This window comes from Afipia sp. P52-10 (genome assembly GCF_000516555.1).
Classification (GTDB): Bacteria; Pseudomonadota; Alphaproteobacteria; order Rhizobiales; family Xanthobacteraceae; genus P52-10.
In genome coordinates this window covers 1,546,335-1,602,456 of the sequence record NZ_AZSJ01000003.1, presented here as the reverse complement: position 1 = coordinate 1,602,456, position 56,122 = coordinate 1,546,335, and the positions used below count along the sequence as shown (strand labels likewise).

Here is a 56,122-nt window from a genome sequence, read left to right as displayed (position 1 = left end):
CTGCGGTCCCGCAAGAGAACGGGGACGACGTGACGGTTTCTCAGGCAAAATCCGAGGCGATATTGCGGAGTGCGCGCATGCTCCGCACCGCGCTCGGTTCCGCCATAGCCGGCTTCCTGGAAGACCCGTCGATCGTCGAGGTGATGCTCAACCCCGACGGGCGGCTCTGGATCGACCGTCTTTCCGAGGGGCTAGCCGATACGGGTGAACGGCTGTCACCGGCCGATGGAGAACGCATCGTCCGGCTCGTCGCCCACCATGTCGGTGCCGAGGTCCATCCAGGCGCCCCACGCGTTTCGGCCGAACTGCCCGAGACGGGGGAACGGTTCGAGGGACTTCTCCCTCCCGTGGTCGCCGCGCCCGCCTTCGCCATCCGCAAGCCCGCCGTCGCCGTGTTCACGCTCGACGACTACGTGCGCTCAAGCATCATGGCCACCGATCAGGCCGCGATCTTGCGCGAGGCCGTCGCCGACCGGCGCAACATCCTGGTCGCCGGCGGCACCTCGACCGGCAAGACGACACTTACGAACGCATTGCTGGCGGAGGTGTCGAAGACGTCCGACCGCGTGGTGCTGATCGAGGACACCCGTGAACTGCAATGCGCCGCGCCGAACCTCGTGGCGCTGCGCACCAAGGATGGCGTCGCTTCGCTTTCCGATCTCGTGCGCTCGTCGCTGCGCTTGCGACCGGACCGCATCCCAATCGGCGAGGTGCGTGGGAGCGAAGCGCTGGATCTCCTCAAAGCCTGGGGCACCGGCCATCCGGGCGGCATCGGCACCATTCATGCCGGCAGCGCCATCGGCGCACTGCGCCGGCTCGAGCAGCTCATCCAGGAAGCCGTCATCACTGTGCCCAGAGCGCTGATTGCCGAGACGATCGATCTCGTAGCCGTCCTCGCCGGCCGCGGCTCGTCCCGCCGCCTCGCCGAACTCGCCCGCGTCGATGGGCTCGATGCGCACGGCGATTACCGCCTCACCCCCGCTGTCCCAGCCACAGGAGATCCCGCATGATCCACCGCCTTTCGCGTATCCGCCGTTACATCGCAACGGCGACCTCGGTCGCCGTCCTCAGCCTGATGCTCGCGCCGGCCGCTCACGCCTCCGGCTCGTCGATGCCATGGGAGGCCCCGCTCCAGTCGATCCTTCAGTCGATCGAGGGGCCGGTCGCCAAGATCATCGCCGTCATCATCATCATTGTCACCGGCCTGACGCTGGCCTTCGGCGACACCTCGGGCGGCTTCCGCAGGCTGATCCAAATCGTGTTCGGCCTGTCGATCGCGTTTGCAGCCAGTTCCTTCTTCCTGTCCTTCTTCTCCTTCGGCGGCGGGGCGCTCGTCTGATGGATGAGGTCCCCGGATTCTCCGTCCCGGTCCACCGGGCGCTGACCGAGCCCATTCTGCTCGGAGGCGCCCCGCGCTCGATCGCCATCCTCAACGGGACGCTGGCAGCGGCCCTCGGCCTCGGCCTGCGCCTGTGGCTGGTCGGGCTCGGCCTCTGGGCCGTCGGCCATTTCGCTGCGATGTGGGCGGCCAAACGCGATCCGATGTTCGTCGACGTGGTGCGCCGGCATCTGCGCATCCCCGGCCATCTGAGCGTGTGAGACCGGCCCATGATGAACCTCACCGAATATCGCCGCACCGCCGCCCGCCTCGCCGACTTTCTGCCCTGGGCCGCGCTCGTGGGTGAAGGCGTCATCCTCAACAAGGACGGCTCGTTCCAGCGCACGGCGCGCTTTCGCGGCCCCGATCTCGACAGCGCCGTCCCGGCCGAGCTGGTCGCGGTCGCAGGGCGGCTCAACAATGCCTTTCGCCGCCTGGGCTCAGGCTGGGCGATCTTCGTCGAAGCTGAGCGCCATCCCGTTGGCGCTTACCCGGCGAGCCACTTTCCCGATCCGGCATCGGCATTGGTCGATGCCGAGCGCAAGGCGAATTTCGAGGAGGACGGCGCGCATTTCGAGTCGAGCTACTTCCTGACCTTCGTCTACCTGCCGCCGGCCGAGGACGCGGCGCGCGCCGAGACCTGGCTCTACGAGGGCCGCGAACAGACCGGCATCGACCCTCACGAGGTTCTGCGCGGCTTCGTCGATCGCACCGACCGCATCCTTCAGCTCATCGAGGGCTTCATGCCCGAGTGCGCCTGGCTCGACGACGCCGAAACGCTGACCTACCTGCATGGCTGCGTCTCTTGCCAACGCCATCGCGTCCGCGTCCCCGAAATTCCGATGTATCTCGACGCGCTGCTGGCGGATCAGCCGCTCACCGGCGGCCTCGAACCGCGCCTCGGCAACGCGCATATGCGGGTACTGACGATCGTCGGCTTCCCGACGGCAACCACGCCCGGCATCCTGGACGAACTCAACCGGCTCGCCTTTTCCTATCGCTGGTCGACGCGCGCCGTCCTTCTCGACAAGACCGACGCCACCAGGCTGCTCACCAGAATCCGGCGGCAGTGGTTCGCCAAGCGCAAGTCGATCGCCGCCATCCTCAAGGAGGTGATGACCAACGAGGCTTCGGCGCTGGTCGACACCGACGCGGCGAACAAGGCCGCCGACGCCGATCTCGCGCTGCAGGAGCTCGGGCAGGATTTCGCGGGGCAGGCCTATGTGACGGCAACCGTCACCGTCTGGGACGACGATCCCCGGATCGCGGCGGAGAAGCTGCGGCTCGTCGAGAAGGTCATCCAGGGCCGCGACTTCACGGCGATGCCGGAGACGATCAACGCAGTCGATGCCTGGCTCGGCTCGCTGCCCGGCCACGTCTACGCCAATGTCCGGCAGCCGCCGGTCTCGACGCTCAACCTCGCCCACATGATCCCGCTTTCGGCGGTATGGGCGGGGCCGGAACGGGACGAGCACTTCGCTGCTCCCCCCTTGCTCTTCGGCAAGACAGAGGGCTCGACCCCGTTCCGGTTTTCCCTTCACGTCGGCGATGTCGGCCACACCCTCGTCGTCGGCCCGACTGGCGCCGGCAAATCGGTTCTGCTGGCGCTGATGGGGCTTCAGTTCCGCCGTTACGCGGGAAGCCAGGTCTTCGCCTTCGACTTCGGCGGTTCGATCCGCGCCGCGGCGCTTGGCATGGGCGGTGACTGGCACGACCTCGGCGGCGGGCTGACCGAAGGTGCGGAGACGTCCGTCTCGCTCCAGCCGCTCGCGCGCATCCATGACGTGCCGGAGCGTGCATGGGCGGCCGACTGGATCGTCGCGATCCTGATGCGCGAGGGCATCGCCATTACCCCGGACGTCAAGGAGCATCTCTGGTCGGCGCTGACGTCGCTCGCCAGCGCGCCGGTCGGCGAGCGGACGATCACGGGGCTTGCCGTCCTGCTGCAATCGAACGATTTGAAGCAGGCGCTGCGGCCCTATTGCGTCGGCGGCGCCTACGGGCGGCTGCTCGACGCGGAATCCGAACATCTCGGCAGCGCCTCGGTACAGGCGTTCGAGACCGAGGGGCTGATCGGCACGGGCGCCGCGCCGGCCGTGCTCGCCTATCTGTTCCACCGCATCGAGGACCGGCTCGACGGCAGCCCCACGCTGCTGATCGTGGACGAAGGCTGGCTCGCCCTCGATGACGAGGGCTTTGCCGGCCAGCTCCGCGAGTGGCTGAAGACGCTGAGGAAGAAGAACGCTTCCGTCGTCTTCGCCACGCAGTCGCTCTCCGACATCGATAATTCGGCGATCGCACCGGCGATCATCGAGAGCTGCCAGACCCGGCTGCTGCTGCCGAACGAGCGGGCGATCGAGCCGCAGATCGCGGCCATCTATCGCCGCTTCGGGCTCAACGACCGGCAGATCGAGATCCTCGCCCGCGCCATGCCGAAGCGCGACTATTACTGCCAGTCGCGGCGCGGCAACCGGCTCTTCGAGCTGGGCCTGAGCGAGGTCGCGCTCGCGCTCTGCGCCGCGTCATCCAAGACCGACCAGGTCGCCATCGCGCGCATCCTCGAGAGCGAAGGCCGCGACGGCTTCCTTGCCGCGTGGCTGCGCCACCGCGATGTCGCCTGGGCCGCCGACCTCATTCCCGACCTTACCAACCTGGAGACCAAGCCATGATTATCCGTCGTTCCCGCGCGGCGCTTCTCGCCGCGACCATCTTCGCGCTGCCCGGCGCCGTCACGCCCATTTTCGTGCAGCCGGCAGCCGCCGCCTGGATCGTCTACGATCCGACCAACTATGCGCAGAACGTGCTGCAGGCAGCGCGGGCGCTCGAGCAAATCAACAACCAGATCACCTCGCTTCAGAACGAAGCGCAGATGCTGATCAATCAGGCCCGCAACCTTGCCAGCCTGCCTTACTCGTCGCTCCAGCAGCTCCAGCAATCGGTGCAGCGCACCCAGCAGCTCCTGAATCAAGCGCAGAATATCGCTTTCGACGTGAGCCAAATCGACCAGGCGTTCCAATCGACCTATGGCAACGCCTCGCTCACGGCTTCGGACCAGCAACTCGTCACCCAGGCGCGCGAACGCTGGCAGAATACCGTCGCCGGGCTTCAGGATGCGATGCGCGTCCAGGCGGGCGTCGTCGGCAATATCGACACCAACCGCGCGCAGATGTCCGCACTCGTCGGCCAGAGCCAGAATGCTGCCGGCGCGCTGCAGGCAACCCAGGCCGGCAACCAGCTTCTCGCGCTCCAGGCGCAGCAGCTCGCCGACCTCACTGCGGTTGTCGCCGCCAACGGCCGGGCGCAGGCGCTCTCCGAAGCCGAGCGTGCCGCAGCAGCCGAACAGGGCCGCGAGCAGCGCCGGCGGTTCCTGACGCCAGGCGTCGGCTACCAACCCGGCAATGCCCGCATGTTCCAGAACGGCAATTGAGGGCCGGTCATGGACGGCAAGATGCTGGCCCGCCTCGGCGCCATCGTGTTCGTCGCGGTGGCGATCACCGCGACGGCGATCGAGCTGACCCGCAAGGAGGAAGAGCCGGCCGCCCGGTCTGAGAGACAGGCCGGAACGTCCTCGGCCGATCCGCTCCGCGACGAGTTGAGGCGCTGTCAGCGCCTCGGCGAGGCGGCAACGCGCGATCCCGCCTGCCTGCGCGCCTGGGCGGACAACCGCGAGCGCTTTCTCACACCCGGCCCATCGCCCGCCGTCCCGCCGTCGGCATCACCTTCAGAGACGCGATAGGCATCATGGGCGGGACCGGCGTCATCGACCATTTCCTCGAGGTCTTCACCCGCTACATCGACAGCGGCTTCGGTCTGCTTGGATCCGAGGTCGCGTTCATCGCGACCACGCTGATCGTCATTGACGTGACGCTGGCCGCGCTGTTCTGGAGCTGGGGCGCCGACGACGACATCATCGCCCGCCTCGTCAAGAAGACGCTGTTCGTCGGCGTCTTCGCCTACATCATCTCCAACTGGAACAATCTCGCCCGCATCGTCTTCGAGAGCTTCGCCGGCCTCGGCCTGAAAGCCTCGGGCACCGGCTTCTCGACCGCCGATCTCCTGCGTCCCGGCAGGGTGGCGCAGACCGGCCTCGATGCAGGCCGGCCGCTGCTCGACTCCATCTCCGACCTGATGGGCTACTGGTCGTTCTTCGAGAACTTCATCCAGATCGCCTGCATGTTCCTCGCCTGGGCGCTGGTGCTGCTCGCTTTCTTCATCCTCGCCGTCCAGCTTTTCGTCACGCTGATCGAGTTCAAGCTGACGACGCTCGCCGGCTTCGTGCTCATTCCCTTCGGGCTCTTCGGCAAGTCGGCCTTCATGGCCGAACGGGTGCTCGGCAACATCATCTCGTCGGGCATCAAGGTTCTCGTGCTCGCCGTCATCATCGGCATCGGCTCGACGCTCTTCTCCGAATTCACCGCCGGCTTCGGCGGCGCGACCCCGACCATCGACGAGGCGATGGCGATCGTGCTCGCCGCGCTGTCGCTGCTCGGCCTCGGCATCTTCGGCCCGGGCATCGCCAATGGTCTCGTCTCCGGCGGCCCGCAGCTCGGCGCGGGCGCCGCCGTCGGAGCCGGTCTCGCCGCCGGCGGTGCCATGGTGGCGGCAGGAGCGGCAGGCGGCATGGTGCTTCGTGGAGGCGGGGCCGCCCTGTCCGGCGGAGCCGCCGCCGCGCGGGGCGGGGCCGCGCTCGCGGGCGGCGCGTCGACCGCCTACAGCCTCGGCGCCGCTGGCCAGACGGGCGCCGCGAGTGTGGCTTCCGGCCTTGGCGCCGTTGCCCACGCGGCGGGCGGCGCAGCCATATCGCCCCTTCGCCGAGCAGCAACGCGCGCCTCCCAAGCCGTGAAATCGAGCTTCACCGAGGGCGGCAAGTCGGCCCTCGAATACACGGGCGGCACTTCGATCATGGGCACGATCGGCGGGCGAACGACCGAGGCGTCCGAACGAACTGACGGGCCGCCGGATTGGGCCAGGCGGATGAGGCGCTCCCAGACCATGAGTCACGGCGTGTCCGCCGCCGCGCACGCCGTCCGCGCCGGCGACAGCCATGGCTCGGGCTCTTCCATCAATCTTTCCGAAAGTGATCGCTGATGTTCAAACGACCATCCACCCATTACGGCAGGACGCCCGCGCCGGAAACGCCCTACCAGAAGGCCGCGCAGGTGTGGGACGAGCGCATCGGCTCGGCGCGCGTCCAGGCGAGGAACTGGCGGCTGATGGCCTTCGGCTGCCTGTTCCTCTCGGCCGGATTCGCCGCGGCCCTCGTCTGGCAATCGGGGCGCGGCACCGTCGTCCCCTGGGTGGTGCAGGTCGACAATCTCGGCCAGGCGCAGGCGGTGGCCCCGGCCGTTGCAGACTATCGACCGACCGACCCCCAGATCGCCTGGCACCTTGCCCGCTTCATCGAGCAGGTCCGCTCGATTCCCGCCGACGCGATCATCGTGCGGCAGAACTGGCTGCGCGCCTACGACTTCACGACCGACCGGGGCGCGATGGCGCTCAACGACTATGCCCGCTCGAACGATCCCTTCACCAGGGTCGGCAAGCAGCAGGTCGCCATCGACGTCTCCAGCGTCATCCGGGCGTCGCCCGAGTCTTTCCGCGTCGCCTGGACCGAGCGCCGTTATCAGGACGGCGCGCTCGCCGAGACCTCGCGCTGGACCGCCATCCTCACCGTCGTCGTGCAGCCGCCGCGCGACACCGAGAAACTCCGGGCCAACCCGCTCGGCATCTACGTCAACGCCATCAACTGGTCACGGGAGCTTGGGCAATGAAGCCGCATTTCCACAAAGCCGGAAACACGGCTTTCCCCACAATCGTATTGCCGACCTTGCGCAAATCCGCGCTGCCGCTTCTGCTGCTTTGCACGACCGCGCTCGCCGGTTGTGCGACGACGCACAGACCGCCTGAGATTTCCTATGATGACGCAGCACCGGCGACGCTGCGCGCCGATCCGCCCGCGCCGGTGCAGGTGGTTGAACTGCCAAAGCCCTTGCCGTTGCCTGGGCAGATGAAGCCGGTGAATGAGGCGCAGCGCACGCCCGAGCCTGCCGATCCCGCCGCGCGGGTCAATCAGGCCAATGCGGCCGCGCGCGTGCAGCCGGTGCGCGACGGCTTCATCAATGCGATGCAGGTCTATCCCTTCACGGGAGGAGCTCTCTATCAGGTCTATACCGCCGTCGGCCAGATCACCGATATCGCGCTCCAGCCCGGCGAGCAGCTCGTCGGCTCCGGTCCCGTCGCCGCCGGCGACACCGTGCGCTGGATCATCGGCGACACCGAGAGCGGATCGGGCGCGACGAAACAGATCCACATCCTGGTGAAGCCGACACGCGCCGACCTCACCACCAATCTCGTCATCAACACCGACCGGCGCACCTACCACATGGAGCTGCGGTCGACCGAGCGAACCTATATGGCCTCGGTCTCCTGGCAATATCCGCAGGACCAGCTCATTGCGCTCCGCCGGCAGAATGCCGAGGCCCAGGCTGCCCAGCCCGTCGCGACCGGCGTCGATCTTGCCAACATCAATTTCCGCTATGCGGTCGAAGGTGACCGGGCGCCGTGGCGACCCTTGCGCGCCTATGACGACGGCCGTCAAGTCTTCATCGAGTTCCCGCGCGGGATCGGCCAGGGCGAGATGCCGCCGCTGTTCATCGTCGGGCCGGAGGGCAATAGCTCGGAATTGGTCAATTACCGCGTGCGCGGCAACTACATGATCGTCGACCGGCTGTTCGCCGCCGCCGAACTGCGCTTCGGCGCCGGCAGTTCCCAGAAGCGCGTCCGCGTCGTGCGCACCGATGGGAGGCCCGCGTCGTGAGTGACAATGATCCCCGGAAAGAGGAAGGGGCAGAGCCTGACGAGGCTCGGCCGCTGACCGGCGAGCCCGCGGCGCCGCCCGCCATGCGTCTGCGCGCCGAGCCGCCGCGCGTCACGCGGCTGTCGCCGAAGGTGCTGGCCGGAATCGGCCTCATCGCTTGCGCCGGCATCGGCGGCGCGCTGATCTACGCGCTCCAGACCCGCGACGGCGGAAAGCAGGCGCAGGAACTCTACTCGACCGAGAACCGCACGACGGCGGATGGCCTCGCCGGACTGCCGCGCGACTATACCGGTCCGATCCTGGGGCAACCGCTTCCCGGCGATCTCGGCCGCCCAATCCTCGACGCACAGAACCGCGGCCAGGCCGTCCCGGTGCCTGGAATGGCGGCGCCAACCCCGGGCATTAGCGCCGAAGAGCAGCGCCGGCTCCAGGAGATCGAAGCCGCTCGCACGAGCCGGCTGTTCGCAGCGACCGAGACCCGCCCGCCTTCAGCCGCCAATCCCGATTCCGCGTCGTCCAATCAGCCGGTCCTGCCCGACCTCGCCAGTCTGGGCCTGGCGCCGCAGCCGGCGACACCCTCGGCGCAGGAGCGGCAGCTCGCCTTCCTCAATGCGGCCGTCGACCGCCGCACCGTCTCGCCCGACCGCATCGCCGCGCCGGCCTCTCCCTATGTGCTCCAGGCGGGCGCCGTCATCCCGGCGGCCTTGATCACCGGCATCCGCTCCGACCTGCCGGGCCAGATCACCGCGCAGGTGACTGAGAACGTCTATGACAGCCCGACCGGCCGGCTGCTGCTCGTGCCCCAGGGCACACGACTGATCGGCCAGTACGACAATGGCGTCGGTTTCGGCCAAAGGCGCGTGCTCCTCGTCTGGAACCGCCTCATCATGCCGAACGGCCGGTCAATCGTACTCGAGCGCCAGCCGGGTGCAGACGCTGAAGGCTATGCCGGCCTCGAGGACGGCGTCGACTATCATTGGTGGGACATCGCAAAGGCGGCCGCGCTCTCGACCCTGCTCGGCATCGGCGCGGAACTGGCCGCCGACGACAATGATCGGCTGATCAGCGCCATTCGCGGCGGGGCGCAGGACACGATCAACGATGCCGGCCAGCAGATCGTTCGGCGCCAGCTCAACGTGGCGCCGACGCTGACCATCCGGCCCGGCTTTCCGGTCCGCGTGGTCGTTACGCGCGATCTTGTCCTCGAGCCCTACGGAAGTTGACATGGCGAAGCTGAAACTCGGCCCCATCGCTGACGACCGACCCGTCAAACTCACCATCGAGCTTCCCGCCGCGGTGCATCGCGACCTCGTCGCCTATGCCGAGGTCCTGGGCCGGGAGACGGGCCAGCCTGTGGGCGAGCCGGCCAAGCTGATTGCCCCGATGGTGGAACGCTTCATGGCGACCGATCGCGCATTCGCGAAGGCGCGGCGAAACCCTCAATCGCCATTGCCCAGCAAGGGATAACGCTCCTCGAGCAGCTTGAGGAAATGCGCCAGCGCCGGATTGTCGTTGTCACCTTGCCAGTAGGCGGCATAGCTGATCCGGCTCGGGCCGTTGCCATCGCGCGCCTCGCGATAGACCACGCCCGCATAGCTGGCGCCAATGCATGCCTCGCACATCAGGCTGACGCCGAACCCCGCGCCGACCAGGCTCTTGATGTTCTCGCGGCTGATGTCATGGCTGATGACCTTCGGCCGCTCGCCGGGCGCGGCGAGCTTCGCCAGAAGGATGTCCTGAATCTCCGGTCCCGGATCACGGTGGCTGAGGAGGAAGGTCTCGTCCCTGAGATCCGTCCAGTAGACGATGTTGTTGCTGGCCAGCCGGTGGCCTTCGGGCAGCGCGACCATGACGCGCTCGCTCCAAAGCGGCATGGCCTTCACATTGCGTGCGGTCGGCTCTCCGGTGACGATGGCGACGTCGAGCGTGCCGCGCTCCAGGCCGGCGAACAGGCTCCGCCGCGTTCCCTCGATCGTCTGAATGTCCACTTTCGGAAAGCGGGCTGCATATTCGATCAGGCTGGCGCGCAGATTTCCGGCCGACAGCGACGTGTAAAACCCGACGGTGAGCTGGCCGGATTCGCCCTTGCCCATGTCTTTGGCGGTCGCCTCCATATGGTCGACGGTTTCGACAAGGTGGCGGGAGGTGCGCAGCACTTCGGCGCCGGCGGTCGTCAGGCGCACACCGCCGCTGGTTCGCTCGAATATCTTGACGCCCAATCGGTCTTCCATCTGGCGAATGCAGCGGCTCAGCGTCGATTGCTTGACACCAAGTTCCTCAGCCGCGCGCCTGAAGCTCTGGAAATGAGCAGCGGCGACCGCATAGCGCAAATGTCTCAGTTCGATACCCGCTGCCAGTGATCGGAACTCCTCCTGGCGCTTCCGGCCCCGCCTAGTCTGGCGTCACCGGGAGACTTTATGTTCGGCTGATGCGCGACCTTTTCAATGGTATGCCGTTGACACGCCGCAATTGTGGCCGTCCGAACCGTGCAACCGATTCGGATCATCAGACGCTGACAGGAGTATAATCCGATGAGTTTTGAAACGCTAATGAGAAGCATTCGCATATGTCGCCGAACGACAGCCGGCGGTTGGTTCGCTTGTCAGCGGACCGCCGTCAGCGCGCTACCGCATCCGGCGACTTCCATCCGGTTGCCTAGACTGCGCCTAGATCATGACCGATGGATGCCACTCTAAACAAAAACGGCCCCGAAGGGCCGTCTTCAAGTGCTTGATTTTTCTATGAAAAACTGGAGCGGGCGAAGGGATTCGAACCCTCGACCCCAACCTTGGCAAGGTTGTGCTCTACCCCTGAGCTACACCCGCATCCGAGAGAAATGGCGGCCAGCGGCCGCGCAGCCGCCTTCCTATGCCAAAACCCTGTGCGCATTGCAACAGGCTGTGTGGGGGCCACGGCATTCATTTTCAAAGATAAAAACTGGTCGGCCGTAAAAACGAGGCATCGCGCCGCAAAGCACCCTCAGAAACAGCCCGGCGACCGTTCCGCATTGAAAATCCCACCAAAACCGCCATTTATGTCGCGAGCATGCTATGGAACCAGGACTGCAAACCGGGCGAGGACGAACGTGACGATAGTTGAAGGCAATGGCGCCACGCCAGCCGGTGGCGACCTGATCAAGGACACCACGACGCAGACCTTCGTTAAGGATGTGATCGAGGAATCGAAACGCCAGCCGGTCTTGATCGACTTCTGGGCTCCTTGGTGCGGCCCCTGCCGCCAGCTTACGCCGATTCTTGAGAAAGCGGTCCGCGCCGCCAAGGGCAAGGTCAAGCTGGTCAAGATGAACATCGACGAACACCCGCAGATTCCGGGCCAGATGGGCATCCAATCGATTCCCGCCGTGATCGCATTTGCCGACGGACGGCCCGCGGACGGCTTTATGGGCGCGCTGCCGGAAAGCCAGGTCACCGCCTTCATCGACAAGCTGACCAAGGGCATGCCGGGCCCGGCCAGTGTCGCCGACCTTCTGAAGGAGGCGGAAACGGCGTTGAACGAGGGCGATACGAGCACGGCCGCTTCGATCTACGCGGAGGTGCTGCAGGAGGACTCGACCAATATCGTGGCGCTGGCGGGCCTCGCCCGCTGCTATGTCGAGACCGACGCGATCGACCAGGCCAAGCAAACGCTGGCGATGATCCCCGAGGCCAAGCGCGGCGAGGCCGCGGTCAAGGCGGTGCAGGCGGCGATCGATCTCGCCGAGCAGGCGAAATCGCTCGGTCCGGTCACAGAACTGGAGCAGAAGCTCGCCGCCAACCCGCTCGACCATCAGGCGCGCTTCGATCTGGCGCTGGCGCTCAACGCCAACGGCGATCGCCTCAATGCTGCCAATCATCTGCTGGACATTGTGAAGCGGGATCGGACGTGGAACGACGACGGCGCGCGCAAGCAGCTCGTCCAGTTCTTCGAAGCCTGGGGCGGCGCGGACGACGCCACGGTCGAAGGGCGCAAGCGGTTGTCATCGATTCTGTTCTCTTAAGAGCGCAATCACGACGGCGTAACGCGGGGACGCAGATGCCGATCAATGCCACCTATCGCGGTCCGGCTGACCTCATCGAGGTTATTCCGGTGTTTCCGCTAACCGGCGCCTTGCTGCTGCCGCGCGGCCAGATGCCGCTGAACATCTTCGAGCCGCGCTATCTGGCGATGGTCGACGATGCGCTGCGCGATGGACACCGGCTGATCGGCATGATCCAGCCGGATGTCGTCAACTCCGGCAATGCCGATCGTCCGGCGCTGTTCAACATCGGCTGCGTCGGCCGTATCACCCAGCTCGGCGAGACCGGCGATGGCCGCTATCTGCTCGAACTCACAGGCATTTCCCGATTCAAGGTCGTCGAGGAGCTGACGGTCTCGACTCCCTACCGCCAGTGCCGGGTCGACTACTTTCCGTTCGTGGACGATTTCACGGCCCGCAAGGGCGAGGACCTGGTCAACCGCGACGAGGTGCTGCGGGTGTTGTCGGACTTTTTGAAAGCCAACAATCTGAAGGCCGATTGGGACGGCATCGAGCGGGCCCCGAACGAGGCACTGGTCAATGCGCTGGCGATGATGTCGCCCTATGGCGCACCCGAGAAGCAGGCGCTGCTTGAAGCGCCGAACCTGAAAACTCGCGCCGAGATCCTGGTCGCGGTGACGGAAATTGAGCTCGCCAAGAAGAGAACGACGGGCGAGCCACCGCTGCAGTGACCGTGGCAGAACCGCGCCGCCGCCGTTGACGGCCGCCGCGCGGAATGCGACCACCGCAGCGTAGATTGCTTGGAGCGTCCTGCGATGCCGCCTGCCGACACCGTCGATCCGAAGCTTTTGGAGTTCCTGGTCTGCCCGCTGACCAAGGGGCGGTTGGAGTACGATAGCGCACGCCAGGAATTGATCTCGCGCTCCGCGAAGCTCGCCTATCCGATCCGCGACGGCATTCCGATCATGTTGCCGGAGGAAGCGCGTCAGATCGACGCCGACTGACAGGAGCGGCTTTATTCAAAGCGTCTCGCCGCGCAGCAGCCGCGGCACCTCACCGCGCAACCCCGCCGCCTGCTGGATCAGGGCGTTCTTCAACGGCGGCATGCGGTCGACCAGGCCAAGACCGATGTCGCGCACCGTCCGCAACAGCGACGACCGGTTCGAGAACAGCACGTTGAGGCCGTTCGTGGCGACGCCCATGGCCATCGTGTCGAACCTGCGCCAGCGCTGATAGCGCTCCAGCACATCCGCCTGCCCAGGATCGAGCCCGAGCCGCACGGCATCGACCACCACTTCGGCAAGCGCGGCAATGTCCTTCAAGCCGAGATTGAGGCCCTGCCCGGCAATCGGATGGATCACATGCGCCGCATCGCCGACCAGCGCCAACCGCTCGCCGACGAACGAGCGCGCGATGAAATAACCGAGCGGGAATGCGCGCGGTGTGGTCTCCGCATGCAACTCGCCAAGATGCAGGCCGAAGCGCCGCGTGAGCTCGTGCCTGAAGGCATCCTCCGGCAACGCGACGATCCGTTCGGCATCGCGGCGTGTTTCAGTCCAGACCAGCGACGCCCGCTTGCCGGTCAGCGGCAGGATCGCAAAGGGACCGGCCGGCAGGAAATGCTCCTCGGCCCGGCCATTGTGTTCGCGCTCGTGCGCGACGGTCACGACGATCCCGGATTGATCGTAGTCCCAGCCGTAAGTTGGAATGCCGGCGCGTTCACGCAGCGCCGACCGCCCCCCGTCTGCTGCCACCAGCAGAGCAGCCTCCGTCAGATCACCGTCGGCGAAGGTGACGGCAATGGTGCCGTGCCCATGGCTGAAGTTCGTCACCGCGGTCGGTCGCAACGTGACGCCCTGCGCCGTGCAGGCCTCGACCAGCGCATCGATCAGGAAACGGTTTTCGACCATATGCGCGAAGGGCTGCGAAGCTTCCGCAGTTTCGCCGTCAGCAGACCGGCCAGGCTCAGTCGCAAAGGTGAGGAACACCGGCCGCGCCACGTCCTCGAGACGGCTGTCGGTCACCACCATGTCCAGAATCGGTTGCGCATGCGACGCCACCGCTCCCCAGACCCCGAGCGTCTCGAACAGATTGCGACCCGCGGCAATGATCGCCGACGCACGCGGGTCCCGGCTCGGGCGCGTGGCCAAGGCTGGATCGGCGACGATGATCGTAAAGCCTTCCCCGAGCCCCTGGCGCAGCGCCAGCGCCAGTGCCAGGCCGGCAAAACCGCCCCCGCCGATGACAATGCTCTTGCGTTCCGTCATGTCCATCTCAGCCCGGTTCGCGCCATGCCGCCGAGTCCCGGACCGTGGTACCGGACTCTCGCAGGTGAACCCACGATTTATGCAGTTTTGCCGTCCCCGCCAACCCTTGACGGCCTCGCTCCTTGCAGCCCTTGCCACGAGGCCGCACCTGCGCGACAACGCCGGACTTTCCAGCCAAACCAACGTGATAGCCTCGTAGCCGATGTCCGACCAAGCCATTCACCTGCTCAAGCTGCTCGACCTCGAACCGATCGAGGTGAACCTGTTTCGCGGCATCAGCCCGCGATCGAAATGGCCGCGCGTGTTCGGCGGACAGGTGATCGGACAGGCGATGGTTGCCGCTTGCCGCACGGTGGACGAGCGGCTGCCCCACTCCCTGCACGCTTATTTCATCCTGCCCGGCGATCCGACCGTTCCGATCATCTACGAGGTCGGCCGGCTGCGCGACGGACGCAGCTTCTCGACCCGGCGGGTCACCGGGATTCAACACGGCCAAGCGATCTTCTCGATGATCGTCTCGTTCGCGAAACCGGAGAAGGACAGTTTCAGCCACCAGGAGGTCATGCCCGAGGTGCCGCCCCCGGAGGCTTTCTCGCCGGAGAAGATGGCCGGCCACCCGCTGCTGAAGGATGCGCCGAAGTTCGTGAAGCGCTTCTATGAGAGCGATCGACCGTTCCGCCGCCGCCCGGTGGAAATGCGCCCGGTGGAATTCGAGCGCTATCTCGGCCAAAAGGCCCCGGGTGGCCGGATCAACTTCTGGATCAAGACCAATGTCGAGCTGCCCGACGATCCGGCAATCCATCAATGCGCGCTGGCCTACGCATCCGACATGGCGCTGCTCGACTCAATCGCAGCGCGGCACGGGGAAGCGCTGTTCAAGGACAACATCATGGCGGCGAGTCTCGATCACGCCATGTGGTTCCATCGACCGTTCCGCGCCGACGAATGGATGCTCTATTCGCAGGACAGCCCCAGCGCCAATGGCGGCCGGGGACTGGCCCGCGGCATGATCTTCACCCGCGATGGCGTGCATGTCGCCACCGTCGCACAGGAAGGCCTCGTGCGGTTGCGGTCGCCTACGGCAACGCCGCCTGTCGCGTGACGCATCACATTTGACCGGAAATTTTGCGGACAGGGCGGAAAAGCGCCGCCCTGCCGCTTAACTCTTGCGCAGTCTGCCGATAAGGTCGGCAGCCGTGTGCGTTGCCGATCGTACCGAAGGGTCGGCCAATCGGGGCATGACCATGAAGTTGATTGTTGCGATCATTAAGCCGTTCAAGCTCGACGAGGTTCGTCAGGCCCTGACCGAAATCGGCGTCCATGGCATGACCGTGACCGAGGTGAAGGGTTACGGGCGCCAGAAGGGCCACACTGAAATCTATCGCGGCGCCGAATATGTCGTGAACTTCCTGCCGAAGCTGCGGATCGAAGTCGCCGTCGACTCCAGCCTCGCGGACAAGGCGGTCGAGGTCATTACCGCACGCGCACGGACCGGCCAGATCGGCGACGGCAAGGTGTTCGTCACGACGATCGAAAATGCCGTGAGGATTCGTACGGGGGAAACCGACAGCGACGCGCTCTGACGCCATCGCTGACGCTGGAATTTGGGGGATTCGACATGACGGCCTCGCTTTGCCGCGCGGTTTCTGGCGCCGCAATTGTTCTTGCCTGTTCGGCTTTTCCAGCTTTCGCGCAGCAACCAGCCAAGATCGATCCCGCCGACACCGCGTGGATGATCGTTGCCACCGCCTTCGTGCTGATGATGACGATCCCCGGGCTGGCGCTGTTCTATTCCGGCATGGTGCGCAAAAAGAACGTGCTGGCGACGATGGCGCAAAGCCTTGCCGCAGTCGCCATGGTCTCGGTGCTCTGGTTCGCCTTCGGCTACTCGCTGACATTCGTCGGTGACGGGCCGTTTATCGGCTCGTTCGATCGTGCCTTTCTGCTCGGCATGACGATGGACAGCGTCAACCCGGCGGCCAAGACGATCCCCGAAGCCCTGTTCATGCTCTACCAGATGACGTTCGCCATCATCACGGTGGCGCTGGTCGCGGGCTCGGTGGCGGATCGCATGCGTTTTTCCGCCTATCTTCTGTTCTCGTTCGGCTGGTTCGTCGTCGTCTATCTTCCGCTCGCGCACTGGGTCTGGGGCGGCGGTTTTCTCGCCAGCGCCGGTGTGCTCGACTTCGCCGGCGGCCTCGTCGTCCACTTGAGCGCGGGCGTCAGCGGACTGGTCGCAGCGGTTGTGCTCGGCCGCCGCCACGGCTACGGCACCGACAATCTCGCGCCTTACGATCTGTCGCTCGCGGTGATCGGCACCGGCCTGTTATGGGTCGGCTGGTTTGGCTTCAACGGCGGCTCCGCGCTCGGCGCCAACGCCCGCGCGGTGATGGCCTTGGTCGCCACCCATCTCGCCGCCTGTGCCGGCGCGCTCACCTGGGCGGCGATCGAATGGGCGACACGCCGCAAGCCGTCGGTGCTCGGCATGATCTCCGGTGCGATCGCAGGCCTTGGCACGATCACCCCCGCATCCGGCTTCGTCGAGCCCTGGCACGGCGTCATCATCGGTGTGATCGCCGGCGCGCTGTGCTTCTGGGCCTGCACCAGCCTGAAGCACCGGCTGAACTACGACGATTCCCTCGACGTGTTCGGCGTTCACGGCATCGGCGGCCTGGCCGGCACGATCCTGGCCGGCGTCTTCGCCACCGCCGCGATCTGCGGGACGTCCGGCCTGTTGGAGGGCAACCTGCAACAACTCTGGGCCCAGCTCTATGGCGTGGCCGTCACGCTGGTCTGGGCGGCAGCCGCAACCTTCGTCCTGCTAAAACTCGTCGGCCTGTTCGTCGCGCTGCGCACCCCGCTGCAGCACGAGATGGAAGGGCTGGATATCACCCAGCATGGCGAAGCTCTTCAGTAGCCGTTCGCTACCTTGCTACCGACGATTTGCCTTGCCGCTAGGCAGGATTGTGTCGAGACCCTGACGTGCCGCGAATCTATGCAGCTGTGATCAGAGTTTAGGCGCGACCAAACAACGCGGCGCGGCCGGTCTCTGTCGCCGGCGAAATAAGCCTGCATTCAGAGTTCCTTAGCAACCGGCGGCGAACTGGCACGCCATTTGATTCCCCTTGCTCGGCTGTGCCCGCGGGATGCTCGCGTGGTCGTCTCAGTCGGGAAGCCCGGACGTTCCGGTCCGGGTGCAAGCGGGGAAGAACTCATGAAAATAGTTATGGCGATTATCAAGCCATTCAAACTGGAAGAGGTTCGTGACGCCCTGACCGCCATCGGCGTTCATGGCCTGACGGTCACCGAGGTCAAAGGCTATGGCCGCCAGAAAGGCCACACGGAAATCTACCGCGGCGCCGAGTACGCGGTGAGCTTCCTGCCCAAGATCAAGCTCGAAGTCGCGGTCGCATCCGATCAGGTCGACAAGACCATCGAAGCGATCACTGGCGCGGCCAAGACCGGCCAGATCGGCGACGGCAAGATCTTCGTGATCGGCCTCGATCATGCTGTGCGCATCCGCACCGGCGAATCCGACGCTGCCGCCCTCTGATCCCGCGCACATCCCTATCCAATCAGGAGACAAGACAAATGACGTTCAAGCGTCCCACCAGCGCGGGATTGATCGCCCTCGCAGTCGGCCTGCTCGCCGCAACCGCGGCGCATGCCGAACCGACCATCAACAAGGGTGACAATGCCTGGATGCTGACATCGACGGTGCTCGTGCTGTTGATGACCATCCCGGGCCTCGCGCTGTTCTACGGTGGCCTGGTTCGCTCCAAGAACATGCTCTCGGTGCTGATGCAGGTGTTCTACACCGTCTGTATCGTCGCGGTGCTCTACGCGGTCTACGGTTACAGCCTCGCCTTCACCGGCGGCTCCGACTTCATCGGCGGATTCTCCAAGGCCTTCATGGCCGGCGTGACCACCGATTCCAAGGTCGGCACCTTCAGCCCCGACGTCGCGGTCTCGGAGCTCGTCTACTTCTGCTTCCAGCTGACGTTCGCTGCGATCACGCCCGCGCTGATCGTCGGCGCGTTCGCCGAACGCATGAAGTTCGCGGCGGTGGCGCTGTTCGTACCGCTGTGGGTCACCATCATCTACCTGCCGATGGCGCACATGGTCTGGTACTGGGCCGGCCCGGACGCGATCACCGAGGCGGCGAAGGCGGTTGCTGCCGCGGCTGACGCAGCGGCGAAGACTGCGGCGCAGGCGAAACTCGACGAAGTCAACGCCGACGGCGGCTTCCTGTTCAAGATGGGCGCGCTCGACTTCGCGGGCGGTACCGTCGTGCACATCAACGCCGGCATTGCCGGTCTCGTCGGCGCGCTGATCATCGGCAAGCGGATCGGCTACGGCAAGGAGCTGATGGCTCCGCACTCGCTGACCATGACCATGATCGGTGCGGCGTTGCTGTGGGTTGGCTGGTTCGGCTTCAACGCCGGCTCGAATCTCGAAGCCAATGGTGGCGCGGCCCTCGCGATGGCCAACACCTTCGTCGCCACTGCGGCAGCGGCGCTGTCGTGGATGTTCGCCGAGTGGATCGTCAAGGGCCATCCCTCGCTGCTGGGCGCACTGTCCGGCGCGATCGCGGGCCTCGTGGCGGTGACGCCGGCGGCAGGTTTCTCCGGCATCATGGGTGCGATCGTGCTCGGCCTCGTCGCCGGCGTCGTCTGCCTGATCTTCTGCACCGCGATCAAGAACGCGCTCGGCTACGACGACTCGCTCGATGTGTTCGGCGTCCACTGCATCGGCGGCATCGTCGGCGCGATCGGCACCGGCATCCTGGTCAATCCGAGCCTCGGCGGCAGCGGCGTGATGAACTACGAGACCGCCCAGGCCGGCTACGACTTCGCCGCCCAGATGATGTCGCAGATCAAGGCCGTCGGCTTCACCCTGCTGTGGTCGGGCATCGGTTCGGCGATCCTGTTCAAGATCGTCGACGTGATCGTCGGGCTGCGCGTCTCGACCGAAAACGAGCGCGAAGGCCTCGACGTCACCGAGCACACCGAGCGCGCCTACAACATGTGAGATCGAGCGCGGCGGCCACGCCGCGTTCACATCCGATCTGATCGGAACCGGTTACCCACGCGGAATCGACTCGAGAGCCGGAGAAAGATCAGACCAAGAGACGTCAGACCGAGAGACAACGGTTGGGGCACAAACCCGGCACTGCCCCAAACGTCGAGGGGCTCCAGCGCAAGCTGGGGCCCCTCACCTTTTACGCTCCCCGCCCAGCCTTGCGGCCAGCAGGCGACGGCGGCCGAGCCGAATTTGCCTGCGCCGACCCATGGTTAATTGGGTCTTAACCTCGCGACACCTATGGTAACTTGCAGTCTCCCGGCACGCGTTGTGCCGGGCAGCGAGCGTTGGCGTTTCGAAATGTCCATGACCAGTCCCCTGCCTGTCTCTCCCGCCTCCGGACCCAAGGAGAGCGAACGGTCGCCGTTCGCCCGTCTGGCCGACCTCATCAGCGGGATCGAGCCGGGCAAACCGCTGATCAGCCTTTCGTTGGGGGAACCGCAGCATCCGGTTCCCGATTTCGTACAGCCGGTGCTGGCGAAGCACACCGCCGATTTCGGCCGTTATCCGATGGCCAAGGGCATCGAACCGTTCCGCAAGGCGGCGGCGGATTGGCTCAACAAGCGTTTCAAGCTGCCGCGCGCGATCGATCCCGAGAGCGAGGTGCTGGTGCTGAACGGCAGCCGCGAGGGGCTGTTCTTCGCCGCGATTTCCGCCGAGCGCTATGTCGGCCCGCGCCGCGGCAAGCCGGCGATCCTGATGCCGAACCCATTCTACCCGACCTACGCGGCCGGTGCGCGGTCCGCCGGTTGCGAGACCGTGTTCCTGCCCGCGACGGCCGCCAACGGCTTCCTGCCCGACCTCGATGCGCTCGGCGACGACCTGCTGGGGCGCACGGTCGCGTTCTACATCGCCTCCCCCGCCAATCCGCAGGGCACCGTCGCCACCCGCAGCTACTTCGAGCGGCTGAAGGCCCTCGCCGATCGCTACGGCTTCATCATCCTGAGCGACGAATGCTACTCCGAGATCTACACCAAGGAAGCGCCGGGCAGCATGCTCGAAGCCGCCGGCCCCAACTTCAAGAACGTGGTCGCATTCCAGTCGCTGTCGAAGCGCTCCAACCTGCCGGGGATGCGGGTCGGCTTCGTCGCCGGAGACAAAGCCTTTCTCGCCGCATTCCATGAACTGCGCAACGTCGCCGCGCCGCAAGTGCCGGTGCCGCTGCAGCAGGTCGCCGTCGCCGCCTACAGCGACGAAGCCCATGTGGAAGAGAACCGTCGCCTCTACCGGATCAAATTCGATCTCGCCGACCAGATTCTCGGCAATCGCTACGGCTACAAGCGGCCGGCGGGCGGCTTTTGCGTCTGGCTCGACGTCTCCCAGTTCGGCGGCGACGAAGCCGCGACCGTTCGCCTGTTCAAGGAAGGCGGCGTGCGCGTGATTCCCGGCAGCTATCTCGCCCGCCAGCAGGCGGACGGCAGCAACCCCGGCGCGGGCTACATCCGCCTTGCGCTGGTGCAGGATTCCGAGACGACGGCCGAAGCTCTGCACCGGCTGGTGAAGGTGCTCGGTTAGATGAAACAGGTCGAGCAAAAGGCCCGATAGCCATGGCGGCGATGGAGCGGACGCTTCCCCTGATGAGCCGATTGCCGGAACCGATTCGCGACATGCTGGCGCGCCGCATGCGTGAGTTGACCGGCCTCGGTCTGATTGCGCTGGTTTGCATGGCGGCGGTCGCCTTGGCGACCTGGTCGGTGCAGGACCCGAGCCTCAGCCACGCGACATCCAAGCCGGTTCGCAACCTGATGGGCTATCCCGGCGCGATCTCCGCCGACCTGATGATGCAGATCCTCGGCCTCGGCGCGATCATGCTGCTGCTGCCGGTCGCGATCTGGGGTTGGCGCATGCTGACCCATCGCCACTTCGATCGCGAGGCCTTGCGGATCGCGCTCTGGATTCTAGCCGCCGTGCTGTGTGCCGGCTTTGCAAGCTGCTGGCCGCGCAGCGGTGCCTGGCCGCTGCCGACCGGTCTCGGCGGCGTCACCGGCGATGCGATTGTCCGCTTCATCTCCTCCCTGTTCGGGGCGGACAACGTCTTCATGCGGATGGCGATGGCGCTGGTCTTCGGCGTTGCCACCATCGCCGCTTTCGTTTTCGCCAGTGGCGCCGGCTCGCGCGAGAAGTCGCTGCTGGCCGACTATGACGATGATGAAGAGGACGCGGACGAAGTCGATGACGGGGAGGTCGAATCCGCAGAGCGCGAGCCGCGTGGCCTGATCTCACTCGGGTTGATCTCGCACGCGCTGTTGTCGGCCCGTGCGCGCATCGGCCGCCTTGGTGCAACCGCGTATGCGCTGCTCGTGTCGAGCAACGCGCAGCCGAAGGCGGCGAGCTTCGAACGGCGCGAGCCCAGCCTGGACGGACGCGCGAGCAGCCCGTCGCTGGTCCCGCAGGCGCAGCAGGGCTTCGACGATGACGACGCTGACGTTGATGGAGACGAGGCGGAGAACGTCGCTGACGCGGCGGAAGCGGACGAGCCTGTCGCCCGCGCGCCGAAGAAGCGTCCTCTGCGCGCGCCGGCAAAGAAATCGGCGGGCGCCTTCGTCCTGCCGCCGATCAACGTGCTCAGCGCCCCGAAGGCCTCCGATCGCAAGACGCTCTCCAACGACGTGCTGCAGCAGAACGCCAAGGCGCTGGAGGCCGTGCTGCAGGACTTCGGCGTCCGCGGCGAAATCACCAATGCGCGGCCTGGTCCGGTCGTCACGCTGTACGAGCTCGAACCCGCGCCGGGCATCAAATCGTCGCGCGTCATCGGCCTTGCCGACGACATCGCCCGCTCGATGAGCGCGATGGCCGCCCGCGTCGCCGTCGTCGCCGGCCGCAACGCGATCGGCATCGAGCTGCCGAACGAACATCGCGAAAAGGTCTATTTGCGCGAGCTGCTCGCTGCGAAGGAAAACATCGAATCGGTCGCTAAGCTGCCGCTGTGCCTCGGCAAGACGATCGGCGGCGAGCCGGTGATCATCGATCTCGCACGCACGCCGCACATGCTGATTGCGGGCACCACCGGCTCCGGCAAGTCGGTCGCCATCAACACGATGATCTTGAGCCTGCTGTATCGGCTCCGGCCGGATCAGTGCCGGCTGATCATGGTCGATCCGAAGATGCTCGAACTGTCGGTCTATGACGGCATTCCGCACCTGCTGACCCCGGTCGTTACCGATCCGAAGAAGGCCGTCGTCGCGCTGAAGTGGGCCGTGCGCGAGATGGAAGAGCGTTACAAGAAGATGGCCAAGCTCGGTGTGCGCAACATCGACGGCTACAACGCCCGTCTCGCCGACGCCAAGGCCAAGGGCGAGGAGCTGACCCGCACCGTTCACACCGGCTTCGACAAGGAAACCGGCAAAGCGATCTACGAGGAAGAGAAGCTCGAACTCGAGCCGCTGCCGTTCATCGTCATCATCGTTGACGAAATGGCCGACCTGATGATGGTCGCCGGTAAGGATATCGAAGGCACGGTGCAGCGGCTGGCGCAGATGGCGCGCGCCGCCGGCCTGCATGTGATTCTCGCCACGCAACGTCCGTCAGTCGACGTCATCACCGGCACCATCAAGGCGAACTTCCCGACCCGCATCTCCTTCCAGGTCACTTCCAAGATCGACAGCCGCACGATTCTCGGTGAGATGGGCGCCGAGCAGCTGCTCGGCCAGGGCGACATGCTTTACATGGCCGGCGGCGGCCGCATCAGCCGCGTGCATGGCCCGTTCGTCTCCGACGACGAGGTCGAGAAGGTGGTCCGCCATCTCAAGGCGCAAGGGCAGCCGGAGTATCTCGAGGCCGTCACTGCGGAAGAGGAAACCGCCGAAGACGGCGCGGTGTTCGATTCGACCGGCATGGGCGGCGGTGGCGAGGCCGATCTGTTCGCGCAGGCCGTGCAGATCGTCAAACGCGACCGCAAGGCCTCGACCAGCTATATCCAACGGCGGCTGCAGATCGGCTATAACCGTGCAGCCTCCCTGATGGAGCGCATGGAGGAAGAAGGCATCGTTGGGCAGGCCAACCATGCCGGCAAGCGCGAAATTCTGATCGCGGAAGAGGAAGGATTCTGACGGACTTTCGGCTCCGTTCGCAGCGATCGGTGAAACGAAGGCCGTGAAATCGCCACAGCACGCCGTTAGCGCGGATATCCAACCAGACCGGCGCTTGTCGCAAGCGGCCACATAGGACGGCATCACGTTGAAAGTGCAAAACCAAAGTCGGTTTCGGAGCGCAGGACGAGGGGTTCGCGGCACGATCGCGCGGATCGCTGCCGTGATCGTCATAACGTCGTTCGCCTCCGACGTGCTGGCAGAGACCGTCCCGTTGCCACGGCCAGCGCCGAAAGCGCGTGATACCGCTCGTCCGAGCGACATCACCGGAGGGGCTTCCCTCGCCGGAACACCGCCGCCGCCTTTCCAGTCAACGCCGCCCAACCCGATCCTGCCCAACCCTCGCCTACGGCCGGTTGCCGACGGCGTGTTCGATGCTGCCCAGCGCGCCCAGGTGGCGAAGGTCTCGACCTATCTCTCGTCGCTCTCCACCCTGGTCGGCAATTTCGTTCAGGTGGCACCGAACGGCAATCGATCGACCGGCGAATTCTACATGCAGAAGCCCGGCAAGGTGCGGTTCGCCTACGATCCGCCGAGCCCGATCGACGTCGTTTCCGACGGCAAGACCATGGTCGTGCGCGATCGCAAGCTTGCAACGCAGGACGTCTATCCGCTGTCGCAGACCCCGCTCCGCTATCTGCTGTCGGACCGCATCGACCTGATGCGTGATACCAATGTTGTGAACGTCTCCGCCGACGACGTGTTCGTCACCGTGACGATCGAGGAACGGCAGGCGCTGATCGGCACCAGCCGCCTGATGCTGATGATCGGCACCAAGGACAATCAGCTCAAGCAATGGACGGTGACCGACCCGCAGGGCTACGACACCACCATCGCAGTCTACAACTTGAACACCCAGAAGAAGCCGGATCCGGAGCTGTTCAGGATCGACTACACGCGCTATGACGACGGTCGCAACAACTGAGACCGATTGAGACGCGACTGATCGGCTTCAATCGCTGCGCCTCCGATCGCCGCTTCGTGTGACCCCCCGTCCCATGCGACTGACCATCACGACCTGGAACATCAATTCGGTCCGCCTGCGCATCGACCTGGTTGCGAAGTTCATCAAGGCCGTCAGGCCCGATGTGCTCTGCCTTCAGGAAACCAAGTGCCCCGATGACGCCTTTCCGCTGAAGCGTTTCAAGCGGCTCGGCTACGAGCATGTCGCCATCAACGGCCAGAAGGGATATCACGGCGTCGCGGTGATTTCGCGCCTGCCGTTTGACGCGACCGATATCCGCACCTTCTGCAACAAGATCGATTCCCGGCATCTGTCCGTATCGTTGGGCGACAAGGCCCAGCTGGCCAAGCCGATCGTGCTGCACAACTTCTATGTCCCTTCCGGCGGTGACATTCCCGATCCGGTCGTGAATCCGAAGTTCGAACATAAGCTCGCCTTTCTCGACGAGATGCGGCAGTGCGACCCGCTGCACGCGGACGGCAGCGGCGAGCGGCACGTTCTGGTCGGCGACCTCAACGTCGCGCCGTACGAGCACGACGTCTGGTCGCACAAGCAGCTGCTCAACGTCGTCTCGCACACGCCGATCGAATGCGACAAGCTGCTCGCGGTGAAAGAACGTGGCAACTGGATCGACATTGCGCGGCAACGCATTCCGATGTCGGAAAAGATCTACACCTGGTGGAGCTACCGCGCGGCCGACTGGGAGCTGTCGAACCGCGGCCGGCGGCTCGATCACATCTGGGTTTCGCCGGCGCTCGGCAGCGATGTGGTTGATTTCAACATCACCCGCGATGCGCGCGGATGGGAACGGCCGTCGGACCATGTGCCTGTCACCGCAACGTTCGAGGTCGCGTAAGCCAACTCGGCCGGAGACTGGCACCCGCGCAGCACTGCTGCGATGTCTTGAACCAACTCGCGCGAACGTATCAGCAGAAGCATGGGAGTGCTCCTGACGATCGCATCTTGGTCGGGCCGACGATGTGAGGACGCTATGGCGGAGCGAGCTTGCCGCTGGCGATCATCAGGTCGCTGGCCGCCTGACTGGTGCGTTTCGCAAGATCGTCGCGCAGGCGCCGCGCCGCGTCCGGATGCCCTTCGAGCACGCGCAGGAACATGCTGCGGGAAATGCGCAGCACCGAGGATTCGGTAACGGCCGTCGCGGTCGAGGGCCGTTGCATTTCCATCAGCAATGCAAGCTCGCCGATCAGCGCGCCTGGACCGACCACCAGATCGCGATAACCGCCGGTATCCTGTGTCGACACGCGAATGCTGCCGTGCTGGACGACGTAGCCCGCATCGGCGGTATCGCCGGAGCGAAACAACGTCTCGTCACGCCGCAGGCGCCGCGCTTCCGAGCCGATCGCGAGCACCCGCAGAGCATCGTTGCCCAACAGCCGTAGCGTCGGAACACTCGCAAGCAGATTGACGTCGTCCTCAATCGACATTCGAAACCGCGACCGGATCAAGCTCTGTCAAGACGCGGACGGCGTGCACCGCACCGCGATGGCGCGAGCATGATTGTTCCGGAAATCCGGCCCAGCGTTCCAGATCATGCCCCCGCGAATCGATCTGCGAATCCTATCACGGCACCAGTTTGTACCCGCCGGATTCCGTGACCAGGATGGCCGGGCTCGCAGCATCGAGCTCAATCTTTTGCCGCAGGCGATAGATGTGCGTCTCGAGCGTGTGCGTGGTTACGCCGGAGTTGTAGCCCCACACCTCCTGCAACAGTGTTTCGCGCGACACCGGCGCTTGGCTGGCGCGGTACAGGAACCGGAGAATGGCGGTCTCCTTTTCCGTCAGCCGCACCTTCTTCGCGTTGGCGCCGATCAGCATCTTCGAACCGGGACGGAAGCTGTAGGGCCCGACCGAGAACACCGCGTCCTCGCTCGCTTCGTGCTGGCGGAGCTGCGCACGGATACGCGCCAGCAGCACGGCAAACCGAAACGGCTTGGTCACATAGTCGTTGGCGCCGGATTCCAGACCGAGAATCGTATCGGAATCGGTGTCATGCCCCGTCAGCATGATGATCGGCGCCTTGAAGCCGGATTTTCGCAGGCTGCGCACGACCTCGCGCCCGTCGGTATCTGGCAGGCCCACGTCGATGATCATCAAGTCCGGCGCGTTGGTTTTGGCCGCCGCGGCGCCCTTGGCACCGGTATCGACGGCCGATGCCTCGAATTCCTCATGCAGGGCGAGTTGCTCGACCAGCGTCTCGCGCAGATCGTTATCGTCATCCACGATCAGAATCTTGCGGGCGGTGGCCATGGGAAGTTGCGTCCTTGAGAGCAGTTCGAGGGAGTAAACACCGATCCGCCGTAAAAATGCGGCGATATAACAGCCAGACAGGCAGAATCGGCCTGCCTGTGGACGAGAAAAGCTATGCGAAATAAAGCATCCTGAGCGCAGAGTGCAAGCTTGAGTTGCCGATTTCGTCTATAAATTGCGGTTTTTCAATGAGTTACGTTAATTCCCGCACGCACGGTACACTCTTGATCCGGGTCCGGCGCAAGGCCGGGGAGCCAACCAAGGGTGTTTTGCTGCTGGATGGGCAGCCGATCCCGGTTGCCCTCGGTCGCGGCGGGCTGATCGCCAACAAGTTCGAGGGCGATGGCGGGACGCCGATCGGCATCTTCCGCCCGCTGCGCCTGTGGTGGCGGAAGGACCGGCATCTGCGCCCTGCCACCCGTCTGCCGGTGCATGCGATCCGGCCTGACGACGGTTGGTGTGAAGACCCGTCAAGCCGGCACTACAACCGCCCGGTGCGCCTCTCGCCCGGCAGCACCGCCGACCGGCTGATGCGCGCCGATCACCTGTACGATTTCATCGTCGAGATCGATCACAACAGCCGCCCGCGGGTGAAACGGCGAGGAAGTGCCGTGTTCCTGCATCTGGCAAGACCGGCCTTCGCTCCCACCGCGGGCTGCATCGCCATGACGCGCCCCGCCATGCTGCGGCTGCTCGCCCGGCTCGGTCCCGACACACGGATCGTCGTCGGCTGACCACAGCCCGGCCAGCCCAGGCGGAACGCAGTCCGTCAGACCGGCTTGGATCGCTGGCCGAAGATCGCCGAGCCGACGCGAACATGCGTGGCGCCCATCAGGATCGCCTCGGCGAAGTCCGCGCTCATTCCCATCGACAGCAGCTTCAGTCCGTTGCGCGCGGCGATCTTCGCTGTCAGCGCGAAATGCGGCGCGGCCGCTTCATCCACCGGCGGGATGCACATCAAGCCCGCGATCGTCAGTCCATAGGTCTTGGTGCAGGCTGCAAGGAACGCATCGGCGTCCTGCGGGGCAATACCCGCCTTCTGCGGTTCCTCGCCGGTATTGATCTGCACAAACAGATGCGGCGCGCGCCCCTGCTTGTCGATCTCCTTGGCCAAGGCTTCACAAATGCTCGGCCTGTCCACCGAGTGGATGGCGTGGAACAGCGCGACGGCCTCCTTGGCCTTGTTCGACTGCAACGGGCCGATCAGGTGCAGTTCGACGTCGGGATAGCGAGCCATCAACACCGGCCATTTTGCCTTCGCTTCCTGCACGCGGTTTTCACCGAACACGCGCTGGCCGGCCGTCAGCACCGGCACGATCGCTTCGGCTTCGAACGTCTTCGACACCGCGACGAGCTGGACCTCGCTGCGATCCCGGGCCGCATCCTTGCAGGCGCGCAGGATCTCCTGCTCGACGCCAGCAAGTCCGGACGGTGAATCGGGGGTTAACGGTGAGCCAGACATCGCGACGAACAAAAGCCTCCGATCGATTCAAATTTTATCTATTGCACAAAATCCTTCTTGATGCGCCGGCCTTATGGTTCGCGCAGGGGAAGGGGACTTGCAGTGTCTAAGTTCAATCTTCAGCGTCAACTGCCAAAACTCAAAGCCATCTTCGACGTGCGTGCACGCCTGATTCTCGTGGCGCTGATCCTGGTTGTTCCGCTGATGCTGGACCGGGTGCGTACGCTGGAAAACAGCCGCGCAAGCCAGATCAGGGCCGCCGAGACCGAGCTTGCCCGCGTCGCCAACCGTGGCGCGCAGGCGCAGCGCGAGATGGTACAGACGGTCGAAGGCATTCTGAAGACGGCCGCCTCGGTTTTCATCCACGCGTCGCATGACGGACATCCCTGCGCGCTGCTCAGCGGCGGCTTCCGCGTCAATCTGCGCGGCATCGGCAACATCTCGGTGATCGGCAAGGACGGCCGCGTGGTCTGTTCGACGTTGCCGATCCTGGTCGGCCTCGACATCACCGATCGCCCGTACTTCCACGAAGCGATGACGACCCGCCAGTTTGTCCTCAGCGACTACGTGATCAGCAAAGCCAACAGCGAACCTTCGGTGATGGCCGCCTACCCGACCGCGGCGATCAGCAACGATGTCGAGGCCGTGGTGGTGACATCCGTTGCGCTGAACTGGCTCGCTGAACTCGTCAACAAGGCGCCGGCCGGTGCCGGCATGACCGTCTCGCTGATCGATAGCACCGGAACGGTGCTCGCCGCCAAGCCGGACATCGGCAACCTGCCGGTCAATCGTGCGATGATCGATCAAGTGATGACTTCGCCGAAGGATCAGCTGCTCGGATCGGCAGCGACCGCACGATCCGGCCACGAGCGCATGTTCGCCTCGGCGCGCGTTCCCGATACCCATGCCACGCTGATCGTCAGCATCGACAAGGCCGCCATGCTCGCCTCGGTCGATCGCGATATCCGTGCGGCCTATCTGCAATTCGGCCTGGTCGGCCTTTTGGTTCTGATCGGCGCCTGGTTCATCAGCGAACGGCTGATCCTGCGACCGATCCATCTTCTAACCAATACGGCCACCCGGTTCGGCGCCGGCGACCTCTCGGCCCGCAGCCCTCTCACCGGCCTGCCGCCGGAATTCGTTCCGCTGGCGCAAGCCTTCAACGCCACTGCGGCGCGGCTTGCCGAACGGGAGCAGGAGCTGTTGAACCTCAACAGCAAGCTTTCGGTGCTGGCTTCCGTCGATCCCCTGTCGGGCCTCGCCAACCGCCGCGGCTTCGACACCCGCCTGAATTACGAATGGGCCAGGGCGGAGCAGGAGGACGGCCAGCTCGCCATGGTGATGATCGATATCGATCACTTCAAGCTGTACAACGACACCTATGGCCATCTCGATGGCGACGCATGCCTGACGCGGGTCGGTGGCCTGCTGCAGCGGATCGCCAACGAGACCAACGGCTTCAGCGCCCGTTACGGCGGTGAGGAATTCGCGATGCTGCTTCCGGGCGTGGCGTCCGAAGAACTGAACCGCATCGGCGAGTACGTCCGCGCCGGAATCGAGGCCCTCGGCCTGCCCCACACCGCCTCTCCGGGCGGCTGCATCACCGTCAGCGTCGGCGTTGCCCTGACCAAACCGGTCAGCGGGCAGACCCCGCTCGACCTGATCGAGGCGGCCGATGCCGCCCTCTACATGGCCAAACGGCGGGGCCGCAACACGGTGGTCGAGCACAGCCCAATCCGCATCACCGGCCAGATCACCTCTCTGACCGCCTAAACCGCCCCGAGCAGGCCTGTTCCGCGCCTGGAATCGGTGCAAGACATTGACCCCTTGGGGTATTTCTGGCCTAGTCGCCCGCGCATTTTTCCGGCGAAATCACTGTTTCGCCGCCCGAACAGCCGGCAGCAGCCTTACGAAGACCCCACGATTCGATGACAACCGACCGCTACAACGCCCGTGAAGCCGAGCCGCGCTGGCAGCGCGCCTGGACTCAGCAGGCCATCTTCGAGACCAAGAACGACGACCCGCGCCCGAAATACTACGTGCTCGAGATGTTCCCCTATCCGTCCGGGCGCATCCACATGGGACACGTGCGCAACTACACGATGGGCGATGTGGTTGCCCGCTACAAGCGCGCGAAGGGCTTCAACGTCCTGCATCCGATGGGTTGGGATGCGTTCGGCATGCCGGCCGAAAACGCCGCGATGGAACGCAAGGTCCATCCCCGTGCCTGGACCTACCAGAATATCGCGGCGATGAAGGCTCAGCTCCAAGTCATGGGCCTGTCGCTCGACTGGAGCCGCGAGATCGCCACCTGCGACCCGTCCTACTACAAGCATCAGCAGCGGATGTTCCTCGACTTCCTGAAGGCGGGGCTGGTCGAGCGCAAGCAATCGAAAGTGAATTGGGACCCGGTCGATCAGACCGTGCTTGCCAACGAGCAGGTGATCGACGGCCGCGGCTGGCGCTCCGGGGCGCTCGTCGAGCAGCGCGAGCTGACGCAATGGTTCTTCAAGATCAGCAAGTATTCGGAAGACCTGCTGAACGCACTCGACACCCTCGACCGCTGGCCCGAGAAGGTGCGTCTCATGCAGCGCAACTGGATCGGCCGCTCCGAGGGATTGCTGCTGCGTTTTGCGCTCGATCCTGCCACCACACCGAACAAACAGACCGAGCTGGAAATCTTCACTACGCGCGGCGACACGCTGTTCGGCGCGAAGTTTTTGGCGCTGTCGCCGGATCATCCGCTTGCCGCCGAAGTCGCCAAGACCAATCCGGCGCTCGCCGACTTCATCGCCGAGTGCAAGCGCGGTGGCACCGCGCAGGAAGCGATCGACACGGCTGAGAAGAAGGGCTTCGATACCGGCATCAAGGCGGTGCATCCGTTCGATCCGAACTGGACGCTGCCGGTCTACGTCGCGAATTTCATCCTGATGGATTACGGCACCGGCGCGATCTTCGGCTGCCCGGCGCACGACCAGCGCGACCTCGATTTCGTCAACAAATACGGGCTCGGCGTGACGCCGGTGGTTTGCCCCGAAGGTCAGGACCCGGCGACGTTCGTCATCACCGACATCGCCTATGACGGCGATGGCCGCATGATCAATTCGCGCTTTCTCGATGGCATGACCATCGAGGCGGCCAAGGAGGAGGTCGCCAAACGCCTCGAAGCCGCACAGCTCGGCGGCAAGCCGGTGGCCAAGCGACAGGTGAACTTCCGCCTGCGCGACTGGGGCATCTCGCGCCAGCGCTACTGGGGCTGCCCGATCCCGATCGTTCACTGCGATGATTGCGGCGTGGTGCCCGAGAAGATCGAGAACCTCCCGGTCGAATTGCCGGAAGACATCACCTTCGATCGCCCCGGCAATCCGCTCGACCGGCATCCGACCTGGAAGAACGTCGCCTGTCCGCAGTGCGGCAAGCCGGCGCGGCGGGAGACCGACACGATGGATACGTTCGTCGATTCGTCCTGGTATTTCGCGCGCTTCACCAATCCGTGGATCGAGGACAGCCCGACCAATCGCGCCGACGTCGATGCATGGCTGCCTGTGAACCAGTACATCGGCGGTGTCGAGCACGCGATTCTGCATCTGCTCTATAGCCGCTTCTTCACCCGCGCGATGAAGGCGACCGGTCACGTCGGTCTCGACGAGCCCTTCGAGGGCATGTTCACCCAAGGCATGGTGGTACACGAGATCTACCGGAAGGCGGACGGCAGCTACGCTGCTCCCGCTGAGGTGAAGATCGAAGCCTCCGGCAGCGGCCGCCGCGCGACGCTGATCGAGACCGGCGAAGCGGTCGAAATCGGCGCGATCGAGAAGATGTCGAAGTCGAAGCGCAACACGGTCGATCCTGACGACATCATCGCCACCTACGGCGCCGACACCGCCCGCTGGTTCATGCTGTCGGATTCGCCCCCCGATCGCGACGTGATCTGGAGCGAGGAAGGGGTACAGGGCGCGACCCGATTCGTGCAGCGCATCTGGCGACTGGTGAATGCGGCCATCCCCTACCTGCCGCCGTCCGGTCCGGTCGCCGACACCAGCGGCCATGAGCGGGCCAAGGCGCTGCGGTCCCTGACCCACCGGACCCTGGCGGACGTTTCCACCGGCATCGAGCGGCTGCGCTTCAATACGGCGATCGCCAAGCTCTACACCTTTGTCGGCGAGCTGCAGGAGATTGCCGACAACGCCAAGACTCATTTGGCCGACGATCCGGTCTATGCCAGTGCCACCCGGGAGGCGTTCGACGTCCTGATCCGGATGATTTCGCCGATGATGCCGCATCTGGCGGAAGAGTGCTGGGCGGCGCTGGGGCACAGGGAGATGGTTTCACTGGCGTCTTGGCCGCAAATTGAACCCGATTTGCTGGTAGAAGACACCATCACCCTTCCGGTCCAGGTCAACGGCCGGAAGCGCGCGGATGTCACAGTCGCCAGAGATGCGAAGACCGCCGAAATTGAGACTGCCGTTCTGGCGCTCGATGCGATAAAACGAGCCCTGGATGGAAAGCCGCCGCGCAAGGTCATCGTGGTGCCGCAGAGGATCGTGAATGTCGTGGGGTAAAGCGGGAATCGCCGGGCGGCTGGTGGCAGTCGCACTTCTGGGCGGACTGACGGCTGGCTGCTTCCAGCCGATGTATGCCGAACGTACGGTGACAGGCGAACCCGCGCTGCGGGAGAAACTGTCCGCGGTGGACGTCTCGGACATCAAGACCACCAATCCGCAGGACGCCCGGCTGGGTGTGGAATTGCGCAATGGCTTGCTGTTCAACTTCACCGGCGGCAGCGGCAGCCAGGCCCCGACCCATCGGCTGATCGTGCGGATGTATTCGACCCGGACCTCGGCGATCGTCGACATCACCACCTCGCGCCCGGACATGGAAAACTACGGCCTCGACGCCAGCTACGAGCTGAGGGAGATCGCGACCGACAAGACCGTGTTGCGCGCGACCACCTTCGCCCGGGTGTCCTACGACATTCCGGGCCAGGAGCAGCGTTTCGCCCGGTTGCGCGGCCTGCGCGACGCGGAAAGCCGCGCCACCAAGCAGATCGCCGATAACATCAGCCAGCGGCTGTCGTCCTTCTTTATCGCGGGCACGTAAGGCTCGCCGATCATCGCCCGGATCACGCAAGCACGATCCGGGCAGGATTTTCTTTCCGGATCATGCGCGATGGTCGCGATCAACACGCGTGAGATCGAAACCTACGTCGCCAAACCCAGTCCGGCGCACGCCGTCATTCTGGTGTTTGGCGCCGACGTCGGCCTCGTGCGCGAACGCGCCGACGCGCTGATCGCCTCCGCCGTCGAGGACGTCAACGATCCCTTTTCGCTGGTCAGGCTGGAAGGCGACGACTTGGCTGCCGAGCCGTCGCGCCTGGTGGACGAGGCGATGACGGTGCCGCTGTTTGGCGGGCGCCGGGCGATCCGCGTGCGCGCAGGTTCGAAGAATTTCTCCAGCGGCGTCGCTGTGCTGCTGGAAGCGCCGCCGCCGGACTGCCGCATCGTCATCGAAGCCGGCGAACTGCGGCGCGATTCCCCGCTGCGCGCCATGTGCGAGAAGGCCAAGACCGCCGCCGTAATTGCCTGCTACGCCGACGGCGTACGTGATCTGTCGAAGCTGATCGATGACGAACTGAACACGTCGGGTCTGCGCATCGCTCAAGATGCGCGCGCGGCCCTGGTCGAACTTCTCGGCGGCGACCGCCTCGCGTCGCGCAACGAGATTCGCAAGCTGGTTCTGTACGCACACGGCAAGGGCGAAATCACGCTCGACGATATCGCGGCCGTCGTCACCGACGCCTCGAACCTCGCCCTCGATCCGATCATCGACAACACCTTCGCCGGTCAACCCGCCGGTGTCGAAGCCGCGTTTGCGAAAGCGATCGCCGCTGGCATCAACCCGAACGCGATCATGTTCGCGGCTCAGCGCCAGGCTTCCCAGTTGCACAAGGCGCGCATGGCGATCGACGAAGGGCAGGCGGCGGATTCGGCGTTCGAGCGGGCGATCCCGCGCTGGCACTTCGCGCGCAAGCCGCTGGTCGTGCGCGCGCTCAACGCACTCAGCACCGAGCGGCTCGCGCAAAGCATCGTGCAGTTGGGAGAGGCGACACTTGAATTGCGCAAACGTGCGGCGCTGGCCGAAACGATTGCGCAACGCGCGCTGATGGCGATCGCGGTGAATGCACGGCGGCGGGGCTAATCCGTATCGTCGGAAAGTCCGACGACGCTCCTCATGCACGGGATGCGCCGTCGCGACCCGCGCGTCCACGTCTTGAACATTGTCTCACAAGAAGCCTGAATGGCCGGGACAGCGGCCAACAAAACGCCGGCAGTCTCGCGCAGGTGTCAGCTGTCCAGCCGCTTCAGGATGTCGTCGAGCTGGTCGAGATCGCGGTAGCGAATACGCACGGTGCCGCCCGGATCCTTGTGCTCGACGCTGACCTTCAGGCCGAGAACATCGCTGATGCGTTTTTCCAATGCCAGCGTATCCGCATCTTTCTTGACGGCCTTCGCCACCGACGGCTTGCGCACCGGCACGCCCGCTTCGTGCGCGAGCGCTTCGGTCTCGCGCACGCTCAGCTGCCCGTCGATCACGCGCTGAGCCGCCTGCGACGGATCACTGACACCGATCAGCGCCCGCGCGTGCCCGGCCGACAACCGGCCGGCGGCGATATGCTCTTGCACGTCCTGCGGCAGCTTCGTCAGCCGCATCATGTTGGCGACGTGGCTGCGGCTCTTGCCGACGACCTTGGCGATCTCGTCAGCGCTGCGCTTGAACTCGTCGGCCAGCGCATGATAGCCGCGCGCCTCTTCCATCGCGTTGAGATCTTCGCGCTGAATATTCTCGATGATCATGATCTCGAGCGCGTCGGTGTCCGACACCTCGATCGGCACCACCGGCACATCGTGCAGGCCTGCACGTTGCGCCGCGCGCCAGCGCCGTTCGCCGGCGATGATCTCGAAACTGTCCGTCACGCCGCGGACCGGTCGCACCACGATCGGTTGAATCACGCCATGCTGGCGGATCGATTCGGCGAGCTCCGCGAGTTCGCCGTCGGCGAATGTCTTGCGCGGGTTGCGCGGATTCGGCTTGAGAAATTCGATCGGCACGCGCCGTTGCGCACGCGCGCGTTCGGCCTTCGCCGCTTCGCCACCGACATCGCCGATCAGGCTCGCAAGCCCCCTGCCCAATCGCGATCGCGCTTCATCCGCCATCGCCGCCTCCCTCGAACTCACCCCGTACTCCCGCACTCGAAACAAAACTCACATCGCTTCACGCCTGATCCCCGGGCCGAGCCGAGGACGAGTCGCTCCGTCAGCTCGCGCGCAGCTCGCGTTCGCGCTGGATCACTTCCGTCGCCAGCCGCAGATAGGCCTCGCTGCCCGCACACTTCAGGTCGTAGACCAGCACCGGCTTGCCATGCGACGGCGCCTCGGAGATTCGCACGTTGCGCGGGATCATGGTCTCGTAGACCTTGTTGCCCATGAACTGGCGGACGTCGGCAACCACCTGGTTCGACAGGTTGTTGCGCGAATCGAACATCGTCAGCACGACGCCGTGGATCGTCAGTTCGGGATTCAGGGTGGAGCGCACCTGCTCAACCGTCTGCAGCAGTTGCGACAGACCCTCCAGCGCGAAGAACTCGCACTGCAGCGGCACCAGGATCGCGTCCGCCGCCGCCATCGCGTTGACGGTGATCAGGTTGAGCGACGGCGGGCAATCGACCAGCACATAGGTATAGGCGGCCTCGTCGGGGTTGGTGCCGTTCAGCGCACTCAGCGCGTTGCGCAGGCGAAACGCCCGGTCGCGCTCGGTGCCGAGCTCGAGTTCAAGGCCGGACAGGTCCATGGTGGAGGCGGCGATATGCAGCCGCGGGACCGCGGTCGGCAGGATCGCCTGACGCAACCCGGCCTCGCCGATCAGCACGTCGTAGGTCGAGCACTCGCGGCTGCGCCGGTCGATGCCAAGTCCGGTCGAGGCATTGCCCTGCGGATCGAGATCGACGATCAGCACATGCTCGCCGGTTGCGGCCAAAGCCGTGCCCAGATTGATGGCGGTGGTGGTCTTGCCGACGCCACCCTTCTGGTTTGCCAATGCGATGATCCGTGGCCGGACCACTCGCGGTTGCGGCGAACTCTGCCTAACCTCTTGATCTAATTTATCTATTTCTTCTATCATGGCTGCTTGCCGTGCGCGGTCGCACCCTTCGCGGAGACCTGATCGACCTCGACCACCCAGCTTTCGTCACTGGTGATGCTGGGGTGAAGTTTTGTTTCAAGAGTCCAGTATTTTGTAGCTTCCGTCAATTCCGACTCAACATCTTGGCCCTTGGGAAACAGTGCCTTATTCCCCCTCTGAATCAAGGGCGCGGCCAGATCGATCAGGACCTTAAGGGACGCCACGGCCCTGGCGGTGACGCAATCCGCCGCTGGCGGATCACTATCCACGAAATCCACGATATCCCTGTGATGAACGATACCGGCGCCGCCAGTGATCCGCAGCGCTTCCCGCAGAAACGCCGCCTTCTTCGCGTTGCGCTCAACCAGATGAACGGCCGCACCAGGCTGCTCGGCCAGGGCGCACGCCAGCACGACTCCCGGAAAGCCGCCACCGCTGCCGAGGTCGATCCAGGTCTTCGCGGCGGGTGCCAAGTCCAGCAGCTGCAGGGAATCGGCGACATGCCGGGTCCAAATCGTCGGCAAGGTCGAGGGTGCGATCAGGTTGGTTTTCGTCTGCCAGGCGACGAGCAAAGCGATGAACCGGTCCAGCCGGTCCACTGTTTCACGTGAAACAGGCCTGAGTGCCAGCGCGGCACTTCGATCCGCAGCCTGCGGTACCGGTTTGGCCGCTCCCCTCTGATAATCCCGCCTGGCCATGATCGTCTCGAGGATTCCATCGCGGCTCGGACATTCCGACGAGCCAGCTTCCCGACTCAAACTGCTGTTCGCGCGCTGCGATCGCGCGACGCCCGGCGCAGATGCGCGATCAGCAGCGTCAACGCCGCCGGAGTCATGCCGTCCATGCGGGAGGCCTGACCGATGGTGGCGGGACGCGCCGCCTCCAGCCGCTGCCGGACTTCATTCGAAAGTCCCCGCACGGTGGCGTAATCGATCCCCTCGCCAAGCTTGAGATTCTCATCCCGACGCAGCGCTTCCATATCGGCAGCCTGGCGCGCGACATAGACGTCGTACTTTGCTTCGATCTCCAGATGTCCGGCAATGATCGGATCGAGCGCGCCGAGCTCCGGCCAGACCCGCGCGAGATCAGTGAGACCAATGTCCGGATAGGCCAGGAGCTCGAACGCCGTCCGCCGCTGGCCATCCCGGTTCAGGGTCAGCCCGTGGCGGCCAGCCTCATTCGGCGTGACCGACAAACCAAGCGCCAGCGCCTTTGCCGCCGCGAGCGCCTGCATCTTTTTCCCGTGAAACGCCGCACGGCGCGAACCGACGCAGCCGAGTTCGATGCCCCGCCCGGTCAGACGCTGATCCGCATTGTCGGCGCGCAAAGTCAGCCGATATTCCGCGCGGGAGGTGAACATTCGGTACGGCTCGCTGATTCCGCGGGTCACGAGATCGTCGATCATCACCCCGAGATAGCCATGGGCGCGATCGAACACCGTTACCTCCCCGCCAGAAGCCCGTAGCGCGGCATTGATGCCGGCGACGATCCCCTGCGCGGCCGCTTCCTCGTATCCGGTGGTGCCGTTGATCTGCCCCGCCAAGAACAACCCGCGCAGGCGCTTGGTCTCTAACGAAGGACCGAGTTCACGGGGATCGATGTGATCGTACTCGATCGCATAGCCCGGCCGAACCATGCGGGTGTTCGCAAGCCCCGGAATGGTCTTCAGGATCGCGAGCTGGGTCTCTTCAGGCAATGAGGTCGAGATACCATTCGGATAGACCGTCGTATCCTCCAGCCCCTCCGGCTCCAGGAAGATCTGATGACCGTCCCGATCGCCGAACCGGACGATCTTGTCCTCGATTGACGGACAATAGCGCGGACCCCGGCTCTGGATCTGACCGGAATACATCGGCGAGCGATGGACATTGGCCCGGATCACCTCATGCGTGGCATTGGTCGTCCGGGTGATGCCGCACTGGATCTGCGGTGTCGTAATTCGATCGGTCAAAACGGAGAATGGCTCCGGCGGATCGTCGCCGGGCTGCATTTCAACTGCACTCCAGTCGATGGTCGTCCCGTCGAGACGTGGCGGAGTGCCGGTCTTCAGGCGGCCGAGCGTGAAACCCAGCTGCTCAAACGATTGCGACAGGCCGAGTGACGGCGCCTCGCCGACGCGACCGGCGGGCCAGGTCTTCTCGCCGAGATGAATCAATCCGCGCAGGAACGTTCCCGTAGTAATGACCACGGCACCCGCATGAAGGACACGGCCGTCCGTAAGGCGGACGCCTTGCAGTGTTTCACGTGAAACAAGCAAGGCTTCCGCTTCGCCCTCGACGACAGTCAGGTTCTCGGTCTCGCGGATCGCCGTCTGCATCGCGGCGGCATAGAGCTTCCGGTCTGCTTGCGCCCGTGGACCGCGAACCGCAGGTCCCTTGCGCCGGTTGAGGAGGCGGAACTGGATGCCACCCTGATCCGCCACCCGACCCATCAGCCCGTCGAGCGCATCAACCTCGCGGACCAGGTGGCCCTTGCCGAGACCGCCGATCGCCGGATTGCAGGACATGGCGCCAATCGTGGCAAACTGATGGGTCAGCAGGGCAGTCTTCGCGCCCATGCGGGCGGCTGCGGCCGCAGCTTCACAGCCGGCGTGGCCGCCGCCAATCACGATGACGTCGAAGCGGGACTGATCCATTTGAAACGCTTGGGTTTATCCACAGCCTTCTACGCGCACCCGCGCTCCAGGTCAAAGCCTGAAATACGAAATCGAGCCTCAGTAACCGAAGTATCGTTTCACGTGAAACATAGAAGTGAATAAATAAATATTTCTTATTTCACTTTCCGATACAAAATTGTCGAAAGATCAAATCGAGAATGTCCTCGACATCCACCCGGCCCAGCAGCCGCCCCAACGCATGGGCCGCAATCCGAAGTTCCTCCGCAAGCAGCTCCTCCGGACCTGCTTTCAAGTGTTCCGCCTGTCGCAGCGCAAGCACCGCCGCTTCCAGCAGACGGCGCTGTCGTTCCCGCGTCACCAAACCAGCTTCCCCGGCACCAAAATAATCGGCGGCAAACGCACCAACCGCGTCGGTCAATGCCGCTACGCCGGTCCCCTGCTCTGCCGAGATTCGGAACAAGCGGCCGCCTTCGTGCGTCGCTAAATCGCTCGCGCGGACGCCTGCCAGCAAATCGCTCTTGTTGGCAACCCGCCAGACCGGCGTTCCCTCTCCAAAAGACGGCGGCGGCCCCTGCTCGTCCCTCGAAGCATCCGCGAGCCATAGCACCAGGTCTGCGTGCGCGGCCCGCTCGCGCGCGCGGCGCACGCCCTCCTCCTCCACCGGATCGTTGGTGTCGCGAATGCCGGCGGTATCGAGCAGGATCACCGGATAGCCATCGAGATCGAGATGTACTTCGATCACGTCGCGCGTCGTTCCCGCGTGCGGCGACACGATCGCCGCCTCGCGCCGCGCCAAACGATTCAGCAATGTCGACTTGCCCGCGTTCGGCGGTCCTGCGATCGCGACAACAAGGCCATCGCGCAGCCGTTCGCTGCGCGACGATGCCGACAGCGTTTGCCCGATCTCTTCGCGCAAGGCGACAATCTCGCGCACCGCCGGCGCAATCAGCTCTTGAGGCACATCGCCCTCATCGGAGAAATCGATCCCGGCTTCCACCAGCGCGGACGCTGCGATGATACGCTCGCGCCAGTCCTGCGCACGGTGGCCGAGCAGCCCCTGCAATTGACGAAACGCCTGCCGCCGTTGCGCTTCTGTATCCGCGTGAATCAGATCGTCGAGGCCTTCAGCCTCCGTCAGATCGAGCTTGCCGTTCTCGAATGCACGGCGCGTGAACTCTCCCGGCTCTGCCGGACGCACCGCGTCGGTCTTCGCAAGCTCTTCGAAAATCGCCGCGAGCACAGCGCGGCTTCCATGCACTTGCAGCTCGCAAACATCTTCTCCGGTCGCGCTGTGCGGTGCCGGAAACCACAACNCCACCGCCTCATCGATCGGCGAGCCATCGGCACGCTGCAGCACTGCCAGCGTGGCGACGCGCGGCTTCGGCACGACGCCGCACAGCCGCTGCACGACCGCGGATGCCGCCGGCCCGGAGATTCGAACAACGGCGATCGCCGCCGGCGGCCGGCCTGAGGACAACGCAAAGATCGTGTCGTGGGACATCGGCTCTCAAAGATCGTGCAATGCTCGGCCCGCAATCTTCCGACTGCGAGCAGGATCATCAACGCCGTCGCTTGCGAATTTGCAAGCGTTGCCGATCAAGCCGCAGGCCAGCCGTCGATAACCAGCCCGCTCGCCGCCTCCGCATCCTCGCGTGAGACGATCTTCATCGCCTGACCGAAGCTCCAGACGTGACCTTCCGGATCGCGCGCCACGTAAACACGATCGCCGTAGAACTCGTCCGCAGGTTCACGCAGGATCACCGCGCCGGCGGCGCGTGCCCGAATGCAGTGGTCGTCGAGGCCGTCGATCAGGCGAACATGAATCGATTGTGTGGTCTTGCCGCCCGTGGAGGCTGGGCTCGCCGCATAGTCCGTCCACTCCGAACCGACCATGATATATCCATCGCCGAAGGCCATCTCGGCGTGGGCGAGGCGGCCCTCCTTATCGGTTATCACCATCGTCCGTCTGAAGCCGAAGGCGCTTTCCAGCCAGTCCAGCGCCGCCGATGGATTTCGATAGAAAAGCGCAGAACCGAACGTCGGCCGGCGAAATGGATCGTCCATGATCAGGACCCTCCCGAGCCTGCTAAGAGTTACCTCAGCGATTGCCGGAGCAGCTTGGTCCGTGGCCTAATCCGCCGTGGCGGAGCAGGCACCGGGGCGGGGAACCGGCCCGGATAGACCGTCGAAACACCAGAAAGTTCCGCCATGAGTCATATTGCGACGCACAATAACCGGCTTGCTGCAGAAACCAGCCCCTACCTGCTGCAGCATAAGGGCAATCCGGTGGACTGGTGGCCCTGGGGGCCGGCGGCGCTGGCGGAGGCAAAACGGCTGAACAAGCCGATCCTGCTGTCGGTCGGCTACGCGGCCTGCCATTGGTGCCATGTGATGGCGCATGAGAGCTTCGAAGACGAAGCTACCGCCGCGGTGATGAACACGCTGTTCGTGAACATCAAGGTCGATCGAGAAGAGCGGCCCGATATCGACCAGATCTACATGAGTGCGCTGCATCATCTTGGCGAGCAGGGCGGCTGGCCGCTCACCATGTTCCTGACCCCAGAGGGTGAGCCGTTCTGGGGCGGGACCTATTTTCCAAAGCAAGCCCAATATGGCCGAGCCGCTTTCGTCGATGTGCTGCGGGAGGTCGAGGCTGTCTTCCGCACCCAGCCGGCGAAGATCGACCAGAACCGGCGCGCGCTGGTGGCGCGGCTGAAGCATCGCGGCGAGGCGACCAGCGCCGTCGGCCTCGGCCCGAACGAGCTCACCAACATCGCGACATCGATTGCGCGGGCAACCGATCCGACCCACGGCGGCTTGCGTGGTGCGCCCAAATTTCCACAATGCACGATGCTCGAGTTCCTCTGGCGGGCTGGGGTACGCTCGGGCGATGCGCGCTTCTTCCAGACGGCCGAGTTGGCGCTGACCCAGATGAGCCAGGGCGGCATCTACGATCACCTTGGCGGCGGCTACGCCCGTTATTCGGTCGATGAGCAATGGCTCGTCCCGCATTTCGAGAAAATGCTCTATGACAATGCCCAGATCCTCGATCTGCTGGCGCTGGACTATGCGCAGACGCAAAATCCGCTCTACCGCGAGCGGGCGGCCGAAACGGTCGGCTGGCTGCGCCGGGAGATGACCACCCCGGACGGCGGCTTCTCCTCATCGCTGGATGCCGATTCCGAAGGCGAGGAGGGGAAGTTCTACGTCTGGTCGCTGGCCGAGATCGAAGATGCGCTCGCGGCTGATGCTGCGCTTTTTGCTGCAAAATACGATGTCACGGCTGGCGGAAACTTCGAAGGGCACAACATTCTCAATCGCCTCAACGGTTTGAGCGACACCGAGGAGGAGGCGGGCCGGTTGGCCATGCTGCGGTCTGTGCTGCAGCAAAGGCGCAGCATGCGGGTACGTCCCGGCCTGGACGACAAAATCCTGGCGGACTGGAACGGCCTGACGATCGCAGCCCTCGCCAATGGCGCCGCAGCTTTCGATCAGGCCGACTGGCTGGACGATGCCAAGGCTGCCTTCGCCTTCATCCGAAACAATATGGCGCGCGGCCGCCGGCTGGGCCATTCCTGGCGAGCAGGGGGGCTGCTGTTTCCGGGGCTCGCTTCCGACTATGCGGCCATGGGTCGCGCCGCACTCGCCCTGCACGAAACGACCGGCGAAAGCGTCTATCTGGAGCAGGCCCTCGCCTGGCAGACCGCGCTCGATGCACATCATGCCGATCCCGAGCACGGCGGCTATTATCTCACCGCGGACGATGCGGAAGGGCTGATCATCCGTCCGCATTCCACTGTCGATGATGCGATCCCCAACCACAATGGCCTGATCGCACAAAACCTGATCCGGCTGAGCGCACTATCCGGCGACCGGCAATGGCTGGCAAAGGCCGATGCCATGTTCGACGCGATCCTGCCGCGTGCGAGCGACAATCTGTTCGGACACCTTTCGTTGCTCAACGCGCTCGATATGCGTCTCACCGCAGCCGAGATCGTCATCACCGGCGAAGGTCCACACGCTGACGCACTGCTGCAGGCCGCGCGAAAGCTGCCGCATGCCAACCGCATCGTGCTGCACGCGGCCAATGCCGACGCGCTTGCAACCGACCATCCGGCGCGCGCGAAGCTCGAGACGACGCCCGATGCCGCAGCCTTCGTCTGTCGCGGTCAGACCTGTTCGCTTCCCGTGACTGAGGCGGACGCGCTCAAAAAAATGGTGTCAGGCACACCCGCATGACACCATCTTTCAAACCACGATCTGCAATCGAGCCCCGGGCATCCGTTGGCTCGACATCGCATCAGGTGTTCATCGAATCGAAGAACTCGGCGTTCGTCTTGGTGTTGCGCAGCTTGTCGAGCAGGAAGTCGATCGCATCCATCGTCCCCATCGGATTGAGGATGCGGCGCAGCACATACATCTTCTTGAGCTGCTGCGGATCGGTGAGAAGCTCTTCCTTGCGGGTGCCGGAACGGGTGATGTCGATGGCCGGGAAGGTGCGCTTGTCGGCAACCTTACGATCGAGGATCAGCTCCGAGTTACCGGTGCCCTTGAACTCTTCGAAGATCACTTCGTCCATGCGGCTGCCGGTGTCGATCAGCGCGGTGGCGATGATGGTCAGCGAACCGCCTTCCTCGATGTTGCGCGCTGCACCGAAGAAGCGTTTCGGCCGCTGCAATGCGTTCGCATCGACGCCGCCGGTCAGCACCTTGCCCGATGACGGGACCACGGTGTTGTAGGCGCGGCCGAGGCGAGTGATCGAATCGAGCAGGATCACCACGTCGCGGCCGTGTTCGACCAGGCGCTTGGCCTTCTCGATCACCATTTCCGCCACGGCCACGTGCCGCGTTGCCGGTTCGTCGAAGGTCGATGATACGACTTCGCCCTTCACCGAACGCTGCATGTCCGTGACTTCTTCCGGCCGTTCGTCGATCAGAAGAACGATCAGGTAGCATTCGGGATGATTGGCGGTGATCGCATGTGCGATGTTCTGCAGCAGCACGGTCTTGCCGGTCCGCGGCGGCGAAACGATCAGTGCGCGCTGGCCCTTGCCGATCGGCGCAACGATGTCGATCACGCGGGCCGACAAATCCTTCTTGGTCGGGTCGTCGTGTTCCATCCGCAACCGCTCGTCCGGATAGAGCGGCGTAAGGTTGTCGAAGTTGACCTTATGGCGGGATTTCTCCGGGTCCTCGAAATTCAGCGAGTTGACCTTAAGCAGCGCGAAATAGCGTTCGCCTTCCTTCGGCGAGCGGATCTGGCCATCGAGCGTGTCTCCGGTGCGCAGACCGAAGCGGCGAATCTGCGACGGCGAAACGTAGATATCGTCGGGGCCGGGCAGGTAATTCGCATCCGGCGAGCGGAGGAAGCCGAAGCCATCCGGCAGCACTTCGACGACGCCTTCGCCGATGATATCGATTTCCTGGATTGCAAGCTGCTTCAGGATCGCAAACATCAGCTCCTGCTTGCGCATCGTCGAGGCATTTTCGACCCCGGACTCTTCCGCGAACGAGACGAGTTCGGCGGGAGATTTAGCCTTGAGGTCCTGGAGTTTCATTTCAGGCATTGGGTAGTCCTGTGGAGATTTTTGAGCGCCCGGTTGTGTCGAACCATCGATTCAGCGCGCGGAGAGAGGAGGGAGGGTCGCAGTTTGGGGATGCGGGTCGTCTAGTGTTCAGACTTTTCAGATCAGGTCTTATGAGGTGATCAGCGCCGAAAGGGCCTAAAACCTGATGCGGCTGCCAGTCCTCATGAGAGAAGGACCACGCCACATCCGCCTGCGTTCGGTGGGATACGTCGAAAATATATTAAACCGCCGGCCCTTCCGCAAGATGCCACGAACCCGTTTGCGGCGCGGCCTAAAACGGCTTGACGATCACCAGAATGACGATGCCGACCATCAAAATGGCCGGTACTTCATTGATAATACGAAAGAATCGTTGGCTCTTGGTATTCCGGTCGTTGGCGAAATCCCGCCAGTAGCGCGTCAACATGCCATGCAGGGCGGAGAGAATCAGCACCAACACGAACTTGGTCTGAAACCAGCCCGCCTTGTGCCATCCGCCCTCATAGACCAGCCAAAGCCCCAGCACCCAGGTCAGGATCATCGCCGGGTTGATGATCACCTTGAGGAGCTTCCGCTCCATCAGCTTGAAGGTTTCCGACTGCTTCGAGCCGACTTCCGCCTCGCAATGATAGACGAACAGGCGCGGCAGATAGAGCATCCCTGCCATCCAGGAGATGACGGCAATGACGTGGAATGCTTTCACCCACTCGTAGAGCATGACGGTCTCCCAGATACGTCCGCCAGGACGCATGAGTTGACGTATCAGCTTATGGCCGATTGAAAAACCCGAATCGGACGCCGCGCCACGTTGGCGCGTCAGCCGCCCCGCACCCGCGCCAGCATTCGTTCGACGTGAGCGATCGGCGTCGACGGCAAAATCCCGTGTCCAAGATTGAAGATGAACGGTCCGTCGCGGAAGTCCTGCAGAATCGAATCGACCGCCCGGTCGAGCGCATCACCTCCGGCCAGCAGCGCCAGCGGATCAAGGTTTCCTTGGACGGCGACGCGGCTCTGGATCCTTTCCCGAACGAACGCGCGATCGGCCATCCAGTCGACGCTCACCGCATTCACTGGCACGGTCTTCACGTAGTCGGCCAGCATGGCGCCGGCGCCTCGCGGAAAACCGATCACCCGCGCACCGGGACGATGACGCCGCAGCCCATCAACGATGCGCGCGGCCGGCTCGATGCACCAGCGCGTGAATTCCTCAGGCGGCAACACGCCAGCCCATGTGTCGAACAGCTGAACCGCATCGACGCCGGCCTCGAACTGCTTCGTCAGATAGACGATCGAGTTTTCGACCAGCCGATCGATCAGCCTCGCGAAAGCCTTCGGTTTCTCATAGGCGAAAAGCCGCGCTGGCGCCTGATCGCTGGTCCCCTGACCCGCGATCATGTAGGTCGCAACCGTCCACGGCGCGCCACAAAATCCGAGCAGCGCCGTTTTCGCGTCCAGTTGCGGCTTGACGGTTTTGATCGTCTGATAGATCGGCGCCAGGATGGCCTGATCCACCGCGAGCGGCAATCGGTCGATCGCCTGTTCGCTGGTCAGTGGATCGAGTCGCGGGCCTTCTCCAGCCTCGAACCGAACGGTTTGTCCGAGCGCATGCGGGATGACCAGAATATCGGAAAACAAAATCGCACCGTCGAAATGGAACCTGCGGATCGGTTGCAGGGTTACCTCGGCGGCAAACTCCGGCGTAAAGCACAGCTTCAGGAAGGAGCCAGCTTGTTCGCGAAGCTGACGATACTCCGGCAGATAGCGTCCGGCCTGGCGCATCATCCAAACAGGCGGTGGCTCGATCCGCTGTCCGTCAAGAACTTGAAGAAGGGGGTTGGTCACGGTCTCTCCTCGATCAACCTTCTCTTAAATCTATCTATGTCTAGATTCTAGTTGGTAGCTGTTTGAGCGTGGGTTTGACTCATGAATCGAAGCTCAACCGTTATCCCGCCGCTGTCCACATCCCCAGTGCCTTGTGCCCATAGTCAACACGGCTGGTTCGACGGCAAATAAGGCCTGTCCTGCCGATACAACTCGCATTGGCACTTCGAATATCAAGAGACAAGTCCACATAACCTCACTATCATGCCTGAACCGGTGGAAGTTTGTCCCGAAAGGCAGTCTGTGAACGAATCCGTCGCTTATCCCGGCCGACGTCTTATGCAGGTGGAAGGGCGTGCTGTGCTCAACAGCAATTCACAGATTCCCCCAGGCTCGCATGACAGTCATGAGGGGCTGGACAGGTTGGATCGCCAGGATCGCTTGCGCGCATGACAATCCAGTCCGGCAGTTACTTTCATTTGCACATGGTCTCGGATTCGACCGGTGAGACATTGATCACCGTGGCGCGGGCCGTGGCGGCCCAGTATGCCAATGTCACGCCGATCGAGCACGTCTATCCGCTGGTGCGCAGCCACAAGCAGCTCGATCGGGTGCTGTCGGAAATCGAGGAATCGCCGGGCATTGTTCTGTTCACGCTGCTTGACGAGGAACTGGTGAAAGAGCTCGAGCAGAAATGTTCGGAGATGAACATTCCGAGCCTCTCGATCATCGGTCCCGTGCTGCAGCTGTTCCAGGCGTATCTCGGTGCCGAGACCTCGCATCGGGTCGGCGCGCAACACGTGCTGAATGCGGAATACTTCAAGCGGATCGATGCGCTGAACTACACGATGCTGCACGATGACGGTCAGCATACCGAAGGCTTGGAGGAAGCGGACATCGTTCTCGTCGGCGTGTCGCGAACCTCGAAGACGCCGACATCGATCTATCTTGCCAATCGCGGAATCCGTACCGCCAACGTTCCCTTGGTCCCTGGCATTCCGATTCCATCGGAATTGGAGACGTTGACGCATCCGCTGGTGGTCAGCCTCCATGCGACGCCGGAGCGTTTGATCCAGGTGCGGCAGAATCGCTTGCTTGGTCTCGGAGCAGGCCCGGTGAGCAGCGATGCCTATGTGGATAGGGAGGCAGTGACCGACGAGGTGATGTTTGCGCGAAAGCTCAGCGTGAAGTACGGCTGGGCGCAGCTCGATGTCACCCGCCGCTCGATTGAAGAGACTGCGGCGGCGATCATGAAGCTGCTCTCGGATCGCCAGCGTCACCGGGGAGCGCAATGACATTGTGGATCGCAGCCGAGCCGTTGATACTCGCCTCGCAAAGCAAGTCGCGACAGGCGTTGTTGCAAGCCGCGGGCATCGTCTACGAGGCCATTCCCGCCGACATTGACGAACGCGACATCCAGGCTCGATCAGAATTATCGGACCCGTCGGCCATCGCGGCGCTGCTGGCGCGATCCAAGGCTGCGCATGTGGCCGCGCAACGGCCTGGACGTTATGTCCTCGGGGCCGATCAGACCTTGTCGCTGCGAGGCAGGCTGTTCAGCAAGCCGAAGGGGCGGGCGCAGGCTGCGGATCAGCTCCGCGAACTCGCCGGTGGCACGCACGAATTGTATTCGGCTCTTGCCGTCGCGAAGGATGGCGAGATCCTGTTTGAAGACGTTTCGGTCGCGCGCATGACCATGCGGCCGCTGAGCAGCGAGTCGATCCGGACTTATCTCGATGCCGCAGGCGATGCGGTGACGACCAGCGTCGGCGCCTATCAGCTTGAGGGTCTCGGCTCGCATCTGTTCGAGCGCATCGAAGGCGATCATTTTACGATACTCGGTCTGCCGCTGTTGCCCTTGCTGGCGTTCCTGCGCCATGCTCGCCTGGTTGTGGAATAACGAGTCAGAAAGCAGGAAAGGCACGACAGCCGCATGCAAGTGATTGGACTGACCGGGTCGATCGGAATGGGCAAATCGACCACCATGCAGCTTTTCGCGGACGCGGGCGTTCCGGTTTACGATGCCGATGCGGCGGTCCATGCCATTTATTCCGGCGCGGCCGTGCCGGTGGTGGAAGCGGCTTTTCCCGGCACCACAGCCGATGGCAAGGTGGACCGGCAGAAGCTCTCGGCCAAGGTGCTGGGCAATCCTGAAGCATTGAAGAAGCTCGAATCGATCGTCCATCCGATGCTGGGCGCACATCGTCAGCAGTTCCTTGACGATGCGGAGAAAGCCGGTGCGCCGGTGGTGGTGCTGGACGTGCCGTTGCTGTTCGAGACCGGCGGCGAAAAGCGCGTCGATGCGATCGTCGTCGTTTCCGCTCCCGCCGATGTCCAGCGGGAACGGGTGCTGGCGCGTGAAAACATGACGCAGGAGAAGCTCGACGCCATTCTCGCCCGGCAGATGCCCGATGCGGAAAAGCGCAAACGGGCCGACTTTGTCGTGGATACGTCGAATGGTATCGAGCCGGTGCGCCTGCGCATCCGCGACATCCTGGCCGAAGTCGTTAGAATGCCCCGCCGAAGGCCGTGATTCGGTGCCCAGTCGGTACCGGTATCGGCACCGATTTGGGCTCTGAAAGGCATTTTCGACCAGCATGCGCGAAATCGTTCTCGATACTGAAACGACAGGACTCGATCCGCTGCGCGGCGACAGGCTCGTGGAGATCGGCTGCGTCGAGATTTTCAATCGCATGCCGACGGGCCAGACCTTCCATCGCTACATCAACCCGGAACGGGAGATGCCGAAGGAAGCCTTCGACGTTCACGGCCTGTCGACCGAATTCCTGTCGGACAAGCCGTTGTTTCCGGCGGTGGTGGAGGAGTTCCTCGCCTTCATCGGCGATGCGCCGCTGGTGATTCACAACGCCTCGTTCGACATCGGCTTCATCAACGCGGAGCTGGAGCGGGTATCGCACCGGCCGATTCCGCGTGAGCGGCTGGTCGATACGCTGCTGCTGGCGCGGCGAAAGCATCCTGGCGTGTCCAACCGGCTGGACGATCTCTGCTCGCGCTATGCGATCGACAACTCGCGCCGCACCAAACACGGCGCATTGCTCGACGCTGAGCTGCTTGCCGAGGTGTATATCGATCTGATTGGTGCGCGGCAGTCGCAGCTCATTCTGGCGGAGCAGAGCCAGATCCGCAGCTACAATCAGGCCGACGCGCCGCGGCGTCAGCGCGAGATTCCCCTTGCGCCGCGATTGCATGCGGACGAACTGGCAGCTCACAAGAGCTTCATCGAAAGCTTGGGCGAGCAGGCGCTCTGGAATGAATTCCGGGCCGAGCCGGCAGCGTCGTGAGGCTGGCTTCCGCGGCAAAGTTACCGGGACGTTAACGGCGGTATCGCCCTGGAGCATGATCCGGAAAAGTGCGAAGCGGTTTTCCGAAAAGATCATGCTTAAACAATAGCTAAGGCGCGAGGATGATTCATCCCGATCTCATCGCGCTCTAGGCGGTCTGATTTTCCGCTGGGAAACGCCAAGGGTGTTTTCGAGCGAAATGGATTAAGGGTTCGAAGAAATCATAATGGCCCGGTCGAGGTTCGGCCGGGCCATTGGTTTTATCTGCTCTAGCTTATGTCGGGTGGTCAGCTCGGCTGCTGCTGCGTCGCTTGATTGGCAAGATTCTGCCGATACAGGCCGACGAAATCGACCGGGTCGAGCAGCAGCGGCGGGAAGCCGCCGTCGCGGACGGCCGTGGCGATGATCTCCCGCGCGAACGGAAACAGCAGGCGCGGGCATTCGATCATGACGACCGGATGCAGATTCTCCGGCGGCACGTTCTGGATGCGAAACACACCCGCGTAGGCCAGTTCGAAATTGAACAGCACGGTGTTGTCGATTTCGGCCTTGCCCTCGATCGACAGGGTCACTTCGTAGTCCTGCTCGGCGATCGCATTCGCGCCGACATTGATCTGGATGTTGATCGCCGGCTGCTGCTGTTGCGGACCCAGGGAACGAGGCGCGTTGGGGTTCTCGAACGACAGATCCTTGGTGTACTGCACCATCACATTGAGCTGGGGCAGTTGCGCGTCGTCCGGCGGGGAGCCGTTGCCGTTGGTCATGCTGTATCTCCTGCGGGCAAAAGCCCCTGTTTCGCGGCGTGTGGCTATCATAGGCCTCCGGTCATGGACAAGGACGGAGCCTTGAAACGGCGCGCAAAAGGTTGGCCGAGGCCATCGGATCGTCTAGAATTAGGCAGAATTGGCCGTCATGCCGGGCTGGAGATAGACTGATCGCCGTCGGAACGCTGAAAAACGCGTCAATTTGCGCGGCCGATATGAACCAATAGCCGCTTACCGGGGTTGGCTCTGTTGCGGTTCGGGCTTACATGGATGCGCGGCAGGTGGTCCGAAGCGGCCTGCACGTCTGCGGAGGCAGGCGCAGTGCCGATCTAAAGGGTGCACGCGACGTGGATATCTACACGATCATTTTCTTGGCGTTGGCCGTCTTCATCTTCCTGCGGCTGCGCAGTGTTCTCGGACAGCGCACGGGCAGTGAACGGCAGCCTTACGACCGCGCTCCTGACCGTGCCTCGCGCGACGTGCTGCAGGGCCGTGGCGATGCCGGCCGCAACGACAACGTTGTTCCCATTCCGGGAACGATCATCGATCAGGCGCCGCTTGCGCCGGCAGACCCGGTGCCGGCCGGCGAACGCTGGAAGGGAACGGCTGAGCCCGGTTCCGATCTGGCGCGCGGGCTGGATGCGGTGGCGAAGGAAGACTCCTCGTTCGATCCGAAACATTTCCTGTCAGGCGCCAAGGGCGCCTACGAGATGATCGTGATGGCGTTCGCCCAGGGGGACCGGCGGACTTTGAAGGATCTGCTTTCGGCCGAGGTGTTCGAGAGCTTCGACGGCGCCATTCGTGACCGCGAGCAGCGGGGCGAGCGGATCGACCGCAAGTTCGTCGGGATCGAGAAGGCGGAGATCGTCAGCGCTGATGCGCGCGGCCGGGTCGCCAGCCTCACGGTGCGGTTTATTTCGCAGATGATTTCGGTGACGCGCGACAAGGCGGGCGCGGTCGTCGACGGAAACGCGGAAGCGATCACCGATGTCACCGATGTCTGGACGTTCTCCCGTGATATGGGGTCGCGCGATCCGAACTGGAAATTGGTTGGCACAGAAGGCGGGCAGTAAGGCATCACCTCGTTGGCTCGCGTGGCTTTGCGGGCTCGGCGTGTTGTCGTGCGGCTTTTTATTCGCTCCGTCGAATGCCCACGCGCAGCGTGGCGGCGCGCCGATGCCGATCGAAATTTCGGGCGGGCAGTACGAGCCGCTGCGGTGGGCTGATATCCCCGGCTGGAGCGACGACGACCAGCTCGCCGCATTCCAGACCTTCCTCGCGAGCTGTAAACCGATCTCGGCGACGATCCCGCGCAATTCATCCGCGCAAGCTCAGAAGGCGCTCGGCCTTTCGCTGCGTGATCCGTGCCATGCCGCTCGGACAGTGCGGGTGCGGACCAAGGAGCAGGCGCGCACGTTTTTCGAAGGGCATTTCGTCCCGGTCCGCATCTCCCGTCTTGGTGAGCCGGAAGGCTTCGTCACCGGATACTACGAGCCGGTGCTCGACGGCTCGCGCACCTACAGTGAACAGTATCCGGTCCCGGTCTATCGCCGGCCGTCGAACCTGTTCGTGCGCGGCTATACGCAGGATGCCGGCAGTCTCCCCAACAAGGGCGAGGTCTTCCGCAAGATCGGCCGCCGCAAGCTTGTACCCTATTACGACCGCGCAGAGATCGAGGACGGCATTCTTTCCGGCCGCGGCTTGGAGATCTGCTATGTGAAGAGCTACACGGATCTGCTGTTCATGCAGATTCAGGGCTCGGCGCGGATCAAGCTGGAGGACGGATCGACCGTCCGCCTCAACTATGATTCGCACAACGGACAGGCCTATACGCCGGTGGGCCGGGTCTTGATCGATCGCAACATCGTGCCGCGTGAAGAGATGTCGATGCAGCGCATCCGCGACTACATGGATGCGAATCCGGAAGCGGCCAAGGAGCTGCGGCGGCAGAACAAGGCGTACGTTTTCTTCCGCGAGGTCCAGCTGTCCGACAAGGACGAAGCCGTCGGTGCGCAGGGCATTCCGCTCACTGCGGGCCGCTCGATCGCCGTCGATCGCTTCCTGCACGTCTATGGCACGCCGTTCTTCATCGAAGGCAACCTGCCGATCGAATCGGAAAAGGCGCAGACGCCGTTTCGCCGGCTGATGATCTCGCAAGACACCGGCTCGGCGATCATCGGGCCGGCGCGGGCAGACATCTATTTCGGCGCGGGTGTCGAGGCGGGGCGCATTTCCGGGCGGCTGAAGCAGGGGGCCCGGTTCGTGATGCTGGTGCCCAAGAGCCTCGATCCGGTTGCCGCCGGAAAGCGGATGCTGCTTCCGGAAGCGCGGCCGTCCGCGAAGATCGCCAAGCTGTTTCCGCCAGACAAGAATGGGGCGCAGGAGCCGAAGAATACCGGCTCTGTGACGGCAAAGGAATCCAAGGCAGGAGGCGGCGAGCCTGCGACGCCGAGCAAAGAAACCGCGAACGATGCTCCGAAGGATCCTTCCAAGGAGGGACCCAAGATCCCGCCGGCTAAGGATCAGGGCAAGCCGGCCGCGGCCATGTCTGCGAACGACAGGACCGCAGCTGCAGCCGCCCCAGCGGTCATACCGATGCCGCAGGCGCGGCCCGACATTCCGCAGCCTCGCCGAAAGAGCGGCCGCCGTTACCGCCGATGATAAAATCTCCGTCCTCGCCGCCGTCGCGGCGCAAGCGTGTCCTCAGCGAGGAAGAGCAGGTGCTGTGGCAATCGGTTGCAAAGTCTGCAAAGCCGCTGCGTCGCATGCGGCCCGCGTCCGCAAAGCACGCTGAAGGCGGAGAGGCGCCTGCGCTGAAGCCGCCAACAAAGCCGCGTCCGGCGGCAAAGCTCGTCATCAAGCCGGAGCCTGCGCCGGCGAAATCGCCGCCGCCGCTTGCGCCGCTCGGCCGTCGCGAACGTTCGAAGCTCGCCAAGGGCCGCAAGCCGATCGACGCGCGGATCGATCTGCACGGCATGACCCAGGCGGTGGCCCATCGCGCGCTGATCGCCTTCCTGCATCGCGCGCACGGCGACGGCGCGACCTTCGTGCTGATCATCACCGGCAAGGGCCGGAGTCCGGCGTCGGAAGGTGTCTTGCGACGCCAGGTGCCGCTTTGGATGAGCCTGCCGGAGCTGCGCAGTCTCGTCGTCGGTTTCGAAGAAGCGCACATCGGCCATGGCGGCGAAGGCGCGCTTTATGTGCGGCTGCGTCGGGCGCGCTGACATGATCCGGATGGTATGTCGCGACGCGATGCGCGGATGGATCCGCGTACGATCTGAACGGCGGATGCAGCGTGTCAGAGAATGAACCGGCTGAGGTCGGTGTTCTTTGCCAGGTCGCCGACATGCTTGTTCACGTAAGCGGCGTCGATCCGGACGGTTTCGCCGGTGCGGTCGGGAGCCGAGAATGAGATCTCGTCCAGCACGCGTTCCATCACCGTCTGTAAACGCCGCGCGCCGATGTTTTCCACCGTGGAGTTGACCGCGACCGCGACGTCGGCGATCGCGTCGATCGCATCGTCGGCGAATTCGAGGTTCACGCCTTCGGTCTGCATCAGCGCCACATACTGCTTGATCAGCGATGCCTCCGGCTCGGTGAGGATGCGGCGGAAATCGTCGCGGGTCAGCGCCTGCAGTTCGACCCGGATCGGCAGCCGGCCTTGCAGCTCCGGCAGCAGGTCGGAGGGCTTGGCGATGTGGAAGGCGCCGGAGGCGATGAACAGGATGTGGTCGGTCTTCACCGCGCCATGCTTGGTGGTGACGGTGGTGCCTTCGATCAGCGGCAGCAGGTCGCGTTGCACGCCTTCGCGCGACACGTCGCCGCCGACGCGGCCGTCGCGGGCGCAGATCTTGTCGATCTCGTCGAGGAAGACGATGCCGTTGTTCTCGACCGTCTGGATCGCCTCCTGCACGAGCTGGTCGGTGTCCAATAGCTTGTCGGATTCCTCGGCAACGAGAATCTCGTGCGAATCCGCAACGGTGATGCGCCGTGTCTTGGTGCGTCCGCCGCCGAGCTTGCCGAAGATATCGCCGATCGAGATCGCGCCGATCTGGGCTCCAGGCATGCCGGGGATCTCGAACGTCGGCATGCCGCTCGAGGCCTGAGTCTCGATTTCGATTTCCTTGTCGTTGAGCTCGCCGGCGCGCAGCTTGCGGCGGAAAGAGTCGCGGGTCGCCGGGCTCGAACCCGGGCCGACCAAGGCATCGAGCACGCGCTCCTCGGCCGCGGCCTCGGCGCGCACCTTGACGTCCTTGCGTTTGCGTTCGCGAGTCAGTGCGATGCCCACTTCCACCAGATCGCGCACGATCTGCTCGACGTCGCGTCCGACATAGCCGACCTCGGTAAACTTCGTCGCCTCGACCTTGATGAACGGCGCCCCGGCAAGTTTCGCGAGCCGGCGGGAAATTTCGGTTTTGCCGACGCCGGTCGGCCCGATCATCAGGATGTTTTTCGGCAACACCTCGTCGCGCAGCGCACCGTCGAGCTGCAGCCGTCGCCAGCGGTTGCGCAAGGCGATGGAGACGGCGCGCTTGGCGTCGGCTTGTCCGACGATGAAGCGGTCGAGTTCGGAAACGATTTCGCGAGGAGAAAAGTCGGTCATGCGGACTAGTTATTGGCGGATCGTGGTTTGCGCAAGACGGAGGATGCGATGTCCGAAAAATGGACAGGGTGACTGGAAAAGCATCGTGCCAGGCAAGCTGCGCGAGGCTGTTTGCAGGCAGCCTCGCCGTCAAAACGCCGAGTCAGGTTCGGATCAAATCAGAAGCTGAAACCACTAGATGATCGGCGGGCCCGCCTGCCACTGGCGGACGGCTTCGTTCGGATAGAGCAGCATGATCACGTTCAGGGTCAGGTTGTCGCGGATGTGCAGGCCGACGCCGATCTCCATGAGCAGTGCCAGCGCGACGGTGAGCTTCACCGGCAGTCTCAGCGCCACCAGGAAGCCCAGCACCATGAACAGCATGTCGGAGACCGAGTTGACGATGCTATCGCCGTAATAATCGAGCGAAACGGTCGCCGTTCGATAGCGATCGATGATGAAGCTTGAATTCTCGACCAGCTCCCAGCCACCTTCGACCAGCATCGCGATCAGCAAGCGCGCCGTCCACGACATCCGCGGCATGATCAGCCATGTTGCGGCGTAAAACACGAAGCCGTGAATGATGTGTGAGAACGAATACCAGTCGGCGATGTGCTGCGAGTTCTCTGAACTCTGCACGACGCCATGCCACAGCTTCACTGAGCCGCAGGCGCAGATCGGCAGCCGACCCATCGCATAGAGCGCGATCGCCTGCGCTGCGATCAGCCCGAGCGCGATTACAAGCGTGATGCGCGTCGAGGGACGTGGAATGGCGGTCATGCGGCAGGCCGGTCACAGGCCATGAGCTGCACCTCGCCGAAGATCGTCGTGCGACGGTCGAAGGCGCGAAAGCCCGCCTTCTCGTAAGCGCGGATCGCGCGGGGATTGGCCGGATCGGGATCGGTCACCACGCGCTGTGCGCCCTCGTCGAACAGTTGCCGTACGAACATGCGGATGAAGGCGCTGCCATGACCACGCGCGATCATGTCA

Annotated in this window: 54 protein-coding genes and 1 tRNA gene (1 of these 55 running past the window's edge); 36 read left to right on the top strand and 19 right to left on the bottom strand. The window is 64.1% G+C overall.

Annotated elements, in window-relative coordinates; all coding sequences use genetic code 11:
- The first annotated feature begins 77 nt into the window (after nt 1-77).
- From trbB to X566_RS08895, 11 genes are read left to right on the top strand one after another with little or no spacing between them, the layout of a single operon-like run.
- Nucleotides 78-1,010 carry a P-type conjugative transfer ATPase TrbB gene (trbB, locus tag X566_RS08945; RefSeq protein ID WP_034465354.1) on the top strand — a complete coding sequence of 311 codons (933 nt, stop codon included), beginning with the start codon at nt 78-80 and terminating at the stop codon, nt 1,008-1,010.
- The gene (locus tag X566_RS08940) at nt 1,007-1,339 is read left to right on the top strand and encodes a TrbC/VirB2 family protein (protein WP_034465352.1); all 333 of its coding nucleotides are present in this window, start codon (nt 1,007-1,009) and stop codon (nt 1,337-1,339) included. Before trbB ends, X566_RS08940 begins: the two co-directional genes overlap by 4 nt.
- Nucleotides 1,339-1,599, top strand: a complete 261-nt coding sequence (locus tag X566_RS08935) for a VirB3 family type IV secretion system protein (RefSeq protein WP_034465350.1) — start codon at nt 1,339-1,341, stop codon at nt 1,597-1,599. Before X566_RS08940 ends, X566_RS08935 begins: the two co-directional genes overlap by 1 nt.
- A 9-nt stretch (nt 1,600-1,608) precedes the next feature.
- Nucleotides 1,609-4,047 carry a conjugal transfer protein TrbE gene (trbE, locus tag X566_RS08930; protein WP_034465348.1) on the top strand — a complete coding sequence of 813 codons (2,439 nt, stop codon included), beginning with the start codon at nt 1,609-1,611 and terminating at the stop codon, nt 4,045-4,047.
- Complete coding sequence (gene trbJ, locus X566_RS08925; protein WP_034465346.1) at nt 4,044-4,805, top strand: P-type conjugative transfer protein TrbJ; 762 nt, start codon at nt 4,044-4,046, stop codon at nt 4,803-4,805. The genes trbE and trbJ overlap by 4 nt, the downstream gene beginning before the upstream one ends.
- A gap of 9 nt (nt 4,806-4,814) precedes the next feature.
- A complete protein-coding gene (gene trbK-alt / locus X566_RS08920; protein ID WP_034465344.1) occupies nt 4,815-5,114 on the top strand; it encodes a putative entry exclusion protein TrbK-alt in 300 nt (99 codons plus the stop codon).
- Between the two features lie 5 nt (nt 5,115-5,119).
- Nucleotides 5,120-6,466, top strand: coding sequence for a P-type conjugative transfer protein TrbL (gene trbL, locus X566_RS08915; protein ID WP_034465341.1), 1,347 nt, complete (start codon nt 5,120-5,122; stop codon nt 6,464-6,466).
- Complete coding sequence (gene trbF / locus X566_RS08910) at nt 6,466-7,149, top strand: conjugal transfer protein TrbF (RefSeq protein ID WP_034465340.1); 684 nt, start codon at nt 6,466-6,468, stop codon at nt 7,147-7,149. The genes trbL and trbF overlap by 1 nt, the downstream gene beginning before the upstream one ends.
- The gene (trbG, locus tag X566_RS08905; protein ID WP_034465338.1) at nt 7,146-8,195 is read left to right on the top strand and encodes a P-type conjugative transfer protein TrbG; all 1,050 of its coding nucleotides are present in this window, start codon (nt 7,146-7,148) and stop codon (nt 8,193-8,195) included. The genes trbF and trbG overlap by 4 nt, the downstream gene beginning before the upstream one ends.
- Nucleotides 8,192-9,418 (top strand): TrbI/VirB10 family protein, encoded by a 1,227-nt coding sequence (locus tag X566_RS08900; RefSeq protein WP_034465335.1) that lies wholly within the window; start codon nt 8,192-8,194, stop codon nt 9,416-9,418. Before trbG ends, X566_RS08900 begins: the two co-directional genes overlap by 4 nt.
- 1 nt (nt 9,419) lies before the next feature.
- Entirely contained in the window at nt 9,420-9,662 is a 243-nt protein-coding gene (locus X566_RS08895) for a DUF2274 domain-containing protein (protein ID WP_034465333.1), read from the top strand.
- On the opposite strand, the gene X566_RS08890 is transcribed toward X566_RS08895, so the two are convergent.
- Together X566_RS08890 and X566_RS08885 are read right to left on the bottom strand one after the other, a co-directional pair.
- On the bottom strand, nt 9,635-10,525 hold the full coding sequence (locus X566_RS08890) for a LysR family transcriptional regulator (protein ID WP_081740107.1): 891 nt from the start codon (nt 10,523-10,525) through the stop codon (nt 9,635-9,637). The two genes, X566_RS08895 and X566_RS08890, sit on opposite strands and share 28 nt — an antisense overlap.
- A 420-nt stretch (nt 10,526-10,945) precedes the next feature.
- Nucleotides 10,946-11,020: transfer RNA gene (locus X566_RS08885), tRNA-Gly, on the bottom strand.
- Between the two features lie 260 nt (nt 11,021-11,280).
- Here X566_RS08885 and trxA point away from each other — a divergent pair.
- The 3 genes from trxA to X566_RS08870 all read left to right on the top strand — a co-directional run bounded on the left by trxA (nt 11,281) and on the right by X566_RS08870 (nt 13,175).
- The gene (gene trxA / locus X566_RS08880; protein WP_034465330.1) at nt 11,281-12,192 is read left to right on the top strand and encodes a thioredoxin; all 912 of its coding nucleotides are present in this window, start codon (nt 11,281-11,283) and stop codon (nt 12,190-12,192) included.
- A gap of 35 nt (nt 12,193-12,227) precedes the next feature.
- Nucleotides 12,228-12,902 (top strand): LON peptidase substrate-binding domain-containing protein, encoded by a 675-nt coding sequence (locus tag X566_RS08875; protein WP_034465329.1) that lies wholly within the window; start codon nt 12,228-12,230, stop codon nt 12,900-12,902.
- Nucleotides 12,903-12,986: 84 nt separating this feature from the next.
- Nucleotides 12,987-13,175, top strand: coding sequence for a Trm112 family protein (locus X566_RS08870; RefSeq protein WP_034465328.1), 189 nt, complete (start codon nt 12,987-12,989; stop codon nt 13,173-13,175).
- A gap of 15 nt (nt 13,176-13,190) precedes the next feature.
- Here the strand turns inward: X566_RS08870 and X566_RS08865 are convergent, their stop codons facing one another.
- Nucleotides 13,191-14,438, bottom strand: a complete 1,248-nt coding sequence (locus X566_RS08865; protein WP_034468222.1) for a ubiquinone biosynthesis hydroxylase — start codon at nt 14,436-14,438, stop codon at nt 13,191-13,193.
- Between the two features lie 202 nt (nt 14,439-14,640).
- Between X566_RS08865 and tesB the strand changes: the two genes are divergently transcribed.
- From tesB to X566_RS08820, 9 genes are all read left to right on the top strand, one after another.
- On the top strand, nt 14,641-15,540 hold the full coding sequence (tesB, locus tag X566_RS08860; RefSeq protein ID WP_034465327.1) for an acyl-CoA thioesterase II: 900 nt from the start codon (nt 14,641-14,643) through the stop codon (nt 15,538-15,540).
- Nucleotides 15,541-15,682: 142 nt separating this feature from the next.
- Nucleotides 15,683-16,021 carry a P-II family nitrogen regulator gene (locus X566_RS08855; RefSeq protein ID WP_034468221.1) on the top strand — a complete coding sequence of 113 codons (339 nt, stop codon included), beginning with the start codon at nt 15,683-15,685 and terminating at the stop codon, nt 16,019-16,021.
- A 35-nt stretch (nt 16,022-16,056) separates the two neighbouring features.
- Entirely contained in the window at nt 16,057-17,355 is a 1,299-nt protein-coding gene (locus tag X566_RS08850) for an ammonium transporter (protein WP_034465325.1), read from the top strand.
- Nucleotides 17,356-17,652: 297 nt separating this feature from the next.
- A complete protein-coding gene (locus X566_RS08845; RefSeq protein WP_034465322.1) occupies nt 17,653-17,991 on the top strand; it encodes a P-II family nitrogen regulator in 339 nt (112 codons plus the stop codon).
- A gap of 38 nt (nt 17,992-18,029) precedes the next feature.
- Nucleotides 18,030-19,469: an ammonium transporter gene (locus X566_RS08840; RefSeq protein WP_034465320.1), complete on the top strand. Its 1,440-nt coding sequence runs from the start codon at nt 18,030-18,032 to the stop codon at nt 19,467-19,469.
- Between the two features lie 357 nt (nt 19,470-19,826).
- Nucleotides 19,827-21,035: an aminotransferase class I/II-fold pyridoxal phosphate-dependent enzyme gene (locus X566_RS08835; RefSeq protein WP_409337815.1), complete on the top strand. Its 1,209-nt coding sequence runs from the start codon at nt 19,827-19,829 to the stop codon at nt 21,033-21,035.
- A 32-nt stretch (nt 21,036-21,067) separates the two neighbouring features.
- Nucleotides 21,068-23,569: a DNA translocase FtsK gene (locus tag X566_RS08830; RefSeq protein ID WP_034465317.1), complete on the top strand. Its 2,502-nt coding sequence runs from the start codon at nt 21,068-21,070 to the stop codon at nt 23,567-23,569.
- A gap of 193 nt (nt 23,570-23,762) precedes the next feature.
- The gene (locus X566_RS08825) at nt 23,763-24,533 is read left to right on the top strand and encodes an outer membrane lipoprotein carrier protein LolA (RefSeq protein WP_034468220.1); all 771 of its coding nucleotides are present in this window, start codon (nt 23,763-23,765) and stop codon (nt 24,531-24,533) included.
- 73 nt (nt 24,534-24,606) lie between these two features.
- On the top strand, nt 24,607-25,428 hold the full coding sequence (locus tag X566_RS08820) for an exodeoxyribonuclease III (protein ID WP_034465315.1): 822 nt from the start codon (nt 24,607-24,609) through the stop codon (nt 25,426-25,428).
- Nucleotides 25,429-25,561: 133 nt separating this feature from the next.
- Here the strand turns inward: X566_RS08820 and X566_RS08815 are convergent, their stop codons facing one another.
- Both X566_RS08815 and X566_RS08810 read right to left on the bottom strand, forming a co-directional pair.
- Entirely contained in the window at nt 25,562-26,017 is a 456-nt protein-coding gene (locus tag X566_RS08815) for a cyclic nucleotide-binding domain-containing protein (protein WP_034465314.1), read from the bottom strand.
- Nucleotides 26,018-26,153: 136 nt separating this feature from the next.
- Complete coding sequence (locus X566_RS08810) at nt 26,154-26,840, bottom strand: response regulator transcription factor (protein ID WP_034465312.1); 687 nt, start codon at nt 26,838-26,840, stop codon at nt 26,154-26,156.
- Between the two features lie 188 nt (nt 26,841-27,028).
- Here X566_RS08810 and X566_RS08805 point away from each other — a divergent pair, with 188 nt between their 5' ends.
- On the top strand, nt 27,029-27,574 hold the full coding sequence (locus X566_RS08805) for a L,D-transpeptidase (protein WP_034465310.1): 546 nt from the start codon (nt 27,029-27,031) through the stop codon (nt 27,572-27,574).
- 35 nt (nt 27,575-27,609) lie between these two features.
- Here the strand turns inward: X566_RS08805 and X566_RS08800 are convergent, their stop codons facing one another.
- The gene (locus X566_RS08800; protein WP_034468219.1) at nt 27,610-28,302 is read right to left on the bottom strand and encodes a YggS family pyridoxal phosphate-dependent enzyme; all 693 of its coding nucleotides are present in this window, start codon (nt 28,300-28,302) and stop codon (nt 27,610-27,612) included.
- A gap of 102 nt (nt 28,303-28,404) precedes the next feature.
- Between X566_RS08800 and X566_RS08795 the strand changes: the two genes are divergently transcribed.
- The 4 genes from X566_RS08795 (at nt 28,405) to holA (ending at nt 34,500) form a co-directional block, all read left to right on the top strand.
- The gene (locus X566_RS08795) at nt 28,405-30,075 is read left to right on the top strand and encodes a diguanylate cyclase domain-containing protein (protein WP_034465308.1); all 1,671 of its coding nucleotides are present in this window, start codon (nt 28,405-28,407) and stop codon (nt 30,073-30,075) included.
- Nucleotides 30,076-30,230: 155 nt separating this feature from the next.
- On the top strand, nt 30,231-32,864 hold the full coding sequence (gene leuS, locus X566_RS08790) for a leucine--tRNA ligase (protein ID WP_034465307.1): 2,634 nt from the start codon (nt 30,231-30,233) through the stop codon (nt 32,862-32,864).
- A complete protein-coding gene (gene lptE / locus X566_RS08785; RefSeq protein ID WP_034465304.1) occupies nt 32,851-33,402 on the top strand; it encodes an LPS assembly lipoprotein LptE in 552 nt (183 codons plus the stop codon). Before leuS ends, lptE begins: the two co-directional genes overlap by 14 nt.
- A 69-nt stretch (nt 33,403-33,471) precedes the next feature.
- A complete protein-coding gene (holA, locus tag X566_RS08780) occupies nt 33,472-34,500 on the top strand; it encodes a DNA polymerase III subunit delta (protein ID WP_034465302.1) in 1,029 nt (342 codons plus the stop codon).
- A gap of 146 nt (nt 34,501-34,646) precedes the next feature.
- Here holA and X566_RS08775 read toward each other — a convergent pair whose 3' ends face one another.
- From X566_RS08775 to X566_RS08750, 6 genes are all read right to left on the bottom strand, one after another.
- Nucleotides 34,647-35,516 carry a ParB/RepB/Spo0J family partition protein gene (locus tag X566_RS08775; RefSeq protein ID WP_034465300.1) on the bottom strand — a complete coding sequence of 290 codons (870 nt, stop codon included), beginning with the start codon at nt 35,514-35,516 and terminating at the stop codon, nt 34,647-34,649.
- 100 nt (nt 35,517-35,616) lie between these two features.
- On the bottom strand, nt 35,617-36,480 hold the full coding sequence (locus X566_RS08770; RefSeq protein WP_034465298.1) for a ParA family protein: 864 nt from the start codon (nt 36,478-36,480) through the stop codon (nt 35,617-35,619).
- On the bottom strand, nt 36,477-37,178 hold the full coding sequence (gene rsmG, locus X566_RS08765) for a 16S rRNA (guanine(527)-N(7))-methyltransferase RsmG (RefSeq protein ID WP_051443964.1): 702 nt from the start codon (nt 37,176-37,178) through the stop codon (nt 36,477-36,479). The genes X566_RS08770 and rsmG overlap by 4 nt, the downstream gene beginning before the upstream one ends.
- A 56-nt stretch (nt 37,179-37,234) precedes the next feature.
- Nucleotides 37,235-39,115, bottom strand: a complete 1,881-nt coding sequence (mnmG, locus tag X566_RS08760; RefSeq protein ID WP_034465297.1) for a tRNA uridine-5-carboxymethylaminomethyl(34) synthesis enzyme MnmG — start codon at nt 39,113-39,115, stop codon at nt 37,235-37,237.
- Nucleotides 39,116-39,254: 139 nt separating this feature from the next.
- Entirely contained in the window at nt 39,255-40,598 is a 1,344-nt protein-coding gene (mnmE, locus tag X566_RS08755; RefSeq protein WP_034465295.1) for a tRNA uridine-5-carboxymethylaminomethyl(34) synthesis GTPase MnmE, read from the bottom strand.
- A 95-nt stretch (nt 40,599-40,693) separates the two neighbouring features.
- On the bottom strand, nt 40,694-41,161 hold the full coding sequence (locus X566_RS08750; RefSeq protein ID WP_034465293.1) for a VOC family protein: 468 nt from the start codon (nt 41,159-41,161) through the stop codon (nt 40,694-40,696).
- A gap of 144 nt (nt 41,162-41,305) precedes the next feature.
- Here X566_RS08750 and X566_RS08745 point away from each other — a divergent pair, with 144 nt between their 5' ends.
- Complete coding sequence (locus X566_RS08745) at nt 41,306-43,336, top strand: thioredoxin domain-containing protein (protein ID WP_034465291.1); 2,031 nt, start codon at nt 41,306-41,308, stop codon at nt 43,334-43,336.
- 61 nt (nt 43,337-43,397) lie between these two features.
- On the opposite strand, the gene rho is transcribed toward X566_RS08745, so the two are convergent.
- The 3 genes from rho to hemE all read right to left on the bottom strand — a co-directional run bounded on the left by rho (nt 43,398) and on the right by hemE (nt 46,445).
- On the bottom strand, nt 43,398-44,663 hold the full coding sequence (rho, locus tag X566_RS08740) for a transcription termination factor Rho (RefSeq protein WP_034465289.1): 1,266 nt from the start codon (nt 44,661-44,663) through the stop codon (nt 43,398-43,400).
- A 292-nt stretch (nt 44,664-44,955) separates the two neighbouring features.
- Complete coding sequence (gene hemJ / locus X566_RS08735; protein WP_034468217.1) at nt 44,956-45,381, bottom strand: protoporphyrinogen oxidase HemJ; 426 nt, start codon at nt 45,379-45,381, stop codon at nt 44,956-44,958.
- A 98-nt stretch (nt 45,382-45,479) separates the two neighbouring features.
- Nucleotides 45,480-46,445, bottom strand: coding sequence for a uroporphyrinogen decarboxylase (gene hemE, locus X566_RS08730; protein WP_409337829.1), 966 nt, complete (start codon nt 46,443-46,445; stop codon nt 45,480-45,482).
- A gap of 488 nt (nt 46,446-46,933) precedes the next feature.
- Between hemE and X566_RS08725 the strand changes: the two genes are divergently transcribed.
- The 4 genes from X566_RS08725 to dnaQ all read left to right on the top strand — a co-directional run bounded on the left by X566_RS08725 (nt 46,934) and on the right by dnaQ (nt 49,786).
- Nucleotides 46,934-47,779 (top strand): pyruvate, water dikinase regulatory protein, encoded by an 846-nt coding sequence (locus X566_RS08725; protein ID WP_034465285.1) that lies wholly within the window; start codon nt 46,934-46,936, stop codon nt 47,777-47,779.
- On the top strand, nt 47,776-48,384 hold the full coding sequence (locus X566_RS08720; protein ID WP_034465283.1) for a nucleoside triphosphate pyrophosphatase: 609 nt from the start codon (nt 47,776-47,778) through the stop codon (nt 48,382-48,384). The genes X566_RS08725 and X566_RS08720 overlap by 4 nt, the downstream gene beginning before the upstream one ends.
- A gap of 33 nt (nt 48,385-48,417) precedes the next feature.
- On the top strand, nt 48,418-49,017 hold the full coding sequence (coaE, locus tag X566_RS08715) for a dephospho-CoA kinase (protein WP_034465282.1): 600 nt from the start codon (nt 48,418-48,420) through the stop codon (nt 49,015-49,017).
- Between the two features lie 64 nt (nt 49,018-49,081).
- The gene (gene dnaQ, locus X566_RS08710; protein WP_034465280.1) at nt 49,082-49,786 is read left to right on the top strand and encodes a DNA polymerase III subunit epsilon; all 705 of its coding nucleotides are present in this window, start codon (nt 49,082-49,084) and stop codon (nt 49,784-49,786) included.
- A 287-nt stretch (nt 49,787-50,073) separates the two neighbouring features.
- Here the strand turns inward: dnaQ and secB are convergent, their stop codons facing one another.
- On the bottom strand, nt 50,074-50,550 hold the full coding sequence (gene secB / locus X566_RS08705) for a protein-export chaperone SecB (RefSeq protein WP_034465278.1): 477 nt from the start codon (nt 50,548-50,550) through the stop codon (nt 50,074-50,076).
- A 347-nt stretch (nt 50,551-50,897) separates the two neighbouring features.
- On the opposite strand from secB, the gene X566_RS08700 reads away from it, so the two are divergent.
- The 3 genes from X566_RS08700 to X566_RS08690 all read left to right on the top strand — a co-directional run bounded on the left by X566_RS08700 (nt 50,898) and on the right by X566_RS08690 (nt 53,774).
- Nucleotides 50,898-51,623: a Tim44/TimA family putative adaptor protein gene (locus X566_RS08700; protein ID WP_034468216.1), complete on the top strand. Its 726-nt coding sequence runs from the start codon at nt 50,898-50,900 to the stop codon at nt 51,621-51,623.
- Nucleotides 51,624-51,726: 103 nt separating this feature from the next.
- Entirely contained in the window at nt 51,727-53,211 is a 1,485-nt protein-coding gene (locus X566_RS08695) for a murein transglycosylase A (RefSeq protein ID WP_034468215.1), read from the top strand.
- The gene (locus X566_RS08690; RefSeq protein WP_034465277.1) at nt 53,208-53,774 is read left to right on the top strand and encodes a Smr/MutS family protein; all 567 of its coding nucleotides are present in this window, start codon (nt 53,208-53,210) and stop codon (nt 53,772-53,774) included. Before X566_RS08695 ends, X566_RS08690 begins: the two co-directional genes overlap by 4 nt.
- A 74-nt stretch (nt 53,775-53,848) precedes the next feature.
- On the opposite strand, the gene hslU is transcribed toward X566_RS08690, so the two are convergent.
- The 3 genes from hslU to X566_RS08675 all read right to left on the bottom strand — a co-directional run.
- Entirely contained in the window at nt 53,849-55,153 is a 1,305-nt protein-coding gene (hslU, locus tag X566_RS08685) for an ATP-dependent protease ATPase subunit HslU (RefSeq protein WP_034465276.1), read from the bottom strand.
- Nucleotides 55,154-55,327: 174 nt separating this feature from the next.
- Nucleotides 55,328-55,912 (bottom strand): DUF2585 domain-containing protein, encoded by a 585-nt coding sequence (locus tag X566_RS08680; protein WP_034465274.1) that lies wholly within the window; start codon nt 55,910-55,912, stop codon nt 55,328-55,330.
- On the bottom strand, nt 55,909-56,122 hold the final stretch of the coding sequence (locus X566_RS08675; RefSeq protein ID WP_034465272.1) for a GNAT family N-acetyltransferase. The gene runs 284 nt beyond the window's last position; the window shows 214 of its 498 coding nt (coding positions 285-498); its start codon lies off the right edge, out of view — the gene reads right to left on this strand; it ends in the stop codon at nt 55,909-55,911. Before X566_RS08675 ends, X566_RS08680 begins: the two co-directional genes overlap by 4 nt.

Excerpts from the sequence above, each read along its gene's own strand:
- trbB (WP_034465354.1), top strand. The coding sequence starts at position 78 with ATGCTCCGCACCGCGCTCGGTTCCGCCATAGCCGGCTTCCTGGAAGAC.
- X566_RS08940 (WP_034465352.1), top strand. The coding sequence starts at position 1,007 with ATGATCCACCGCCTTTCGCGTATCCGCCGTTACATCGCAACGGCGACC.
- X566_RS08935 (WP_034465350.1), top strand. The coding sequence starts at position 1,339 with ATGGATGAGGTCCCCGGATTCTCCGTCCCGGTCCACCGGGCGCTGACC.
- trbE (WP_034465348.1), top strand. The coding sequence starts at position 1,609 with ATGATGAACCTCACCGAATATCGCCGCACCGCCGCCCGCCTCGCCGAC.
- trbJ (WP_034465346.1), top strand. The coding sequence starts at position 4,044 with ATGATTATCCGTCGTTCCCGCGCGGCGCTTCTCGCCGCGACCATCTTC.
- trbK-alt (WP_034465344.1), top strand. The coding sequence starts at position 4,815 with ATGGACGGCAAGATGCTGGCCCGCCTCGGCGCCATCGTGTTCGTCGCG.
- trbL (WP_034465341.1), top strand. The coding sequence starts at position 5,120 with ATGGGCGGGACCGGCGTCATCGACCATTTCCTCGAGGTCTTCACCCGC.
- trbF (WP_034465340.1), top strand. The coding sequence starts at position 6,466 with ATGTTCAAACGACCATCCACCCATTACGGCAGGACGCCCGCGCCGGAA.
- trbG (WP_034465338.1), top strand. The coding sequence starts at position 7,146 with ATGAAGCCGCATTTCCACAAAGCCGGAAACACGGCTTTCCCCACAATC.
- X566_RS08895 (WP_034465333.1), top strand. The coding sequence starts at position 9,420 with ATGGCGAAGCTGAAACTCGGCCCCATCGCTGACGACCGACCCGTCAAA.
- X566_RS08875 (WP_034465329.1), top strand. The coding sequence starts at position 12,228 with ATGCCGATCAATGCCACCTATCGCGGTCCGGCTGACCTCATCGAGGTT.
- X566_RS08870 (WP_034465328.1), top strand. The coding sequence starts at position 12,987 with ATGCCGCCTGCCGACACCGTCGATCCGAAGCTTTTGGAGTTCCTGGTC.
- X566_RS08865 (WP_034468222.1), bottom strand. The coding sequence starts at position 14,438 with ATGACGGAACGCAAGAGCATTGTCATCGGCGGGGGCGGTTTTGCCGGC.
- tesB (WP_034465327.1), top strand. The coding sequence starts at position 14,641 with ATGTCCGACCAAGCCATTCACCTGCTCAAGCTGCTCGACCTCGAACCG.
- X566_RS08855 (WP_034468221.1), top strand. The coding sequence starts at position 15,683 with ATGAAGTTGATTGTTGCGATCATTAAGCCGTTCAAGCTCGACGAGGTT.
- X566_RS08850 (WP_034465325.1), top strand. The coding sequence starts at position 16,057 with ATGACGGCCTCGCTTTGCCGCGCGGTTTCTGGCGCCGCAATTGTTCTT.
- X566_RS08845 (WP_034465322.1), top strand. The coding sequence starts at position 17,653 with ATGAAAATAGTTATGGCGATTATCAAGCCATTCAAACTGGAAGAGGTT.
- X566_RS08840 (WP_034465320.1), top strand. The coding sequence starts at position 18,030 with ATGACGTTCAAGCGTCCCACCAGCGCGGGATTGATCGCCCTCGCAGTC.
- X566_RS08835 (WP_409337815.1), top strand. The coding sequence starts at position 19,827 with ATGACCAGTCCCCTGCCTGTCTCTCCCGCCTCCGGACCCAAGGAGAGC.
- X566_RS08830 (WP_034465317.1), top strand. The coding sequence starts at position 21,068 with ATGGCGGCGATGGAGCGGACGCTTCCCCTGATGAGCCGATTGCCGGAA.
- X566_RS08820 (WP_034465315.1), top strand. The coding sequence starts at position 24,607 with ATGCGACTGACCATCACGACCTGGAACATCAATTCGGTCCGCCTGCGC.
- X566_RS08815 (WP_034465314.1), bottom strand. The coding sequence starts at position 26,017 with ATGTCGATTGAGGACGACGTCAATCTGCTTGCGAGTGTTCCGACGCTA.
- X566_RS08810 (WP_034465312.1), bottom strand. The coding sequence starts at position 26,840 with ATGGCCACCGCCCGCAAGATTCTGATCGTGGATGACGATAACGATCTG.
- X566_RS08805 (WP_034465310.1), top strand. The coding sequence starts at position 27,029 with ATGAGTTACGTTAATTCCCGCACGCACGGTACACTCTTGATCCGGGTC.
- X566_RS08800 (WP_034468219.1), bottom strand. The coding sequence starts at position 28,302 with ATGTCTGGCTCACCGTTAACCCCCGATTCACCGTCCGGACTTGCTGGC.
- leuS (WP_034465307.1), top strand. The coding sequence starts at position 30,231 with ATGACAACCGACCGCTACAACGCCCGTGAAGCCGAGCCGCGCTGGCAG.
- lptE (WP_034465304.1), top strand. The coding sequence starts at position 32,851 with ATGTCGTGGGGTAAAGCGGGAATCGCCGGGCGGCTGGTGGCAGTCGCA.
- holA (WP_034465302.1), top strand. The coding sequence starts at position 33,472 with ATGGTCGCGATCAACACGCGTGAGATCGAAACCTACGTCGCCAAACCC.
- X566_RS08775 (WP_034465300.1), bottom strand. The coding sequence starts at position 35,516 with ATGGCGGATGAAGCGCGATCGCGATTGGGCAGGGGGCTTGCGAGCCTG.
- X566_RS08770 (WP_034465298.1), bottom strand. The coding sequence starts at position 36,480 with ATGATAGAAGAAATAGATAAATTAGATCAAGAGGTTAGGCAGAGTTCG.
- rsmG (WP_051443964.1), bottom strand. The coding sequence starts at position 37,178 with ATGGCCAGGCGGGATTATCAGAGGGGAGCGGCCAAACCGGTACCGCAG.
- mnmG (WP_034465297.1), bottom strand. The coding sequence starts at position 39,115 with ATGGATCAGTCCCGCTTCGACGTCATCGTGATTGGCGGCGGCCACGCC.
- X566_RS08750 (WP_034465293.1), bottom strand. The coding sequence starts at position 41,161 with ATGGACGATCCATTTCGCCGGCCGACGTTCGGTTCTGCGCTTTTCTAT.
- X566_RS08745 (WP_034465291.1), top strand. The coding sequence starts at position 41,306 with ATGAGTCATATTGCGACGCACAATAACCGGCTTGCTGCAGAAACCAGC.
- rho (WP_034465289.1), bottom strand. The coding sequence starts at position 44,663 with ATGCCTGAAATGAAACTCCAGGACCTCAAGGCTAAATCTCCCGCCGAA.
- hemJ (WP_034468217.1), bottom strand. The coding sequence starts at position 45,381 with ATGCTCTACGAGTGGGTGAAAGCATTCCACGTCATTGCCGTCATCTCC.
- hemE (WP_409337829.1), bottom strand. The coding sequence starts at position 46,445 with ATGATGCGCCAGGCCGGACGCTATCTGCCGGAGTATCGTCAGCTTCGC.
- X566_RS08725 (WP_034465285.1), top strand. The coding sequence starts at position 46,934 with ATGACAATCCAGTCCGGCAGTTACTTTCATTTGCACATGGTCTCGGAT.
- X566_RS08720 (WP_034465283.1), top strand. The coding sequence starts at position 47,776 with ATGACATTGTGGATCGCAGCCGAGCCGTTGATACTCGCCTCGCAAAGC.
- coaE (WP_034465282.1), top strand. The coding sequence starts at position 48,418 with ATGCAAGTGATTGGACTGACCGGGTCGATCGGAATGGGCAAATCGACC.
- dnaQ (WP_034465280.1), top strand. The coding sequence starts at position 49,082 with ATGCGCGAAATCGTTCTCGATACTGAAACGACAGGACTCGATCCGCTG.
- secB (WP_034465278.1), bottom strand. The coding sequence starts at position 50,550 with ATGACCAACGGCAACGGCTCCCCGCCGGACGACGCGCAACTGCCCCAG.
- X566_RS08695 (WP_034468215.1), top strand. The coding sequence starts at position 51,727 with ATGCCGATCGAAATTTCGGGCGGGCAGTACGAGCCGCTGCGGTGGGCT.
- X566_RS08690 (WP_034465277.1), top strand. The coding sequence starts at position 53,208 with ATGATAAAATCTCCGTCCTCGCCGCCGTCGCGGCGCAAGCGTGTCCTC.
- hslU (WP_034465276.1), bottom strand. The coding sequence starts at position 55,153 with ATGACCGACTTTTCTCCTCGCGAAATCGTTTCCGAACTCGACCGCTTC.
- X566_RS08680 (WP_034465274.1), bottom strand. The coding sequence starts at position 55,912 with ATGACCGCCATTCCACGTCCCTCGACGCGCATCACGCTTGTAATCGCG.